We start from the raw sequence: 53305 nt of genomic DNA on the forward strand, positions 1-53305 counted from the left end.
TTGACATTTCAAGTCTCCTCCTAGTTTTTTTATATTATACCGCATTTGCGTTTTTTTCTGCATTAAAAACTTCTTCAATCTTCTCTGCATCAATTGCATCAAAGCCCTTCTGTAAATCCTCAATGATGTCATCAATGTGCTCTGTACCAATTGAAAGTCTGATTGTAGACTGTGTAATTCCCTGATCTAAAAGCTCTTCCTCTGTAAGCTGAGAATGAGTTGTTGTCGCTGGGTGAATAACCAGGCTCTTTACATCTGCTACGTTTGCAAGGATTGAGAAGATTTCAAGGCTATCAATAAACTTGTAAGCTTCTTCCTTGCCACCCTTGATTTCGAATGTGAAAATGCTTCCGCCATCCTTTGGGAAGTATTTCTTGTAAAGCTCATGATCTGGATGATCCTCAAGTGATGGATGATTTACATGAGCTACCTTTGGATGATTCTTCAAGAACTCAACAACCTTCTTTGTATTTTCTGCATGTCTGTCGAGACGAAGAGGCAATGTCTCAATTCCCTGCAAAAGGAGGAATGCATTAAATGGTGAGATTGTTGCCCCTGTGTCTCTAAGAAGAATAGCTCTGATGTATGTTACAAATGCTGCAGGACCGGCAACCTCAGCAAATGATACACCATGATAGCTTGGATTTGCTTCTGCGATGTTAGGGTACTTTCCGCTTGCCTTCCAATCATACTTGCCGGCTTCTACGATAACACCACCAAGTGTTGTTCCGTGTCCACCGAAGAACTTTGTTGCTGAATGAACAACGATGTCTGCGCCGTGCTCAATTGGTCTTACCCAATAAGCTGCTCCAAATGTGTTGTCAACAACAAGTGGAAGACCTGCCTCGTGTGCAATCTTTGCAATTGCATCGATATCTGGAATATCGCTGTTAGGATTTCCAAGAGTCTCTAAGTAGATTGCTCTTGTGTTATCCTGAATTGCGTTTTTAACCTCATCTAAGTTATGGGCATCTACGAATGTTGCTGTGATTCCATACTGTGTAAGTGTATGAGCAAGAAGATTGTAGCTTCCGCCGTAGATTGTCTTCTGTGCTACGATGTGTCCGCCGTTTGCTGCAAGTGATTGGATTGTATATGTGATAGCTGCTGCACCAGATGCAACTGCAAGTGCTGCGCTTCCACCTTCAAGTGCTGCAACTCTCTCCTCTAAAACACCCTGAGTAGAATTTGTAAGACGACCATAAATGTTACCTGCATCAGCAAGACCAAATCTATCTGCTGCATGCTGTGAATCTCTGAATACGTAGCTAGTAGTCTGGTAAATAGGTACTGCTCTTGCATCAGATGCTGGATCTGGGTTTTCCTGGCCCACATGAAGTGCTAAAGTTTCAAATCTATAATTGCTCATAATTCTTCCTCCTTTTTTTGCCTATCTGGTTGATATGTTTTTGTGTTGAAATGATAATACATTTAATTACCTACCTAGTCAATAGGTTTTACAATAAGCAAAAACTATAGCTAGCTATAAATTGAATTTATAACTAGCTATAGTCACATTTTTAATATTTTATTTTCACATTTAGTTGCTACTATATCCTTATAAAACAGTAAAGGTAGGTGTTTTTTATGGATATGGTAAAACTTCGTTGCCCTATGTGCCGCAAAATGTTTGAAATATCAACAGTTGAATTAGAAAAAAAATATAAGTACGGTTTTGTGCCTATTTTCTGCAACTACAAATGTTTGTTACGTTTTTCTAGTCACCACTAGGACAACTGTGCTTGTTTATATATACAAGGCACTATCATACTCAAAGGTTCTAAGGAACTTTTGAGCTCGTTCTGTAACAGGTTCCTTAAAGAATCCCTTTACGTCTTCTGTCTCTTCTACTATCTCGCCATTGTCGAAGAATAGGATTCTATCTGCAACAGCCTCTGCAAAACTCATTTCGTGAGTTACTATGAGCATAGTGCGGCCACTTTTAGCCAGCTTAATCATAGTTTCAAGTACCTCATGAACCATCTCTGGATCAAGAGCCGCTGTCACCTCATCAAAAAGTATAATCTCTGGATGCATTACAAGTGCACGTACAATTGCAACTCGCTGCTTCTGTCCACCAGAAAGCTGTCTAGGATAATAATCCTTTTTATCAGAGAGACCGACCTTGTCTAGAAGCTCTATTGCCTCCTTTGTAACCTCTTCCTTGTTTCTCTTCTGAACCTTAGTAGGTGCCAGTATGATGTTTTCAATTACTGTCTTGTGAGGGAACAATTCGTAAGACTGGAACACCATTCCAATCTTCTGACGAAGCTTTGTGATATCTCTTTTATCAGCCTCCACTGGAAGTCCATCAACGGTAATGATGCCTCCCTGAATTTCCTCCAAACCATTCAAGCATCTTAAGAATGTACTTTTACCACAGCCTGATGGTCCGATGATTACTACAACCTCTCCTCTTTTTACAGAAAGGTTGATATCTTTCAAAACAACATTGTTTCCAAATTCCTTATGTAAATGTGTAACCTTTAATAATTCGCTCATTACGTCCACCTTTTCTCCAAATAAATACTAAGTCTACTGATTGGCCAGCAAACAAGGAAATACATAAGCATAACAACCCCAAACACGCCAAATGCAGCATTTGGTGAAGTGTTTCTGTTTGCCTCGATAATCTGCTGCCCTACCTTCAAAACTTCCACAATACCAATCATCATTACAAGTGATGTTGTCTTAATCATTCTGGTAATAAGGTTGATTGATAGTGGAATCAGACGTCTTATTGTCTGTGGCAGTATTATGTATAAATAGGTCTGAAGCTTATCCATACCAAGAGCATATGCAGATTCAAATTGGATACGAGGAATACTCTTTATAGAACCTCTTACCAAATCTCCCATCTCTGCTGTGCCCCAGAAGGTGAATACAAAAATTGCTGAAGCTTCTGCTGATAAGTCCCAACCAAAAACTCTAGTAGTTCCGAAATACACAATGAAAAGAAGCACCATCTGTGGCATGATTCTTACTGTTTCAAGATATAGCTTCAATACCGCTTTTAAAATCTTATTATCGACTGTCATCAATACACCGACAACAAGTCCAAGTAAAATACTAATTGCAACGGATATAAGGCTGATTTCAATTGAAACCCACAAGCCCTGAAGCAATCTCATGAAGTTTGTTCCTTTGAACAGAACATCAATCCCCAAACTGGCCATAGCGCAACCTCCTTTCCACAATCGCTCCTATGATTGATACTGGAAGGAGCATAATCAGGTAAAATACAACCAAAAGGAACAGGCACTCAATTGTCTTTGCGTACATTCCTATTAAATCCTTTGCAGTAAACATCAGGTCCATAAGACTGATTGTTGAAAACACTGATGTCTCTTTTAATAAGAATATTACGTTGGCCAAAAGTCCCGGCACGCTGATAGAAATTGCCTGCGGCATAATTACATGCCACAAGGTCTGATACTCACTCATGCCAAGGCTAAGTGCGCTTTCTTTTTGTATTACAGGAATTGCATCCAGACCACTTCTAAAGGTTTCAATCATATAGGCTCCGCCTAGAAGTCCAAGTCCTAGAATACCGCATGTTTCTGCAGTTATTTTGATACCCACCTTTGGCAACGCAAAGTAAATAAAAAATAGTTGAACCAAAAGTGGCGTGTTTCTAAAAATTTCAATATATATTCCAATTATTGTTTTAAGCACTGGAACTTTAAAATGCAGGATAGCAGAGCCTACGAGTCCAATGATTAGACTCATTAATATGCCCTGCCATCCTATCTTCATTGTAAGTAAAAGTGCTTCTTTATATAGTGGAATATATTCTCTAAGAATACTTATATCCATTACTAAATAAATAGCCTTTCAAATTTTCTTTAGGAATCTTACTGCTCTACTACAAGAGTATCTTCGTAGTCAGCACCGTATGTATCAAGAAGAGTTGCCTCGTAGTCAGCGTGGAAGAAGTTCTCATCGCCAAGTGTATCAAGCTCTTCGTTGAGCCAGTTGAGAAGTGTTTCATTGCCCTTTGTTACAGCTGGAGCGATTGTATCCTGGTCACCAAGCTCTGGAATACCTACTGTGTATCCTTCATTCTCTATCGCAAATGCGATAACCTCTGTATTATCGTTTGCCCATGCTACGCCGTTGCCGTTCTCAAATGCTGTCTTTGCCTCTGCATATGCATCGTACTTCTGAAGCTTGATATAAGGATAGTTCTTTGTAAGGTATGTCTCTGCTGTTGTACCAGAAATAACAATTACCTGATCATCCTCACCTATATCATCAAGGCTCTCGATAACTGCATCTGAAGGTGATACAACGCCAAGTGCAACATTCATATATGGAAGTGCGAAATCAACCTCCTGAGCTCTCTCTTCTGTTACAGTAAAGTTTGCAAGAATGATATCAACCTTTCCTGTCTGAAGGTACTCAATTCTGTTTGCAGCTTCTGTTGATACGTAGTTAATCTCAACACCAAGATCCTCACCAATTCTCTCTGCAAAATAAACATCATATCCTGCATACTCGCCATTCTCATCTACATAACCAAATGGGCTCTTGTCTGAGAACACGCCGATGTTGATTGTTCCGCTTTCCTTAATCTCATCAAGTGTTCTGAAGCCTGCGTTTGAATCTGCAGCATCTGCGCCTGCCTCCACACTTGCATCCTTTACTTCCTCTCCTGCATCTGCACTTGAGTTTCCGCATCCAACAAATACTGTAGCTGTAAGTGCTGTAATAAGTAATCCGCTTGATAATTTCTTAAGTAAGTTGTTTTTCATATTGATCGTCCTCTTTCTATCTTTATATTTTTACCAACTTTTCATATATTGCTCCCGCGAGTAACTCATGGCTTTTGGCGTCCATGTGCTCCTGATCCAATTCTGATGGCTCCGCCACATCAGATGCTGCCAAAAACTTACAGTCATACTCCTCGGCGAGCTTTCTAAAGACTGCTTTCAATTCTTTAGAAATCACTACAGAGTGTTCATTGAATTCAGGATCATAATTGTTCTGCCATACCTTTTCTCCCAAATGAATAGGTGACACCAGGATGATATGTTTTTCATCTGCTACCTCCTTCCTTGTTATGTGTGATATCTTATCTCTTATTACCTACTAGGTCAATAGGTTTTATAATCAAGGTTTCCTATACACCGTTATCAACAAAACCTATAGCAACACCACCATCCACCTAATCCCCCTTGATTTACCTATTTACCTAGGATATTATAGTGTTATTAAGGAGGTACGTTATGTTTAGTACTAAAGGTAGATATGCACTTCGTGTAATGATAGACTTGGCACAGCAAGATAGCGAGGCTTATATTCCGCTTAAGGATATTGCTGAGCGCCAGGATATTTCTAAGAAGTATTTGGAAATAATAGTTAAGGAATTGGTTAAAGGTGGCCTTGTGGCTGGTGTCAGCGGTAAAGGCGGTGGATATCGTCTTACCAGAAAGCCTGAGGAATATTCTATTGGTGAGATTATAGAATTACTTGAAGGCAGCCTTGCTCCTGTGGCTTGCTTGGCCGACGGTGCAAAAGACTGCCCTCGTGAAGGTGTATGCAAAACTCTTCCTATGTGGACCGAGTTTTATTTATTAGAACGTGATTTCTTCTATGGGAAGAAACTCAGTGATCTTGTAAACGAAGCTTAGTTTACGTGACAAGCTTCACAATCATGCTCTTCAGGAAAATCTGCTGGATCGTACTCTATGTCATTTTTGTCGTAGTAGTCCTTTACAGCAGATTTTATTGCTTCTTCAGCAAGAACTGAACAGTGAAGCTTGTGTGGTGGAAGCCCATCTAGTGCCTCAGTAACAGCCTTGTTAGTAAGCTGTAAAGCTTCTGATACCGGCTTTCCCATAATAAGTTCTGTTGCCATTGAGCTTGATGCAATGGCGCTGCCACATCCAAATGTCTCAAACTTAACGTCATCGATAATCTGCTGGTCATTAATCTTAAGATATATTTTCATGATATCGCCGCATACAGGATTTCCTACTTCACCTACTCCATCGGCGTCTTCAATAACTCCTACATTTCTTGGGTTTCTAAAATGGTCCATGACCTTTTCACTATATAATGCCATCTTTCTACTCCTTCTCTCTAGTATGTTTAAGCGATTTCCTTGTGCTCTGCAAATACGTGATTTCTCTTACCACTAATTAAATCACCCCAGAATGGTGAAAAGCTTCTAAGGTACTCAATCACCTCTGATACAGATTTGATAATGTAGTCCACCTGCTCCTCTGTTGCATCCTCGCCAAGTGAGATTCTTAGTGAACCGTGGGCTACCTCATGTGGTCGGCCAATTGCAAGAAGTACATGGCTAGGGTCTAATGAGCCTGATGTACAAGCTGAGCCTGATGAAACTGCTACACCCTTATCGTCAAGTAATAGTAAAAGTGATTCTCCCTCAATTCCCTCGAAGCAGAAGTTTACATTTGATGTAACTCTAGCATGTCTGTCTCCATTTAACTCTGAGTATGGAATCTGGGATAATCCCTGGATAAGTCTTTCCTGAAGAGGTGCAAGATGCTCATTATTTGCGTCAATATTTGCAACAGCATCCTCAAGTGCAACTGTAAGACCTACAATGCCTGCAAGATTTTCTGTACCTGCTCTCTTTCCTCTTTCCTGTGCACCACCGTAAATTACGTTAGACACTGGGATACCGCCCTTTACATAAAGAACTCCTACACCCTTTGGTCCATGGAACTTGTGAGCTGAAATTGAAAGCATATCAATATTCTGCTCTTCAACATTGATGTGAACATGGCTAATAGCCTGAACTGCATCTGTATGGAACCATACCTTCTTTTCACGGCAAATCTTACCTATTTCAGCAATTGGCTGGATTGTTCCTATTTCATTGTTAGCATACATGATAGTAACAAGTGCTGTATCCTCACGTATTGCATCCTCGATTTCCTTTGGATCTACCACACCATTCTCATGTACATCTACAAGTGTGATTTCAAAGCCTTCCTTTTCCAACGCCTGAAGTGTATGAAGCACTGCATGATGTTCAAACTTCGAAGAAATAATGTGCTTCTTTCCCTTCTTCGCACCTGCTTTTGCGGCAGACATGATTGCCTGATTATCTGCCTCACTTCCGCCTGATGTAAAATATATTTCTCTAGGCTTCGCACCTAAAATAGCTGCCACCTTTTCTCTTGATTCCTCTAATACTTCCTTTGCCTTCTGGCCTACCGAATAAAGGCTTGATGGATTTCCATATACTTCTGTGAAATATGGAAGCATGGCATCCACTACTTTTTTACTAACAGCTGTTGTCGCTGCATTATCTGCATATACAAACATAACTACTACCTTTCTTTAACATTATTCTAAGTTGCTCCTTTTACCTAGTAACCTAGTCTGTTAATGAAGATATCACCAAACACCTACTAGGTCAATAGGTGTTTGCATCTTTTAGCCTTATTAAGAAATCTTCTCATTAAAAAAAGAGATGCTAAATTGCATCTCTTGTTTCACACACTATTAAATATCCTTCTTTTAATGAAATACTGCCAACCTCTTCTGTAATTTCATTGCTAACAGTCAGGGTATTGAATCCTTCTATAGTGGCATTTTCCAAAGGATATTTGAAACCTGTCATAGTCACTCCTGTCGCCTTGCCACCATAAGGAAATATTGAAACATAATGACCAAATTGGGCTTCCGCTCCCTCTCTGCTAAGGCTTAGAGTCTGACCAGCAGAAATCATTTGAATGTAATTATACTCATCTACAATTACAACTTTACGCTGCTTCAAACAACCCATACCAAGAAGATTTACATTTCCAAGGAAGTGATCCAGGCGTTTGCCTGTGGCACCTAAAAGGTAAATATAATCCCCTACCATCGACTTGCGAATAGCTATATTTAACGCTGCTTCAATATCTGTATCATCCTTTACAGGATTGAGCTTTATTACCTCGGCATTGCTACGCTGAAGCTTTTCGTATGCTTCTTTTGATATGGAATCGAAATCTCCTATAACAATATCTGGCTCCTGCCCTATATCCAGACAGTTTTCATAGCCACTGTCGCAAGCAATTATACTTAACGAAGCTTCATCAAGCTTGCTTATGAACTCACTTATGAAATTCTTATTGATGCTACCGCCACCAATAATTGCTATCATCGCATTTTCTCCATAAGAGTTTCTACGTTTGCTGAAATATCGCCATTAAACACAGCTGAGCCAGCTACGATAATATTGGCTCCTGCATCTAAAGCATCATCAATAGTGTCTTTATTAATGCCACCATCAACTTCGATATCAATCTTTAATCCCTTTTGATTTAAAAGCTGTGATAGCTCTCTTACCTTATCAAGTGTGTATGGAATCAATGACTGTCCACCAAAACCTGGGTTAACTGTCATGATAAGAACCATATCTACCTTTTCCAAAACATGGCTAATTGCACTAAGTGGAGTTGCTGGATTGATTGCTACACCGGCCATAGCACCACTGGCCTTAATCAATTCAATCGTTGCATCCAAATGCTTACAAGCCTCAGCATGAACTGTAATAATATCTGCTCCTGCCTCAGCAAAATCCTTAACGTAACGCTCAGGATCCACTATCATCAAATGCACATCCATCATTCTGTCTGTGTATTTACGAATTGTTTTTAGAACAGGAAGTCCAAAGCTGATGCTTGGCACAAAAACGCCGTCCATTACATCGAAATGAACGTACTGCGCTCCAGCCTCATCAATGACTTCTAGCTGTTGTTTTAAAATTCCAAAATCCGCTGACAAAATTGAAGGTGCTAAACATTTTTCCATAATCATTACCTGTATTTATTATTCCTTTCATTAACCATTTCAGAATAAATCTGAAGGTAGTTCTCGTATCTGCTGGCTGCGATTTCACCAGATGCTACTGCATCTTTTACGCCACAGCTAGGCTCCTTGTCGTGAGCGCAGCCTGTAAATTTACAATAAGATGCTGGCTCAATAAACTCTGGAAATAAGGTATATAAATCCACCGGCTCAATCTTTGGTACAAACAAAGATGAGAAACCTGGTGTGTCCATAATGAATGTGTCGTCACCTAAATATAAAAGCTCGGAATGACGTGTCGTATGTTTTCCTCTACCGATTTTTTCAGAAACCTCTCCTGTTTCCATGGTCTGGCCCTCAGTCAGTTTATTGACTATGGAGCTTTTGCCAACACCGGATGGCCCTGCCACGGTAGATGTTTTGCCTTTTAATATTTCTCGAATGCCATCTATGCCCTCGTCGTTTTTTGCAGAACAGAAAATTACTTTGTATCCTGCATTTTCGTAAGTAGCTCGCATTCTCTCTTCAAAGCCATCGTCTGCTATGTCTTCTTTGTTGAAACATATGACGATAGGCAAATCCTGCTCTTCCATCATACAGAGGAATCTATCCAAAAGATTAAGATTTGGCTCAGGATTTTTAGTTGCAAAAATGAGCAATGCTTGATCAACATTTGCAACAGCCGGTCTGATAAGCTCAGACTTTCGTGGCAAAATGCTTATAACATTGCCCGTCATTTTCTCGGAAGAGATGACGTCAATTGTAACGTCATCCCCTACCAAAGGCTTTATTTTATCTTTTCTGAAGGCTCCCTTGGCCTTGCACTCGTATACACCCTGGTCCTCTACGTATACGTAGTAGAACCCGGCAATACCTTTAATAATTTTTCCTGTCATTATTGCTCAACTGTACCATTTATTGTTTCGGTTTTTGTCTGAGTCTGATCCTCAAGAGCTACTGTACTTCCATCTGATGCAGTAATTGTAGGAGTGTAAGTCAAAGTAATAGTGAGTGATGACTTTGGTGAATTGCTAATGTTGATTGCACCATTCTTTGGAATATTACCTGACTGGTTTGTCTCTGCAATTGAGTATGTACATGGACCATCAAATGGATTTGAAACTGTGTAGCTGTATGTAGTCTCTTTCTTACCTTTACTGATAACAAGTGTAATGCTTGTGTTTGGTGCAACCATTTCACCTGCTTCGATTGACTGGCTGATTACTGAGCCAGATGCAACATCATCTGAGTACTCCTGTGTTGTGCTTGTAACAACGATTCCCTTTGCATCCAAAACAGTTGTAGCTTCTGCCTGTGAAAGACCAACTACGCTTGGTACTGCAACTGTTGAATCAGAATCTGTTGAGCTAGATGATGAGTTGTCATTGTTTGAACTGCTTGAGCTGCTAGAACTGCTTGAGCTATTAGAGCTACTTGAGTCGCTAGAACTTGAGCTATCTGAGCTTGATGAATCACCTGAGCTGCTTGATGTATCTTCACCTGCAACAGTAAGTCTTAATGTATCTTTGAGAGAGAACTCCTCGCCCTCTGCTACCGACTGGTAAATAACTGTGCCATCTTCGTAATCGTCGTTTTCCTCGTATGAAACAACAATATTGTCCTCTGTATCAAGACCAAGGCCTTCCAACTGCTCAACAGCTGCCTCATAAGATGAACCAACAACGTTAATCATTGTTACTTTCTTTGCGCCAAAGTTGAAAACGCCAAATACATTTCCAAGAATAGCAACTAAGATAGCAACGATAGCAACACCAACACCAATGCCTGCGAATGTCATGATTCTGTCCATCTTAGAATCTTCTTCATCCTCGTCATCGTCGTCATAATAATCGTCATCATCGTAATATTCATCGTCATCGTAGTACTCTTCTTCGTCGTCATAATCATCGTCGAAGATAAGTGCTGCTGCAGCCTTCTTTGTGATTGATTCCTCTGTCTCAACAGGAACCTTAGGCATAACCTTTGTCTGACCAAGATCTGCTGCACCAACGATTGTAACGAAATCCTCATTAGGGCTAACAAGCGCTTTCTTTAAATCCATAAGCATGTCAGAGATAGTTGGATATCTTCTATCTGGTGACTTCATTGTAGCCTTGAGGATGATTTTCTCAAGTGAAATTGGAAGGTCTGGAGCATATGCTGAAGGTGCTACCATCTCCTCCTGTAAATGCTGGATTGCGATTGCAACTGTATTGTCTCCGTCGAATGGAACACGGCCTGTGACCATTTCATACATAACAATACCAAGTGAATAAATGTCACTCTTTCCATCAACAAAACCGTTTCTAGCCTGCTCTGGTGATGAATAGTGAACTGATCCCATCACATCAGCGTGGATTGTGTTTGAACTTGCTGCATGCGCAATACCAAAATCAGTAACCTTAACCTTTCCTTCTGTGGAAATGATAATGTTCTGTGGCTTAATATCACGATGGATAATGCCCTTTTGATGTGCTGCCTCGATACCACGTCCAACCTGAATGGCAATTGAGATAGCTTCCTTGAAATTGAGCTGTCCCTTTTTCTCGATGTATGTCTTGAGAGTAATACCCTCTACATATTCCATAACGATGAAGTACATTCCATTTTCGGAACCTACATCATATATATTAACGATATTTGGATGTTCAAGACCTGCTGCTGACTGAGCCTCAGTTCTGAACTTTGCTACGAATGTAGCATCCTCGGAAAACTCCTGCTTTAATATTTTTATTGCAACTTCACGACCAAGAATGTGATCCTTTGCACGATAAACATCAGACATTCCGCCTGATCCAACTCTATCTATTACTTCATATCTATCCGCTATAAATACGCCTTGTGTAATCATGTATTCTCCTTTATACAACCTATTTCTTATTCGATAATAATAACTGAAACATTGTCTTTGCCACCATTTGCATTGGCACGCTCAACGAGCTTGTTTGCCCTGCTTTCAATGGTTTCCTCAGATGTGAGAATCTCATAGATTTCCTGATCCTCGACCATGTTGGTCAATCCATCTGAACAAAGTAGGATGTGTTCATTACCGCTGATTTCCACATCAAAATAATCTGGTGTAATAGTTTCTTCGGCCCCGATAGCTCGAGTAATCATGTTCTTACGTTTGTCATATTTAGCATCGTCTTTATCTAACTCACCAGTTCTAACTAGTTCAGCAACAACAGAGTGGTCCTTTGTAACCTGCTTTAACATTGCTCCATTAGCAACATAGAGTCTACTATCACCCACATTTGCCACATAAAGATGTCCATCAAAAACTGTAGCCAAGACCAAAGTAGTCCCCATACCAGTTTTGCTAGAATCCTTATGAGACTCTGTAAATATGCGATTGTTTGCTGTCTGAATTGCCTGCTCTAAGATTCTGACAGTCTCAAGCTCATTTGAATTGGTAATTGAATCGATTATGATTTCCACGCATTTTGCAGAAGCATAATCACCTGCCAATTCTCCACCCATGCCATCGGCCACAATGTAAAGGTTTGGAAGCTTTCCAACCCTTGTGTCAGATGCATAGATAGTGTCTTGATTTACCTTTCTCTTGACACCGACATCAGTTTTTTCATAGCTTATCATTAAGTAGTCCCTTTCGAAGCGTCTTTTGCGTCCATTGTTCGCTTTCTAAGTTGTCCACAGGCCCCGTCAATATCGCGACCCATTTCCCTTCTAATAGTAGCATTATTCACGTATTTTTCAATCTTTTTTTGGAATGCATAAGCCCTGTCCATACTTGGTGAAACGAAATCGCGCTCCTTAATTGGGTTCACCGGAATAAGGTTTACATGGCAGTTAAGATGGCCTATTAATTCACCTAATTCTGTGGCATCCTGGTCTCTATCATTGACGCCACCAACAAGAGAATATTCGAAGGTGATTCTTCGACCTGTCTTGTTGAAATAGTATTCACAAGCATCGATTAAATCGTGAATCTCATACTTGTTTGCAATTGGCATAAGCTCTGCTCGCTTCTGCTGGTTTGGCGCATGCAAAGAAATGGCAAGTGTGATTGTCAAATCCTCATCCGCAAGCTGCTTTATGCGAGGAACAATACCGCATGTGCTGACTGTGATATTTCGCTGTGAGATATTCAGTCCATTTTCATCTGATAATAGTCTAACAAATTTAACTATATTATCATAGTTGTCCATTGGCTCGCCTGTGCCCATAACAACCAAGTTTGAAACACGCTCTCCTGTATCCCTTTGGATGGCATAAATCTGTCCAAGCATCTCTGAAGCTGTCAGGTTTCTAACCCATCCGTTAAGGGTTGATGCACAGAAACGGCATCCCATTTTACATCCAACCTGAGAGCTGATACACACAGAGTTGCCATGCTTGTAGCTCATCCAAACACTCTCTACCATTTCTCCATCATAAAGCTCAAAAAGGTATTTGCGAGTACCATCGATTTTGGAAACCTGCAAATCAATCTGCTTCAATGGATGGTAGTTGCATCTGTCTGCAAGCTTTTCCTTGAGAGACTTTGGAATGTTTTTCATCTCGTCATAATCCTGTGCCAAATGCTGATGCATCCACTCATAGAGCTGCTTTGCTCTAAACTTTGGCTCTCCCAAGTCATCTGTGACAAATTCTGTTAGTTCGTTTAAGTTTAGTGACCTAAGGTCTACTAGTTCTTTTTCATTACACATATAAAAAATCCATCGTGACTAGAATCAGGCAATAGCTGTTCCATGTTAACCATTGTAAAGTCCTTATGTGATGATAAGAAGTTGCTTACCTGATTTTCGTTTTCATCTTTATTAATAGTACATGTGCTATAGCACAACGTTCCGCCGGCCTTTACGTACTTACAAACAGTATCTAGAATATTTGCCTGAAGCTGAACCAGCTCATTCAAGCTTTCTTCTGTCTGATTGTATTTAATATCCGGCTTCTTTCTGATAATACCAAGACCTGAGCATGGCAAATCAGCAATTACCACATCATACTGATTTTCTGCTACCTGGTCAAATTCTGTTGCATCCCACTGCTTGGCAGTGATGTTTGTAGCCCCAGTACGCTGTATGTTTTCATTTATAAGTGAAACCTTTGCCTCGGTAAGGTCTCTGGCTTCTACACTTCCTTGGGAAGCAATCTGCGCCGCATGAAGTGCCTTGCCTCCTGGTGCTGCACACACATCTATGACTTTATCAGTATCCTTGATGCCTGCCCTGTATGGTACAAGCTGTGAAGAATAATCCTGAATATAGAAAAGCCCTTGATTAAACTCTGGAATACTTGCCAGCGAATCATATCCATTTATGTAGCATGCGCTGTCAATTGTATCGCATATACGTACTGAAATATTTCTGCTTTCCAGTTTTTCTTTCAGCTCTTCCCTTGCCACTTTGCTAAGGTTAACCCTGATGCAAAGATCCTGTGGCTCGTAGAAGCCCTTGAGAATTTCTTCTGTCTGTTCTTTGCCATACTCTGAAGTCCACTTGTCCACAATCCACTGTGGCATAGAGTACTTTGTGCACAAATCTGTAAACTTAACTTCTGATTTTTGCCTGGAAATGTTTCTAAGTACTCCGTTAACAAATCCAGACAAACCAGTAAAGCCTTTTTTCTTTGCAATCTTTACATATTCATTGCAGGTTGCAGAGTCTGGAACTGAATCCATGTAAAAGATTTCATAAGCCCCCATTCGCATAATGGTGCGAATTACAGGCTTCATTTTTTTAGCCTTTGTTTTTGAAAAGCTGTCGATAATGTAATCAAGCTGAAGCTTTCGCTCCACTGTTCCGTTTACAAGACGCGTGATAAATGCTCTCTCGTTTTTATCAAGATAAGCGTATTTATCTAAAACAGCTTTTAAATATATATGAGAGAACTGACCATGCTCAAGAATCTCAAATAGAGTTTCAAAAGCAATCATTCTCGTGTTTATCTTATTGTTATCTGACATCAAATATCCTCTAATTAATTCTTACTATTTGATAGTTTGGCACCAGTCTCAAGCTGATATCCTCTAAGGAAATCACCAGCTGCCATACGCTTTTTGCCTTCAAGCTGAAGCTCATTTATCTCGAGAGCCTTGCTGCCACAAGCTATGGTAAATACGTTTTTATTTACATCAATAACTGTGCCAGCCTCACCTGTCTTATCAACTACAGTTGCTTTCCAAAGCTTTAGCTGCTTACCATTAATAAATGTAAATGCTGATGGCCATGGATTAAGGCCTCTGATAAGGCGCTCGATCTCCTCTGCTGGCTTAGTCCAATCAATATTTCCCATATCCTTTGAAATCATACCTACGTGTGTAGCCTGTGATTCATCCTGAGGGATTGGTGTGATTTCTCCTCTATCAAGAGCCTCGATTGTCTTTACTGCAAGCTGTCCACCATCAAGAGCAAGCTTATCAAAAAGGCTGCCGCCTGTCTCGTCTTTAGCGAGCTCAATCTCTGATTTAAGAAGCATATCGCCATCATCAAGACCTGGTCCCATAAGCATTGTTGTGTTTCCTGATACCTTTTCTCCGTTGATAACAGCCCACTGAATTGGTGCTGCGCCACGATACTTTGGAAGAAGTGAGCCGTGTACATTTACACAGCCAAGGCGTGGCATATCAAGGATAACCTTTGGAAGAATCTGTCCAAATGCTGCCACAACAAATACATCTGCCTGGAACTGACGTAAATACTCTACCGACTCCTCTGCTCTGATTTTAACTGGCTGATAAAATGGGATGTCATGCTCCATTGCAAATTCCTTTACCGGAGTAGGCTGAAGCTTTCCACTACGTCCCTTTGGCTTATCTGGCTGAGACACTGCAAGAATAACCTCATGCCCTGCCTCATATATTGCCTTTAAAGTCTCCACCGCAAAATCCGGTGTACCCATAAATACTACTTTCATCTATATCAATCCTTTCTGCCTTTTGCATAAGAAAAAACGTCTCAAGACGCTACTTCTAAGTGTAACATTTTAAGACGTTTTTGTACAATCGCAGTGACCTGACATAATATACGTAGGGCATTTTATAATACCTTCTCCATAACTGAGACTGATGATTTCTTATTACCCCAAGTCAATTCATCCCGCCTCTTTGCCTCAAATCCCAACTTCTTCCAAAATGGAAGAACATTGTTTTCATAGTCATCAACTACATCAATTCTAATAATTTGTGCTCCAGAATTACGTATCATTTCTTCAAAGAAATTATAAACAGCTGTACCTAGGCCATTTTTCTGCTTTTCCTTTGTAATCATCATCAGAGAAAGATAAACATATCCTTCACCATTTATCATATAGTCAAGGATGCCGATGGGCTCATTGTCTACAAGTATATAGTTAGATGTAAAACCATGGGCCTGCATTTCTTCAAGCTCATTTTTAAGGAAGTTTTCATCTATATGATCTTCCCCTAAATGATGAATTAAAAAATCTGTATTTGAATTGTATATTTTTATAGCGTCAGCTATGTTTGTTGTGTCTATTGTTCTTTGTTCCATTATAATTTGTAGCTTCTTTCTAGTGATTTATTATTTCTAGCAATTATCAAGCTCTATCTGCTAGCTTCAGGATGGATTAATGAGTCTTTAGATAGCATTTTGGAGCCAAGTTAAGTGAATTACTGAAATCCCCAAATTCACTTACATGCAAATTGAATAAAAGTTAAGTGAATCTAAAAATTTTTTAATCTCACTTAAAAATGAAACATGGCATTAAGTGTATTAAAAATATCTCAAAATAAACTTAACTTTTTCATCCTAAAATCTCCGCTTCTTAAGTTTATTATGTAATAAGCAAAATAAACTTAACTCAATCACACTGTTTACTAAGTTAATTTTTGATTATCTAATAATTGACTTAACTCTATCTAAAATATTTTAACTTATTTTAAGTTTATTTTTATTCTTCCCATATTCACTTAACTGCCAATTCACTTTTTAAGTGAAAAATAGGTTTTCATATTTTAACTTAACTAAATTTCTCCTCAAGTCACGAATTATGAATCCACATTAATGTATCAATCTACAGAGCACCAAACCTACTCAACCGAATAAATTGTATTCTTCTCAAACAATCCAATGGCGAATCCCATCCTCATAAACAGTGGCATATTTTCGTATGCCTGGAAGCTGGTTCGCTCCAGTAGCTCTTCCAGTGTAAGCTCCTCGTAGTAGCCGTATGGATTGGCTACAGTGATTTTGTCGTTTGGAATATCTGCAGCGACAATCAATGAATAATGCAAAGTCCATTCGTCTCCATACAAAGCTGCCCATTCAAATGGAACAGGCTTTCCAGCTGCCAGAGTATTGTACATGATGTCGATGAACTCGGTGTTTTTCACATACTTGTGAATCTCTGTTTTGTACTCAGGAAACTGTTTATTCATCTCCTGGCAAAACTTATTTCCTGTAGAAGTGACAACCTTGCCATATTGGTCATACAAACTTTCTTCTGTAATATCGCCACCATTCCAGGCTGAAAACATTTCAATTACAGCATATCCGCAGGAAATATCCTGGGTAATTACCTCAACATTTTCAGCCCCCACAGGAGTCTGATATTTTTCATCTGTATATACACTGGAATAATCATCCTGCGTAAGCTTTGTGCGAATGCCTGTAATTCCCAGTGCAATCAAAGCCACGCAGATGACTAAAACCAAAACGCACCCTAACACTTTCAGTACTTTTTTCATATATTCTCCTTCTCCTGTGCATCCTATAGCATTTTCACCATAAGATATTCATCGCGGTAACTACCATCATCATACTTCAGTGCCTTTAGTGTCTTGCCGATTTCAACAAATCCCATCTTTTCATAAAGATGCTTTGCTCGATTATTGCCATCAACTACACCTAACTCAACCTGCTCATATCGCATATCTTTAGCCAGAGATAAAGAATACTTCATCATTTCAGTTCCTAGGCCTGCATCACAAAACTCCTGCGCCAATGCTATTGCAAAATCACAACGATGACGAATTCTGCGAATCTCTCCCTTTGTCATAATGCAACATGTGCCTGCAAGCTTTCCTTCTACTTCAGCTGCCATCATTATTTCCCTAGGAGCATTGTGCTTGCCCTCAAGAAGTTTAGCTTCGTCCTCAATAGTGTATTTCACTTCATCTGCATAACGAAGCAGAAACTCAGTTTCACCAGAGACAATGCGTAAATATTCAATCATATCTGCTGAATCGCTCTTATCAATGGAACGCAACTTACATTTTCTTCCATCTTTCAATATGATTTCTTTTTCTTCAAAAACCACGACTTATTCCCCCTACTCTCTTTAATTATTGTTTCTATTCTATATGTTATGGCTTCATAAATAAAGAAAAATATTCACACTATCTGGAATTTGTTGTCTCCTACTATTATTCTTCAGTTATTTCTTTTGCTAACTCTATAATTTCATATGCATACATAGACTTTCCCTTTTTCAAAAGTTTTAAATATAGTGGATAGTTAATGATGCAAATTGCAATTCCTATAATTCCAAGAATTATTCCAAATACCATTGCTGCTATGCCAGATCCAAGCACGCCCATAGAAAAGCACATTCCGGTTCCTAAAATCAAAGCACCTACTATACCTACCGATAAAGCTGTAATAAATGCTGGCTTTTTTGCTTTGTCATCAAGCTTCTTCAGCTGGCGCACCTTGCTTGTTTCCCTTGGCATATAGTCCTTTGCAATACTTTCTGCATATACTTTGTCTAAATTATTCATCTTGTTTTCCTCCATTTATAATTGATATTTTTACGCTATTTTTCCTGTGTCTTTTAACCATCTGATTTCATCACGAATAGTTTCTCTATATGGTCTGGTTGTATAGCCAAGTTCCTTGGCTGCTTTACTTGAATCAAATCGATTATTTCTTGCCAAATTGTATACAGAGAATGTAGTCATAAGCGGCTTTTCGCCTGTTTTCTTAGCCTTCTTTTCAAGCATCTTTGCAAGTAAATTTGCAGCTGAAATTGGCAAAAAGAATTTCAATGGCTTGCAGCCGCTTTCCTCTGAGACAAGCTTGGTGAAATCTTTAAAGCTGACTGGCTCGTTTCCAAGAATATAGCACTCTCCACTCTTTCCCTTGTCTGCCGCTCCAATAACGCCGTCTGCCAAATCTCTTACATCACATAAATTGAAGCTGCCATCTATTCCAGCTGGCATTTCGCCGTTGATGATATCTACAAGTGTCTTTGTTGTTTCGCCCATTGCAAAATCTTCTGGTCCAAGGATTCCAGAAGGATGAACTACACATGCGTTTAATCCATCAGTTGCTGCCTTCAGTACTACATTTGTAGCCATAGCTTTTGACATTGAATAACAACCTTTGATTCTCTCTGGATCAAGTGGAATAGAACCTTCGCATTCTCTGATTGTTCCTCTTTCCTCTTCTGGAATAGCTCCTGTTGAAGAGCAATAAACCAGCTTAGATACCTTATGTGACTTACACATTTCTACTATGTTTTCTGTTCCGCCCACATTTACATCCATAACCTTTTGGCTGTAATCCGGATTTACGGTAACAATACTAGCAATGTGAAGTACCACTACTTCAGCATCATCTTCAATAGTAAAGAATCTTTCCAAGTCATCCTTGTTGCAAAGATCTCCGTATACAATTTCAACTTCCTTTGGAAGAAATTGTGCCGATTTATCTCCAGCCAATACAAACGCTCTTACATTTTCGCCGCGATCAATAAGCTGTCTACATACTGTGCTGCCTAAAAAACCTGCTGCACCTGTTACTAAATAAATCTTCTTGCTCATTTATCTTTACCTCCATCACTTTCATTTTTCAGCTCCTTGCTTTGAGCTTGATGTGATTATAGGAAAAAGATTCTATAAACAGAACAACACTTTCCACGAAAAGTGTTGATTTCAGGGACTAAGGTCCCAACACGATTCATGAAAAGTGTTGTATTTTCATTTATTTAGTTTTAGTTGCTAATGCGCAGGCCTCAAAATGCACTTTTGAATTATGCTAATTATTTCCTCTTTCGACTGTGCACAATCCCTAGCCAGCCACTCGTTAATCAAACCTATGATACCATTCAAATAGAATATCATGATGAATGGCTGTTCTTCTTCAGATACTCCAAACCTACTAAGTATCGGTCCAAAAATATCTGTAAACCATTTCTCGTAGGTTTTCTCGGCCCCCATCATCTCGTTCTTTTCATACATAATAAGAAAGAGCTTGCGATTGTCCTCCACAAATTCCAAATATGGCATCAAATACTTAGGCGTAACCAAAAACAGTTCCTCATCAGTCTTATCAGCAATATTAACTTCCTTAGGTCCCTCTGCAGAAAACCTGCCAAAGAAATCTTTATAAACTGCTTCAATGGTCTCCTTTAGAAGATCATTCGTATTGTCATAATGCAGATAAAATGTGGATCTGTTAACCCCTGCCACTTCACATATCTCTTTAACAGTAATCAATTCAAAATCCTTTTCATCTATTAATAAAATAAGTGCAGTGTGCATCTTTTCTGCCGATTTAAAATACTTGCTTTCGTTTTTGTTCATAGCTCAATTACTCCTCGTTAATTGTATTGACTAAGCTCCAACAATACCCAATCCTGGGACTCTATATCATATTCAGTTCCACAGAATGGGCAGTTCTTGTTGAGGACTGCATTGAAACTTCCAGAGCATTTAGGGCAAGATATTCGTGTCATTGAAAACTGAAGGTTCAACGGAATATCTACTCTTCTACGAAATACGGCTCTGTATTTTTCGTGCTTGTATTTAATTTTGTTATCAAAAGCATACAGCGTATCAAAGAACACATCCATGGCAACGGTCACCGAACCATTATTTTCCGTAAAGCTAATAAGCTTCATGGCATTGCCATAGTTCATGTCGATAATATCTTTGAATCTTTTATCGAGAGCTGGTCCCTTGTAAAAAAGCAAATCCTGCTCATCTTTTGAATACACGGCAGTCTTAATAAGAGATAAAGCCTTTCCTGAAAAATAATCGAAGGAAAACTCTGGGCTATATGCCTTCATCATGTGTTCGAACTTGCCATGTGTACCTGCCGTGCCCCATTTACCTGCATTATTAACTATACCCCTGCGTATAAGATTTAAAACATCCAGCACGCAAAAGGCTGAGTAAGTAATCAGCATACCAAAAATAGTTACGACAAAATGTTCAAAAAGATTATATTCATCGTCGTATACATTCATGGAATACAGATTCAAGATTGCACCGATAATGAATCCCAAAATTAATCCGCCAAGCAACACCTTTCCGCGAAGCCTGGTGTCTTCTCGCTCCTTTGGAGCAGCGTCCTCGGTAAAATAATATCTGGTGATACGTGGGAACAAATCGTCCATCTTATACATGGTTTTGCAATATGGACAGCCATCCACCAATCTAGAAATGGTACTTACTGCGCCACAGTTGGGGCAAGTACAAGGTTCCAAATCAGCTCTTATTCCGCTTGTCACATCTGTAATGACAGTATGAAGAGTGTTGTGTCTGCGGTCGCTGTATTGCTTTTTGCCATCCTGCTTCACAGTTCGTTTTACATCATATTCCTCAAGACAAACGTAATTCTGATAGTGAGCATCTTTCCAATCGCTAAGAACCATTGGGCCCAAATCTAATTCGTCTGCTTCTTCTTTGTCGGTAACCTCATAATCAATCGAAAGGCCCTTATCCATGATGCGCTCATGTTGAAGCTTTAAAAGATTGGTTATGTCATTATCTGCAAATGTAATCTTCTTGCCTTCTGCTATGGCTAATCCCAAATTTTCTGTAAAAGCATCATATTTCTTTCGGTATAATTCTGTCAGTCTTACTGGTCCAATATTAAACCCCATAACAATATTCTGTTAGCCCCCTTTATTTGCATTCTATTGTTATGCTACCAATTTCCCCATTATTTTTCAATTGTCTACATTTCGCAATACTGATCGTAGACAACTACACTAACAACTGGCGAATCCCATGATTCATATTTAAGCGAAGCATTTCCTCTTTCATAAATATCGGTGCGGATTGATGCTTCATCGATAATGAATTCGCTGCAGCAGCTTGATTTATATGTGAATGTGTTTGTTGAATCTGTATCTACATCTGCTTTTGCGTCACCCATTATGCATTCAATAATAACTCCATTTTCAAGAACGAGATCGATGTACTGACCAGCCGCTGTATCAAATCTACTTCCGACTGCAATCAAATATCTATCGTCCAGCTTCATAAAGCCATCGCTATCAGGTTCAGCTAAGTCATTAATATCTCCTAAATCACCATATGTGATTTTGCTTGAACGCTCGATGGTTTTTCCACCCTTGTAGCTAACTGTGTTTCCAGATACAGGATTTACATAGCTACTAGGAATCTCATATACAGTTTTTTCAACTTCCTCAATTTCTTCTTCAACTTCTTCTATAGAGCTTCCAGCATCTTCAATAATTTCTGAGATTATTTCTGTGCTTTTCATTGCTATTTCTTCTTCAACAATTATCGCTTCTTCCTCTACCATTTCCATGGCATAGCTTCTGAGATAGCAATAGCAATGCAATATTAATAATAATGATGTGATTAAAATAATACTACAGGCCTGGTGGCCCGCTCGAGTGTAATTAGAGTTCAATCCTTTCATGTTTTTAATATCCTTTCTCTCATAAAGTGGGTAGTCTAACAAAAAAAATGACATCTAGCAATGGCTAGTTGTCATTTTTGTGGCACTATTCACTCTGAGAGAAAAGCGAGTAACAAGCATAAGCTTTTCCCTATTTTTGAAAGGATTAGTAATAAATATAAATGCTTCTTTTATTCACCTTTGAAAGCAGAAAAAATATCTATGGAAGCAGCCATTTTTTTAAGCTCTGTAAGGTGTTCTTTTAAATATCTTTCCAACTGCTGCACTTCAATCTCTGCAAACCCATCATTTTTTAATATTTTACAGTCAGGAATTTTCCCTTCAGCTGTCCTAACACCATCCTGAAATGTAACAAACGCATACTTATCCCCCTGTTCACTCCTGCAAACAGATGATACTGTCATTTTTAACTCACCGGCTTTCAAATCTTCCATCTCATCCTCCAGTTGTTGTTTAATAAAGTCCTCTTAAATCATATTACTATAACTAGATTAATTCCCCGCTAAAATGCTGGATTTCATGCTGTATAATCTGTGCTGTAAAATCTTTGTACTTGCCATGCTGAGGCTTAAAGTTTTGATCAAGATAGTCCACTTCTATTTCCTTATATCTAACGCATGGTCTTTCACCGTCCAACGACAGGCAGCTTTCCTCTGTCTCATACTTACCGCTCTTGGCAGTAATCACCGGATTGACCATCGGGAAAATGAAAGGCCCTGCAGCCACAACTATGATTTGCTTTTTTACGCCAATCATATTAGCAGCCATGCCCACACATCTATCTAAATTTGCTTTTAATGTATCAATTAAATCCACTATAACCTGCGCGTCAGCCTCTGTGGCCGGCTCAGACTTCTGTTGTAAAAACAGTGGATCTCTAACTATTTTTTTTACCATAAATACTCCTTCACAACTTTTATCGGAAAAACCGACAGAAGTCTCCTCTCATTCGTTAAGCCTTTTTCTACAAACTGCCGATTTACCCGAATTTATCTTTCACAAAACTCAAATACTTTATTGTAAAAATCCTTATCCTCTTCAAACAATCCGTGGCCCAAGCCTACAAAGATAAGCATCTCACTGTGCTCAATCCCAGCCTTTAACTCATAAGGAGCATCATTTCCAACTGTATTGTCACTGTCGCCAGACATAATATATGTAGGACATTTTATTTTTGATAAAACCGGTCTTGCGTCGAAGTTTAATATCGCATATGCGTTTTTGCAAAACCTGTCATAATTCTTAGGCTTTGTAAATCTAGCCAGAAATGGTAAATACTTCTTATTCTTCTCGTTGAATTCCTCTGTATAAACTTTCTCCGCTGTATCCAGCATCAGCTCTGTATGAGTAGCATTTCGGGTCATTTCTATCCATTTCGTAACTACGTTTTTTATTGTTTCGTTGGCATATGGTGCAGTGACCACGAGAATCAATTTCTCAACTAACTCGGGATGCTTCGCCGCCAGATATTGAGAAATCATCCCTCCTTGGGATACCCCCATAACCATTGCCCTGTCTATCCCAAGATTCCTCATAGCTATTGCCTGATCATCTGCCATTTCTTCTATTGAATACCCCTCTGGAATCTCATTCTTCCTGCTGAACATGTAAACAGTATAATCCTTGAAAAACCTTTTGTAGGAACCTGCCAGAAGCATAGCCTTTCCCTTTACCGTCCACAATCCATCTGACAAGCCAGGTAAAACTGCAAGATTCTTTTTTCCTTCTCCGAAGGCCACATAATACATGACTGTATTACCAACTTTCACAGATCCATTTTTTTGCATTTTTATAGTACCTTCTCCCCAACAAATACTGATGAGTTTGCCTAGTGTATATTGTGCATTATGAAATCCATATTATCGAGACAATGTCAATGTCACATCCCCATTACTTAATAACTCAGTCAGCTCATCTTCAGACAGATTGATTTTACCAAGCTTGGTGTATGCCCATGAATTAGAGCCATAGAATACAACAATCTGATTGCCTGAATAGAGCACGATATCACCGGCACTTGTGGTGGTCTGCTTATCATCTCTGGCAATGCTTGAGCCAATGGAGCCCACCTGCTCAAATCCACCGTACATAGACATCTGGATTTCTAGGCCATTAGCTGCAAGTTCACTCAAGGCATCCACAGATGCATTATCTTCCCAGGTCACTGGTATTTCTTTTCCATCAATTTGTAATATCATCTCTACCTCTTCCTCTGAATCTTCTTCAATAAATTCTACGAGTTTCTCAGCTATTATATCTTGCCTAAAATTATGTACATAATGACCACAATCCAGTTCTATAACTTCTGCATTTGTAAGATCTGAAATATAATCATTTTGAATCTCTATCCAATTTTCAACACCTGTTTCATGTCCATCTGATACAAACATAAGCATTGGTATATCAGGCTTGGGCTTTCTATCAATTTCTGTTACTGCATCCGGAATTGCCAAACCCTCATTTATGATACAAGTATTTACTGCTTTACTTGCAGCAAGCGCCCTATAAATCTTCTTTTCTTTGTCTGTAAGTTTTTCTGGAAGCTGACTATCAGAATAAAAAAACCTAACTATTCCTAGTTCACGAGCAAAAGCTGCAAGCCTTTCCTTTTTAATCGTGCTGTCCCAGTCCCAATTATCGTAGGCTCTCGGAAGTGCCATATCAAGACCAACAATAGCTTCCACTTCATCCGGATAATTTTGAGCCCACATTATTGCCTCAATTCCTGACATAGAATGTGGACAAAGAATATACGGGCCTTCTATTCCTGCCTTGGTGAGTGCTTCCCTATCTTGTCTAAGAATTGTTTCAAAGGATCTCTCACTATCAACTACATCACTAAACCCATATCCAAATTTTTCAATAACAACTATTTTATAATCGCTACTCAAAAGAGAATACAAACTTTTAAAATCAAGAACCGGCGCAGCTGTTCCAGAACCTGAAAGGAAAAGAAGTGTATGTTTTCCTTCGCCTTCGGCGTATATATTCATCTTGTGACCATCCACCTCGACATATTGCCCAATAGGTTTCTCTATTAGCGCCTCTTCAGATACAAGCATAATCTTGTTATAGATAAAAATTCCACCAATAAGAACAACTAACACTATTAATAGTAGTAATAAAATCTTCCCTGTAATTCTAAGTATTTTTTTCATTTTTTCTCTCTTCATATATAATTCATCATTTGAACAACTCAAACTATTTGGCCTGCTCTAAGGCAATCTCCATCATAAAGCTTCCAAGGCCCATCAAGCCTTCCAAGGGCGATTGCCCTCCGTCCAACCTTTTTGCTTCCAATAATCCATATCCAAAGGGTTATATCCATTCTTTTGTATCATTCGACAGATCATAAACCAGCCTTTTAATTTCATTCCCGGCTTCACTTTACCATGATTGTTTTTGATATCTGTCGCAAGTCGGTCCAGGTCCTTATGGATCTTAGCCAGTTTCTTTTCGGAAACTTCCTCCCAACCGGTAGCAGCAACTGCCATCCCATATTTATATATCTTCGGAATTCCCCAGTTAAAAAGACTGTCTGCCATGTCCTTATTGGTAGACTTCATTCCTGCTCCGGCTGCAGTACTGATACAAACACCCTGCTTTTTAAACATCTTTTCCTCAGGACGATGAACCATCCAGCGATAACCAAGATGATCCAAAAACGCCTTCATAGAGCCGGATGCATGCATCACGTATACAGGACTTGTTAGAATTACAACATCCGCCTCATCAAGAGCCTCGACGATTGGCTTTAGTTTTTCATGATGTGGACAGTGCTCTTCCCCCTTTACAAAGCAATTGGTACATCCAATACAGAATTCTCCAAAATCTTTGGGAAGGAAAAACTCCGTTGTCTCGCCGCCGATTTTGTCTGCCAACTCTTTGCCAATATGGTACGTCGACCCATGATGATTCTGACCGTTAATGATTAAAACTTTCATAGCACATGCCTCCTACAAACTGGATTTTATGCAATTAACATCCTCTACAATTATTTACCGTTAAAAGAATTGAACCATGCTCTCTCTTCAAAGCTCTTTTTAGGCGGAGCCATAAGCCCTGCTTCCAAGATGGTAACCAGGTCCTCTCTAGGCACTTTTGCTCCAGTGTATTTTCCACGATAACTATGTCTGTTTTTGATTGCATCTATAGTATTCATATTATCTTTCTATCACCATAAAATCCCATTAAAATCAATATCAATGCACTTCCAGCAAGAATTCCATCCATAATACCGGCTGGCAATAAAAACATCATCAGCGTAATGGTTATTATGCAGATATTATCTTGGAATTATTGAAGCTTGAATTCAAAAAACTTTCCAATATCAAACTTATCATTTCCTAGTAACAAGGCAGGTATCATACATAGCACACCAGCCAGTTCCATGAATCCGCCATGAATAATCATGATAATTGCTGCTATCTTATATTTTTTCATAGTTTTTCCTCGCCCCATAAACTCTAATTTGTATATTTCACTGCCTTTAATTATACAGAATCCTTAGTCGTCACGGAATACCAAATCGATATTCCTGATATTTAAGCAGTCCTGTTGCAATATTTTTATCAATCATACAGTTATATTTGTATTCTTTCAGAAAACAACTGTATCCGTTTCAAAAAATCTCTCCTAGTGTGTATTATTTCCACAAAATTGCTATACAGAATATTAATCATGAGTAGCAACACTCTGTCATATCGTCATAATGCTTTCAAAACTATTCCAACTAGGCATTTCCATACAGTTAAAAAATGTATCTTTTAAATAATAACTGTACGTCTTCAATCTGGCGTTCAAGAACCGCCACACAGCATCTTCTCAAGCAGTGCTAGAAGCAGTTTTTTAGCAGTAATGCATCCCGTATATCGATAATGCGTATTCAGGATGCATACTGCCAAATACTTTTTCATCCCAAATCTCAAAAACTTGCTTATGGGATGCATTAACTTAAACAATAGTCTCTATACATATGCATCCCCAAAAATCAAAAAACACCTACGGGATGAAAATCACTAAAATCAACTCAAATCATATGCATCCCAACAACACATAATTCTCCTCTGGGATGCATAATACAAAATTACAACTTATATGCATGCATCCCAAAACAACAAGTCCAACATTTGGGATGCATTTTATAGAGTTTAACTTGAATTTGACCGGAATTATCCCCAATAGTCCCCTCCAACAAACAGCCCACAATAACCAAAAAGGCCCAGCCCCGGCAAAAAGCCAAGGGGCTGAGCCCAATTATTTCATTTTATGCAACGCAGTGTAGTAATCTCAGATTACTTGTTAGCGATAGCTGCCTGTAGTGATGTGCTAACCTACGACTTTTTTCACTATATCTCACTTTCATAACTGTAAATCTTTTTCTCTTTTGAAAATAGTCATAACTAATTTATAACCTAATCACTTCTGTGGCAACCTTTTCCTGAAATCTGGCATCATGCTCCACGATTAGCATCGTAGGACAAGCATCAAGAATTAGCTTTTCAATCTGCATTCTAGAAAACACATCAATATAGTTTAAAGGTTCGTCCCAGATATAAAGATGCGCAGGTGTTATGAGGCTGGCTGCAATAAGGACCTTTTTCTTCTGTCCCTCAGAGAAGTCTTCCATGTTTTTACTGAACTGCTCTCTTTTGAAATCAAGCTGCCTTAAGATAGCTAAAAACAGACTTCTATCTAGGCCTCTGTACTGACAGAAATCTTCGATAGTTCCTTTCAAAAATGAGGTGTCCTGATTTATGTAGGATATTACCAGACCTGAACCCACATTTAGATTTCCATCTACTATTTCTAAGTTTCCAAAATCTCCAAAATCCTCATCGTTATTCTTCAAGATTGCTTTTATAATGCTTGATTTACCGCAGCCATTATGACCTGAGATTACAATTCTGTCCCCTTGTTTTATTTGAAAGGTCAGTTCTTTAAACAAGAGTGTTGAACCTTTATAAGAAAGTGAAAGCTTCTGCACATCCACCAGAATATTTTTATGATACTCCAATGGCATCACCTTCAAATCCACTACGTTTTCAATATCCTGAAGTAGTCCTTCCTTCTCTTCGATTTCGCGGTCTACTCTCTTTTCATAGGCCTTGACTCTCGCTTGCATCTTCTTGGTCTTAGCGCCAATATATGAGCGCGTTGAAATGCTTCTATCAGTTTCTTTTATGGGGTCAAAACCAATTTTTGAACCTTCGCTTTTATCTGCCCACCTGCCAGTTCTATCAGCTGCTGCTTTAAGCTTTCCGATTTCTTTTAGATGCTTCTCATTTTCAGCTTTAGCAAAAGCATCACTTTTCTCCTTATTTTCCCACCAGCTTGAGAAATTCCCCGACTGAACCTCTATTGTCCTTCTGTTCATTACCAATACATGGTCGCAAACAGCATCCAACAAATCTCTATCATGAGACACAAGGATAAATCCCTTCTTACTAGCCAGATAGTTTTTAACAATATCCCTAGCCACCTGATCCAGATGATTAGTGGGCTCATCAATGAGAAGAAACTCATTTTCCCCAGAAAACAGTACAGCAAGCATAACTCTGGTTCGCTCTCCGTGACTCAGGGTTTTGATTGGCCTATACAAACATTCAGCATCAATCTGAATCTGGTTCATCTGAACTAAAACCTGCCATTCTTCAATACCTGGCTTCCACTGGTCAAGCAACTCACTGGCTGTCTTTTCCACATCCTTTTGCGAGATTTTATAAGGGAAATAATCAAAGTATGTGCTGCTTGTAATACTCCCCTGATACTTGTAATCTCCCATTAAAAGTCTAAGCAGCGTAGTCTTTCCTTTTCCGTTACGCCCTATAAATCCTAGCTTCCAATTTGTATCTATGTTAAATGAAACATTTTCTAAAACATCATCTGCACTTCCCTCGTAGGAAAAAGTGAGATTGCTAACTTGTATTTGTGCCATAAATATCACCCCTCTACTAAAAATAAGCACAAAAAAATCTGCTCTATACCTAAAGCAGATTAACGTACATATTTGAAAATAACACTATTATCATGTAGAAATTTACTACATGGCAAAAGCTTCAAAATGAATACGATAATCTAATTAGGCATACACAAACAGAACCTTTTGGGCCCTAAAAACTTCATTTGCATTTACCGAATTAAACTATCTAATTATCATTCCTCCACCTTCGCTACAAATAGCGCCTTTCTTGAGTATAAATTCATAGTATCATCTTGATTTAAATTGTCAAGAGTATAGGCTTGTTTGTAAACGCTATTATAAAAGTTGACCAGTGAGGGTGCGGACAAAAACCTGGACCTAAAAAGGAGGAATCCTACTGATTAATTACTTGTTAGCAATTGCTGCCTGTGCTGGTGTGCTATCCTACGACACTTTTTGCAACGTTCACATTATTGCTCAGAAAGAGCATCATAAACAATTTTATATAAATACTCTTTTTTGCTAAAATCACTTCCATCAGAAAAGAATGCATTGTATGCAACAAGAGCAGTTCTAACATAGCCAGCATTTTCTTCAAAAAGCTTTCGATTAATCATTATTCCTTGTGCTTCAATAAATTGACAGCAAAAAGTTATTGTAGTTCGAGTATTTCCTTCTCTAAATGGATGAATTTTCCACAATGCCGCTAAAGAATCGCAGAATTGATTTGCTAATTCTTCATGATTAAATGCATCCCATTCTTTTTCTCTCATGTCTTTCAATACATGATGAATATCAGAAACAATATCAAACGGATCAGAATACTCTACAGATTGTCCACCTAAAACATCTTCCTCTTTATAAATCGAAATAGTTCGAGGCGAACCCGCCCAATCAAATATATCTTGAAAGATAACCTGATGCATCTTAAGAAAATGTTCCGTGTGATAATCTCCCGGCAATGGATTAATTGCTACATCTTTTAATCGATATACAACATAATCAGCCTCAGCTTCATCCAGCAATTCTTGAGATTTTATACCAAGAATATTTTTTAGTACAGGAACGTCCTCATAAAGATAAGGATCACGCATTTGTGGACTCCTTCATCTTATATTTCTTATCTAAAAAACGCTTTGCATCCTCCATTGTTACTTCACCACGTTTTTCTTTTTCTATGTATTCTTTAAAATCTTTAGTTGGCTCTAGACCGTCTACTTTAATCATACCTATTGCATAATTCCATGCGTCAGCATTAGTCATAATATCCGCCTCCTTTTCTATTATATTTTAACATATATCGGCATATATTTCGATTTATATCCGCGCAGTCTTTTCAATTAGTGTAGAAATACATTTTTACAGGCGAAAACTATTAAACCCGACGCAAATGCAACGTAAATTTTTACGCCGCATTTTCAAAACTTTAAATATATTTATTTTTTTGAAAGTAAAAAATGGCAGTTATCTTTCGATAACTGCCATTTGTAATGTTCATTATTCAATTAAGAGCTCGACAAACTGCCGATTTGTCGGTCTACATTGTATTCCGGTTAATACGAATATCACTTTCCTGTAAGTTTTAAGAATTTCTTATCGTTCATTTGCTCGTTTGTAACATACTCCCCATCATGGAACAACGCATAATTCGTGATCGGTGTCGGTGCATTCTGTGCTTCTTCTTTGCTTTCAAGATGTATTGCCTTGAATGCAATACCATTTTCTTTTGCCGTCTGCTCCAAAACTGGGACATATTTTGCATTGAACGGGCACTGATTCGTATAGTACAGAACATATCCCTTCTCTTCTATATGCGGATGTTTTGCACATTCCTTAAACACCGGAGCTTTTGCATTTTTATCAAACGGCATATACCAAAGCTGAATACCATTATCAGCTTCATCGCTCACGACAAATCCTTTGTACTTCAGAAACTTCGGATCAGCCAGAAACGGTTTCTTCTTTGAAGCGCAAAGAATACAAAGCCCTTTTTTCCCCTTTTCCTTACTATCCTCGATACAGGCAGTAAGTAGATCAGTAGAATATCCATGTCCTTTGAAAGCCCCGGACACCCAGAGACAGTTAATGTACATATATCCATCTGCCTCTATCGGAATCCATGCGTTTTCCGCCGGGATATATTCGATAAAGCACTTTCCGCGCTCTACGCTCTTTAGGAAAACAAGTCCTTCATCAAACCTCTCCAAGAGCCATGCCTTCTTAGAAGAAACCTGAGCATCCTTATTATTTGATATCGCGCAGCAAATATGCTCCTCTTCGAGGTTATCTTTTGTTACATAAACATATTCCATGACCGCTCCTTTCAATAATATGCCAAGGAACACTTAAGCTCCTTGGCATAGATAGTATTTACTCAACAGGGAAACAAGCTTCCGTTACATACTCATCAGGATTCTGTGTCTGTGCAGGACTCACATGATAGATATTAAACATAGGTCCATTCATTTTATATCCATTAGCTTTAATCCATGATGCCACAGTTGCATATGCCTCACCCATCTGATCGTAGCTGCCTTTAATAATACAACTTGCAACTTTTACTTCAGGAAGATTTTTAAACTTCACATGTTCCGTATCGTTATAAGAACCACTCACGGTCATCCACGCAATGATCTCAACATTTTCTTCCTTGTACTCGGGATCAAGAAACTCAGCCGCCGCAAGACACGGGTCGGCCGGCACAAGATTCTTGCACTCACTCATCATCGTATTCCAGAGCATTCCTTCATCCTCATAGTGAGGAACCACCATCTGAACAGTTGCAGCATATCTCTCCGGTATTGTTTTTACAATTACATCAAAACTCATATTCTGCTCCTTCCTCAGCCTCTTTCTGGCTGTTTCCAGAAGCATCAGTTTGTACTCCGTTTCTTTGGAAAGCTTTGAAAGCTCCTTCTGCCTCTCTGACAGAAAGGCATCCATCTTTTCTTTATCATCATAGCTGTCAAGGATCTTGATAATATCCGCAAGGGCAAAGCCCATATCCTTCAGTGATGTGATCCTTCCGATGGTAAAAAGCTGTTCCTCGCGATAATAGCGGTACCCGGTGAAATCATCTATTTCTGCCGGTTTCAAAAGTCCAATATCATCATAGTGACGTAACATCCTGATGCTTACTCTGGATAGTTTTGAAAATTCGCCTATTTTAAGCATTTGCTTCTACCTCCATGGATGTTTTTCTCTTGAGCTCACTACAACGATAATCCCTCACATAATGTGAGAGTCAATATACTTTTTTTAAATTTCATAAAATGTAAAACTGAAATATAATATGCCTCTAAAAATTGCGATTTGTTGATTTAACTTCCTCTAATTATACCTAATCCATTTTCTTATAGAAACACGGTTTTCAAATTTTACGGGGATTTTGCAAATTTCCATGTTTTCCCCGTAGAAATATTTAAAAATAGCCCTTTATTCCCGTACATCGTATTCCGTGCCCTCGCAAAAATAAAAGCCCTGCCCCTTTCGGGGCCGGGCCTAGTTTTTATAGTAATTTTAGAAGAATTACTTATTTGCTATAGCTGCCTGTGCTGCTGCAAGTCTAGCGATTGGTACTCTGAATGGAGAGCATGATACATAATCAAGACCAATCTTGTGGCAGAACTCTACTGAAGATGGATCTCCACCGTGCTCACCGCAGATACCTACGTGAAGCTTAGGATTTACTGGCTTACCAAGCTTGATAGCTGTCTCCATAAGCTTACCAACACCTGTCTGGTCAAGCTTAGCAAATGGATCGTTCTCGAAGATCTTTGTGTCATAGTAAGCATTTAAGAACTTACCAGCATCATCACGAGAGAAACCAAATGTCATCTGTGTAAGGTCGTTTGTACCGAAGCAGAAGAAGTCAGCTTCCTTAGCGATTTCGTCAGCTGTAAGAGCTGCACGTGGAATCTCGATCATTGTACCAACTTCGTACTCAAGCTTAGCGCCTGCTGCTGCGATTTCAGCATCAGCTGTCTCTACAACAACATCCTTAACATACTTAAGCTCCTTAACCTCACATACAAGTGGGATCATGATTTCAGGCTTAACATTCCAATCTGGATGAGCCTTCTGTACTTCAAGTGCTGCACGGATAACAGCCTTTGTCTGCATCTTAGCAATTGAAGGATATGTAACTGCAAGACGGCATCCTCTGTGACCCATCATTGGGTTGAACTCGTGGAGTGACTCGCAGATGTTTCTGATTTCCTCTACTGACTTGTTCTTAGCCTTTGCAAGCTTCTCGATATCAGCATCCTCTGTAGGAACGAATTCGTGAAGAGGTGGATCAAGGAATCTGATTGTAACTGGGCAACCCTCAAGTGCTTCGTAAAGAGCCTTGAAGTCTCCCTGCTGGTAAGGAAGAATCTTATCAAGAGCAACCTCTCTCTCTTCCTCTGTATCTGAGCAGATCATCTCGCGGAATGCTGCGATTCTGTCAGCTTCGAAGAACATATGCTCTGTACGGCAAAGACCGATACCTTCTGCACCAAGCTCTCTAGCCTTCTTAGCATCAGCTGGAGTATCTGCATTTGTTCTAACCTTAAGTGTTCTGAATTCGTCAGCCCAAGCCATTACACGACCGAACTCACCAGCGATTGTAGCATCAACTGTTGGGATGATACCAGCGTAGATGTTACCTGTTGTACCATCGATAGAAATTTCAGAACCCTCTGTAAATGTTGTGCCTGCAAGAGTGAACTTCTTGTTCTCCTCATCCATAGCGATGTCGCCGCAACCAGATACACAGCATGTACCCATACCACGAGCAACAACGGCAGCGTGTGATGTCATACCACCACGAACTGTAAGGATACCCTGAGCAGCCTTCATACCTGTGATATCTTCTGGAGATGTCTCAAGACGTACAAGAACTACCTTCTCTCCTCTAGCAGCCCAAGCTTCTGCATCGTCAGCTGTGAATACAACCTTACCACATGCAGCACCTGGAGATGCACCAAGACCCTTTCCAAGAGGTGTTGCAGCCTTAAGAGCAGCAGCCTCGAACTGTGGGTGAAGAAGTGTATCAAGGTTACGTGGGTCGATCATTGCTACAGCCTCTTCTGGAGTCTTGTGTCCTTCATCAACAAGATCACAAGCAATCTTAAGAGCAGCTGGAGCTGTTCTCTTACCGTTACGGCACTGGAGCATGTAAAGCTTCTTGTTCTCTACTGTGAACTCCATATCCTGCATATCATGGTAGTGATTCTCAAGAGTCTCACATACCTTGATGAACTCTGCGTATGCTTCTGGGAACTCCTTCTCCATCTGAGCGATTGGCATTGGTGTACGAACACCAGCAACTACGTCCTCGCCCTGTGCGTTGATAAGGAACTCACCCATAAGCTTATTCTCACCAGTAGCTGGGTCACGAGTGAATGCAACACCAGTACCTGACTCATTATTTAAGTTACCGAATACCATAGGCATTACGTTAACTGCTGTACCCCATGAGTAAGGGATGTCGTTGTCTCTTCTGTAAACGTTTGCACGTGGGTTATCCCATGAACGGAATACTGCTTCGATAGCAAGCTTTAACTGCTCTACTGGATCTGATGGGAAATCAGAACCGAGCTGATTCTTGTACTCAGCCTTGAACTGCTCAGCAAGCTCCTTAAGGTCTGCTGCTGAAAGCTCAACGTCAAACTTAACACCCTTCTTCTCCTTCATCTCATCGATGAGCTGCTCGAAGTACTTCTTACCTACTTCCATAACTACATCTGAGAACATCTGAATAAAACGTCTGTATGAATCATATACGAAACGCTCGAAAGCTGGATCTGGGTTACCAGCGATCATAGCTGCAACTACTTCATCATTAAGACCAAGGTTAAGGATTGTATCCATCATACCTGGCATAGATGCACGAGCACCTGAACGAACTGAAACTAAAAGTGGATTCTTAAGATCTCCGAACTTCTTGCCGTTGATCTCCTCCATTTTCTTAACACCTTCCATAGCCTGAGCCATGATTTCATCATTAATCTTGCGACCATCCTCATAGTACTGTGTACAAGCTTCTGTTGTGATTGTGAAGCCCTGTGGTACTGGAAGTCCAATGCTTGTCATTTCAGCAAGGTTTGCACCTTTTCCTCCTAAAAGATTGCGCATTGTCATGTCGCCTTCGCTAAACATGTAGACCCATTTGTTAGCCATTTCAAAATCCTCCTAACATATATATAACTTTTGATTTGTCTGTCTGTAAAAAACGGGGTTTTCAAACAGTCCGTTATTATTAAAACACAATTTAGACACCAATACAAACAAATTCGTTGTACAGTTAGTAGAAAATTAGGAGTGATTTTTGTGCATTTTTATCAAACGAGTAAGTTGTTTGAAACTTTGACTCAATTAGCTAAAATGTATAATCATCTACAGATGCATTCAAAGCATATCTTTGCTGGCTATAAACCGCGGTTTTAAGCTGATTTTCGTCTTTTAATAGACTTTTTATCCTTTCTGTCATTTTGAGATACTGTTTCGCCTCAAAACGATTTTCACGGGCTGTATACGTCAATCCGTGGGCAGTTTCGTTAAATGTCAGAATAAGCTGATTATGAAGAAATGCTTTTCTAGTTGCATCAACAATTTCTCCCTCACGATTGATATCGAGGAAGAAATCGCACTCCCAGAAAAGCCTATCCAATGTAGACATTTTCACATTTGGATACATCACCACATTGTCATATTTCTCATGTGCCAAAAGCTTTGCTGACATTTCTGTAATCGCTGTAACATGGAACTTCATCTCAGGCAAAGCCTCCACCAGTTCCTTCAGCTTTTCAACATTTTCTGTATTTGTACAAATAAGGGCAGATGGTCTACCCATGTTTTTCTTCTTAAATGAATAGATATAGCCAAGCTCATCCATCTTGTCCTCAGGGGCATTAAGCATTCTGAGGCGCTCATAGGATGGGTGATTCTGCACTATTACTCTCTTACATCTGTTAGCCTTACCATCGAAAATCAAAAGCATATTGCCTGGAATTGCATCATGGGTTGCCTCCTGCCAGAACAATATATCTTCCCTTCCATCTGATAAAGGTGGCAAAGCATTTGATACAAAAAATGGAACCGACAAAGAGTTAAAGAATATTCTGTGATTCTCAAGCCCTAAGGATTTCAAATAGTAAACCACAAATTCTGTGCGATTTTTGAAGAACAGTGACTGATCATCAATATTTAAAATGATGTCTCCTGTAACAAAGTTTTCAACAATGATTTCCTGGCCATTACCATTAAAATATGACTTGCTTACCTTCTGTGACTTTTTATTAAAGATAGTTCTAGCGTAAAGCATGCCAAATTTATTATAGTGGTCGCTGGCTCTGACTTTGCCATCCTCATCAAGCCAATCCACCACCTTAACAAACCTTTTATTCTTAGGTTCAGCGTAAAAGATTCTGCCTCTCTCCTTCGCTTTGTCGTGAATGCTTCCACTGGTATTGTTACCACTGATTTGCCAATACTTTGGCACCTGAATCTGGTTGAAGTAAAGAGGCTTTTTAGGACAGCCTTCCACCTTCTTAAAATCTCCAAGGAAGTGTTCAAAAACATTTTCCACCCCATCAGGCAAAAAGCCATCATCATTGATTGTGACCGCCTTCACCTCATAATCTGCATTCTGAAATGAGAAAAGCAAATCCTGGCTACCCATATTAAAATAGTCGAACAACAAAACTATGTCGTTTCTATTAGTTTTTTCCATTTTGCCTCCACTTCACTTGCAAGATATTTCTTGGCCTTTGAATAAGAATGCTTATGCATCTTTTCCAAATCCTCTTCTGTAAACAATTTACAAATTGCATCAACCATGGCCTTCTGTCTGCGGCCCTTTTCCATTCCTATGGCATAAGGCAGCTTGTAGCCATTCTTTCCCTGGTCGATGAAATTCTGATTGCCATAACGCACATCAAAACCGATGATTGGCAAGCCAGAACCAATAGCCTCCATCAGTGTAAGTCCAAAGCCTTCACTAGTAGACGCTGATAAATATGCTTCGTACTTTGTATATACATCTGTCAGGTCATGCTGTCCCATCAATCGTATATACGAATCAGCTCCCAGAGACTTTATCTTTTCCTTCAAATCCTTTTCAGCAGCACCTTTGCCGTAGATATCTAAAGAGATATCAGGCACCCTATCATGTGCAGCTGCCACTGCATCTATCATCCAATCAACGTGCTTTTCAGTGGCAAGGCGTGATGCTGTAATTAAAGAATGCGGCTTTCTCTCACCTGCTGGATATTTAAGCTCAGTAAGAGCGCCCACCGGAATGGTTACAATATTAGGCTTGGCCCCACAGTACTTATCAAACTGCTGCAGCAACAGCTTTCGCTGGTCTTCCGTAGCAGTGATGTAGAAATCTATTTCATCATGCATCGAGAAGGAATACTCATAGTAATTGTTCCACAAGATATAATCATCATCCGTAGCCCCTTCGCTAAAATGATCTGCGTGAATGACAATTCCAACCTTTGCATCTCCAACATTTTCAAGAATAGCCTGGCCCTGGCCGGTGGTTCTATCGATTATTACAATATCATCGCTGGTAAGCCCAAGCTTGCTTGTCATATAACCTACAAGCTCTTCCTTTGAACATATTAATTTATCTGGGAATTTGTACATGACATTGTCATCATCATTGATTTCCTCGTAAGCAAGGCTACCATCCTGATTGAAGAATCGTCTGTGATACAGATGTGCCTTGCCATCAAGTGGAGCATAGTATTCCGAGAACACACGCTTAGACATATAATAGTCCTTGCGCACCAAACAACCTCTGGAAACCATTTCCACACGATGAACGAAATCCTCCTCCGTATTTACGAAGTAGACTCTGTAGAAATTATTATCCCCCTCAAAAATCAGCTTTCCTATTTTGCCATCCCGCTCGTAGGAAAAAGCTTTATCTCCAAGTGTCCCTTTCAAATCATCCAAGGTATAGGTAACAGGGCCCGGCTTAAAATCCGTAAAAAAGGTGTATAACCAAATAATCTCATCATCCTCAAAACCAATATTTCTGGTCATGTCGATAAGATTGTCCTTGGAAAACATATCTGAAAATATAAACTTTGCCTCAGCCCCTATGTTACGAAGTACCTTTGCTCTGTAGCTTTGAGCATACTCCACCCCTGAGCTGGCCCATCCTATTCCTAGATTAAAGTTGTAAATCATATATGCCCCTTTTCTGCCAAACTTTTATGGAAGTATGATGTGTAATCGGTTCTTTTTATCCATGCTCACTTCCGAAAGCAATACATTTCTGATGATATTTCGCTTGATGGAGTTTTCCATTTTTCTAAATGATTCCAAAGCCTCCGCATGATACTCAAACATAAGATTTCGCTGAGCACTGCTTCGTCCTGAAACCGCAGCCTGCAACTGCTGCAAATAGTCAACCTGCTCAATCCAAGCCTCATCAATTGCAGATAAAGCTGAAACTCTAACGAAGTCATTCATGGCACTTTCTGAGTCAATAGATGCCTTCTTTTCCTCAAGTGACTGCTCCACTCTTGCCATGATATATGCCTTCACTCTGTTTCTGTTTTTAAGATTGAGATAGCCCGAATCCTTCTCCATTCTGTAGGAGATGTTATCCAGCAAATAACGATTCAGGGTGGTTACATCCAACTCCTTATTCTCCTTCAAAAACAGATCAACATTGTCCTCTGCAATACGAAGGAGACGTTCCTTCTCAACAGTACCGCCGTCAAGCAACATATCTCTGGTGTCGTACATCAGCTTACGTTCCAATTGAAGTACTACATCGTAGTCCTTTGAAGTCTTTCTATTTGTACTGCCAAGCTCTTCATTTATCTTTTGAGCGTTATTAACAATTCGCTTAATTTTTCTATCGCTTATACGTTTTGTTCCGTCGATGTATTTCTGAATCTTCTCCAGGTCAGTACCCTTTTCAACAATATCATCCTCCAAAGATACGATGAACCTGCTGTATCCAGGATCCCCCTGTCTTCCGGAACGACCTCTTGCCTGGCGCTCATCGCGGATGTTAAGCATTCGACCTACACCAATAACAGCAAGGCCTCCCAGTTCCTTTACACCTGGTCCAAGCTTGATATCCGTACCACGTCCTGCCATGGATGTGGCAACTGTCATAGCTCCCATCTGGCCAGCTTCTTTGATAATATCAGCCTCCCAGAATGCGTTGTTGGCATTGAGCACTGAATGTGGTAAGCCCTTTTCTACCAGTAAATGCGAAATGATTTCAGTATCTGCAATCATGGTTGTAACAATAAGAACCGGCTGGCCTGTATCATGCTTTTTGACAGCCAGACGAATGGCAGCCTCGAACTGCTTTTTCGAATCGCTGAAATACCAATCCGGACAATCCACTCGCTGAATTGGGTTGTTGGTAGGAATAACTACTACCTGCTTGCCATAAACATCATATAACTCGTCCTTTGCATCGTAGATAGTTCCGCTCATGCCCGACATCTTTGGGAACATTGAGAAGAAATTCTGATATGTTATGGATGCCATGGAACGGTTTTCCTGTGAAAGCTCCAAGCGCTCCTTGCACTCAATAGCCTGATGCTGACCACCACGAAGCTTTACGCCCTTTAAGGTACGTCCTGAGCTGGCGTCGATAAGGGCAACTTCACCATTTTCAGATATCATGTACTCTGTGCCCTTTTCGATAATCTTGTGGGCGCGAAGTGCCAATACCAAATGACGATATATTTCGAAATACTCTGGAGCAAAAATATTGTCGATTCCAAAGTACTCTTCTGCATATTCAAGTCCCTTTTCTGTGAACCATACATTTTTCTCTTCTACTTCGTAGTCCTCATTTTCCTTCAAAGTACGCACGAAGAAATCTGCCGATTCATATAGGTTGGACTGAACACGTGGGGCACCTGAAATAACAAGCGGTGTGCTGGCACTGTCTAGAAGTACTGAATCAGCTTCATCAATAATTATGAAATTGAATGGACGTAAGAATCTATCGCTGGCAGACTTTACCAGATTGTTGATAAGGTAATCAAAACCAAGAGCAGAGTGTGTCGTATATACGATATCTGCTTTGTAAATTTCCTTTTTTTCGTCGTTTTCGAATCTATCATCCTCATCACGCTTTACACCTGCCATAACAGAAAGGCCCATGAATCGATATGCTGGTCCCATCTCCTCTGCATCTCGCAAAGCCAGGTATTCATTGTTTGTAACAAGGATTGCCCCTTCTCCTGTAAGACCATTTAGATACATAGGTAAAGTGGCTGTAAGTGTCTTGCCCTCTCCTGTGTTCATCTCTGCCAGATAGCCCTGATGTAAGGCCACGCCTGCCATAATCTGCACATCGAAAGGATACATTCCAAGAACTCGCTTGTCGGCTTCGCACATGGCAGCAAAAGCCTCTGGCAAAATCTTGTCCAGGGACTCTCCCTTCTCATAGCGCTCCTTGAAGGATGCAGTCAGCCCAGACAATTGCTGATCTGTAAGCTGCTCCATCTGCTCCTTGTATGCCTTTACCTTTTTCAGTTCTTTTCGTAGCTTATTTACAAGCTTTCTAGTTTTCACTATCGCTCTACCTCAATCTCTTCAATGGTAATTGAATGATATGTAAATTCCGTCATACCTGCATTTATCAGCTGCATTCTGTAGCTGTAGGTTTTAAGTGGGCATGAAAACTCTGCCTCTGTTCCTCTCACAGTAAAGTCTCCTGCCTCTCTTTCGTACCTATCCAGGAAAACCAAACGCACCAAATAGCCTCCTCCTGTAGGTGTATTGACGTTGATTTTTATGCGGTAATGACTCTCACCATCAATTATAGGAAGTGATGGTTCGATACGCTGTGCCTGATAGTTGGTCAGAGAATACCACTCCTTTATAACTGTTCCTGGTGGCATCAGTTCATTTTCAAAATGTACGTAATTTTTCGCTTTATAATCTATTTGCGAACCATACAGATAAGTATCTGAACTGTATTCGTTCCAATAGATTGTCCAACTTGCCTTTTCCATTTATTTCTCCAAACCTGCAATTACACTCTTCCATTTCTCAAGAAGATGCTTTGTAGTAAACTTCTGTCCTATATCGTACGAATAAACCTTTGCCTGATTCCAGTTGAAAAGACTTCCAAGGAAATAATCCAATGCAACAGGTATTCTATCAATCTCCGTCATGACAAATCCGTTGTAGCCATTTTGCATATACTGTGTTTCGCGTCTGACTATCTGAGGGATGGCTGAACTGATACAGTTAATCTGTAGGAACAAATCAGGATTGTGGCGCATATCAAGCATGATACGTTGCTCGCGAATACACTTGCTGACTGAAAGCTCATCCACACACTGCTCCACAAAGAATCTGATAGGAACTTCCTCCTGCTCCTCAGCTTCCATTTCTTCATTTTCAGCAGTGTCATCCTCTTCCTCATGGATTACCATGCGTCTGTCAAAACCAGCCTCTTCCAAAATCTCTGCAATCTTATTAAGCAGCTTCTCTGGCAAATCGTAGGTGGCATTTCTTGTGAAGATGCTGATTACGGCATTTTCATTCATCTGCAAATACTTGGCCAAAGCAATCATCATTTCCCTAAAACGTTCCTCTGGCAAGCCATCTACAGGTACAAGAACCTTTTGAACCATCAGCTTTTCACTGATACCAAAATCCATACGTGAATCGTAAGGAGAAATATCTGTGATATTAGTGATTTCTTCTTCCATCTCTCGCTTCAAATAACGAGTGGTTGCCTCAGAATCCGTGATGATGTATCCTGCCCTTTTTACAAGTGGTCTGGAATCCAAATGATCCTTTATGCGATATCTATCTCCGTAGAAAGATAGGATACATTTTTTTCTGCCTATGATATTCTGTGCTGCCAGATAGTTTAACTCGTGCATGGCAATACAGAAAACATCATCTCCATTATCATCCTCAATATGTGCTTCAAGCACTTCCAGGATTACATCAGTAAGACTCATGTAGATTGTCTCTTTGAAAGTCCTGGTCTCTGTTGTGTCATCAGATTTAAAAACCTGATAGGTGTTGCAACTGGCATTGATTTCCACCGCACCTGTTTCAGCATACACACGAAGCTTTGTAACACCAGCCTCCGTCAGATAATCGGTGTAGAGCATGCGTCCATTATCATAAACCTCCGTAGATGAAACGAAACCTCTGTCATCATAGATGTTACGACGGCTAAGCACCTCTTTCTTGTACATACTAACCTGAATAGGGTTGCCTGCTTCGCCGAAATCTATCTGGGCGTACTTGGTATTATGCAGATATGCAATTACAACAAATGGGGTATATACGAATTCGATTCCTTCTGGCCAATCCAGATTATGAAATGAAAAAACCGCTGCCTTCTTTTTCTTAACCTCCTGAATGGCATCAAAACAAGACCAGTATGGAGCATGAAAAACTCCCTGGCGATGTAAGAAATGTCTGAAGTTTGGAGCATGACTCAAAAGAAGAATCTTAAAATCACGCATACCACTACGATAAAACATCTGAACCTGTTTTACCGTATCATCAAACTCTGTGTGCATTCTTCGCGTGTGCCAACTCTGCTCAGACTCTCTCCACTCATTCTGTTGATACCAAGCTGGAATAAAATAAAGCATCGCAATTACCTCTTATAGGAAAGGCACGTAAGCATCGTAATCTCTTACTGCCCTAAGTTCTCGATATAAGTTACAGTTGATACTTGCCAGCGCAATAAGAATAGATGGCAAACTGATAACTGTTGATTCTACATAACCTCTTAAATGAAGCACCAATGGGATAATAATGAAAAATCCCATAAACATTGCTGAGAAAAAAGCAATCCAAAATACTCTTATAGAAATGAATCTTCGTGTATTTTTACCAGATTTGAGACCTGTGATACTGTCTCCTGCTTTTTGCAAAGATTCTGTAAGATTCTTTGGACTGATAAATACGAATGAGAAAATTATCGTAATTACGTATAGCACTACCGTATATACAGCAATTCCAAGAGTATGTGCTGTATCCATGTTTTCGTATACCCACTGTAAGTTTTTGTCATTAGGGAACAGCATACTAAGTCCCATAGACACGTACACTGGTAGCATGAAAAACGCAGTAGAAAACATAACCGGCATCATTCCGATTGGATTTAGCTTGATTGGGATATAGTTTTTATCAGAATAAATATTGTGAATAGATATTCTTTGCATAGGAATACGGTATTCACTGTTTTCAAATATGATTGTGCATATCACTGCCAAAAATCCAATTCCACCAATAACATGCATTTCCCACAGGCCGGAATTCTTGACTGTGTGAACCACACTATCCAGGATATTTACATAAATAAGAACTGTCTGACCACCTATACCGTATTTACCATTTCGAGTGGCAAGCCATAAAATCACAAAAGCTCCTGTCACCATCTGAAATCCAGATATGATTTTTGCAATGATAAGCTGAAGCCCACCATCAAAAACATAAATTGTGGAATTAACAGTAAGATATGCCTGAACGCTAGCCCATACAAACATCAAAATAAGAGTTGCCATGGTGATTTTTTTAGGAGAAGTGTGTGCCTTTGAATCAGCACGTTTAACAGCAACTATTACCTGAACAAAGAGCATGGAAAACATAAAAGGAGAAATACCAAGGGCCAATAAGCTGGTTTTGTATCTATCTCCTCCGATTGTTTCCATGATAAGATCTCCAGAAGTATTCTGGAATGCTTTGTAAGCTTCTAAATCAACTCCATATAAAGGAAGCTCTCTACCAACAAGGTAAACTCCCATTATTATGAAGGTAAATATTAATTTTTGAATAAGTGTTTTGGGAAAAAATTTTTGTCTCAACTGATTATCCTCCCCCCATTATGCATTTTTATTTTACTACACTGAAAGTAGAAAAAATAGAGGCAACCTTTCGGTTGCCTCCAACTATTAGAAAAGTGTCTTAGTTATTTTCTTTCTCTTTTTCCTTTTCTTTTTTAACCTTATCGTATGTTACCTTTCCGGTAATAAGAGCAATAATCCACCACCAGAAACCTTTTCTTGCAAGACTTTCATCTTCTGTGACTGTAATGCCCTTAGCAACATCATCATCTGCGATTTCTGTTACTTCAGTTTCCGCCTCATTTACAGCCTCGATTGTACGGCCTTCTACGATTAACTCGCGGCCACCTGTCACTTCTTCGCCACCAACTGTGTCGTCATTTACAACACCAAGTGGAACTCTTGCATCATCGATAGGTGTGATTGCCTGGTTTGCAATAGCACCTGCTGCCGGCATAACTGTCTGTGCAGAAGCTGCTGGTGCTGCTGTAGATGCAGATGCTACAGGAGCAGATACTGTTGCTGCAACTGCTGCTGACTCACTTGCTGATGCGCTTGTGCTAGCTGCAGTAGAAGCTTCCTCGCTTGCCGCTGTTGAAGCCTGCTCACTTGCCTGATTAGATGCTAACTCACTAGCTTCTGTAGATGCCTGTTGGCTTGCTGCTGTGCTTGCTGCGCTCTCAGATGTGCTTGTGCTGTTAGAAAGACTTTCTGCAGTCTTTGTGCTGTTAGCAGCATACTCTGACCATGCACTATCAAGCTCATTAGAACGAGCTACATACTCGTCTACCATTGACTGGTATCCCTCAACCTGTGAACCAGTAGATGCAATTGCTGCTGATAACGATAACATCTCTGATGCTAATTCAGATCGCTCATCGATCTGGTTATTCATGAATGCGTAGCCATAGTAATCTTTGCCTTTATAATGTCCGTTTTCATCTGCCTCCATAGAATAGCTCTGTCTTGTGATTTTGAATGTCTTTTCATTACCATCATCATCAGTAAATGTATATGAAAACAGATTGCCGCCCGCTCTTATGCCATTGTCTTGTAAAAACTTCTCAACAATATTGATTCCTGAAACATAAGGAGAATAATTCTCTATAGAAATACCTCTTGGAATTGTAATACCTGCAGCAACATCTTCTTCAGAAAGCTCAGACCATCTAAAGAGACTTTCTCCTCTAGCATTAGCTGTTACATAATCATAATATTCCTCATGAACCTGTCCATCAGTTCCTAAATAAATTGTACAGAAATGCTTTTTATCATATCCATCCGGTGTGTAATATTTAATCTGTGCGCTATCAATATAATTAGGATCAGCTTTTCCGTCAATTACAAGGTTATATTTAATCATTGTAATTGCAAGAGGTCTGCCAGCGTGTTCAAAATAATCAGTATCTAAGCTCTTGTTCTTAGCAGCTAATGCTTCTCTCTTTGCTTTTTCAATCGCCTGAGCATCTTTAACATCTTGCTCTAATTTATCAAGCTTTGCAATGTTGTAGTTCTTAGATGCATATTCTTCTGATGTTGTAGTCATTGTCTCTGAATAGCTTTCATACTCAGATTCTGCCTCTGATACTGAAGTAGAAAGTTTCTCAGATGTAGATGATAATTCACTTTCAACTGTAGAAAGTGATGCTCCTGACTCAGAAATCTGTTCCTCCGTATATACGGTAGCTGCCTCTGCTGTATCAGAAAGGCTAGCATCAGTTTCTGCATCAGTTTCTGCATCATTTGTTAATTCAGTTGCAAGAGGAGCTGCCTTTCTCATAGCTTTAAGCTCAACCTTGTTTTCAGTTAACTCATTTTCATCGATTGTTTCATCTCTATAAGCCCCTCTAAGAATGGTGAATACATCGTTATTTGTATCCTCAGCTGGAGCCACAGGAGTTTCTTCTGCTGGAGTAACTGGTGTCTCAACTGGAGCCTCCTCTACTGGAGCTGCTGGTGTCTCAACTGGAGCTTCCTCTACTGGTGTAGTAGGTGTCTCTTCCACTGCTGCTGGTGCCTCTGCTGCTGGTGTCTCTGCTACTGGCGCTGTCGCAACCTCTACTGCAGCTGGTGCTGGAGCTTCTACAACCTGCTCTGTTGCTGCTGGGACCTGTGCCTCTACTGTCTGTTGTGTCTGTGGTGTAGTATCAACAACGATTTCAGCTGCCTCTTCTTCCATAGCATATACTAAATCGGCATCGCCAAGTAAAGCTGCTCCACCTACTGAAGCACCTGTAATGGCTACTCCTTTTAATAAACTTCTTACTTTCTTTTCACCCATTTTTCATTCCTCTCTTTCACAAATTCCTATTCATTTATTTGTATATATTTTATCGGTAAATTGTGAACTTTTTTTGCTCCCCTAAGGCCGATTATTGCCATATTTTCACACTTCTTGCCAGTTCACAGAATGTTCAAACTGCAAGAATTATCTGTCAAAATCTTCCTTCAAAACACGCTCATATTGCCCCTTGAACCAGGCACCAATTCCAGCGGTATTATCATTGTGGCGACCATGTAATCCTTTACCATAAACCTGCACACCTGCCGAATTCAATTCTGTGATTAGCCTGTTGTAGGCAGTTGAATCATAGTCATCTTCTATCATATAAGAAACAATAAACTTGGTATGACCGAAGTCGGTGTTTCTTATCTTATTCCATAATCTCTCATTAAGTCTTTCAATTGCTTCCTTATCTGTTCCTCCACCATATCGCTTTAGGATATCCAGTGAAGTAGGAAATCCCTTTGGTCGCTTCAGTGTCTCATTAGCAGCAATATCTCCAAGGCTAGCCAATGGCTTTCCCAGAATAAGTGCATGAGGCCTCATGTTGCAACCATAATATAATGAGCCAATTGTTCCCATGGAAATTCCAGAAAGGATTAGCTGATCCGGATAGAATCCCAGCTTATTTAGATGCTCGTCAATTATCTTAACCATCAGTGCTTCAAACTCTGGGCTTCCCATGTAAAATCCGCCACCTTCAAAGCGCTGCTCTGCAATCAGCAAAAATGGACATCCCATTTTTCGCATCATGTAGTATCCTTCAAAACCTTCCTGAGTTTTATATCCTGAGAAATAAACTGCAAGGGGTGGCTTGAAATCACCTGGATCAAAATAAGAAAATATCTCCTCTCGCTCAGATGTGACATATCGCTTGCCACCTACTAAAAATGCTCCTAAATCCCATCTAGATACTCGGTCGTGTAAAGCTATAATATTCAGCCTTCCCTGACCTGCTGCACGAAGTGATACAAACAGCTGGCCATCACCATTTCGACCTTCAATAAGGACAGGTTCTTTTAATTCTTCTTCGCTAAATGTCCAGGAATCTCGAACGTCAGATAGAGAGCCTGGCACAAACTGAGTAATTGATAATGCTATTTCTACAGTGTCATCCTTCTCGTACTCTAGCCAAAATTCCAATCCTTGGTCTTTTACTATTGGAATATTATTCTTCCAGAACGCAACCTGGGTAAACTGGTTGCCGTAATCACCTTCCAATTCAACAGCGTACTGACCATTCCATCTAATGGTGCCCTTGAAACCTTGAGCTACGCCAACATTCTCTGGCTTAAACTTCTCTCCATAAGGATGTGGGAAATATTTCTTCGTCTCGTTTGTCAGGAAGTCCTGTATATCCTCCACTGCCAAGTTATTAGCCATTCTTCGGTTGAACAATCTCGTAGTAGGTCTATTAAGCTTGAAATCACCAACTATGAAAACGCAGTATGACATTGACATCTGGCGAACTATCTCTGCCTCTTCATCATCCAGATTTCTTTCAACTACAACAATTTCATAAATATCCTTTTTCTTTTCAATTGTTCCACCTGCAAAGATAATCTTTACATTGTCCGGACATTTATATTTAGTTGCCCAGCTTGCTGTACCTATCTGTAAAATCCTAATCTTATCCATGTAAATTTAAGCCCTTCGTGCAAAATAAAAGCCCAGCAAGCATTACTACGAGCTGGGCCTATAAATCTTAATTATCTCTTTCCTCTATTTTCAATCCAAGTGGCTTATCCAAAAGTGAAAGGATACTAGCAACTGGAACAATATAGAGTGCTTTAACTGCTACCTTGAATGAATCAAGATTCTCCCCCTGTAGTGCTACCACTATTATTGCACAAATTACTACTCCAAGCCAAATACATAAATCAGCAACATTTTCATTCATAACAACCTTGATGATAATTGCAATTACAAGTACCGCAATTGCGATAGTCCAAGGTGTTGCAAGAACTAGCTTTAGTCCTTCGCCAAATGAACCAATATTGCTCATGTTGTATGAAACTACATTCTGTAAAAATGCTGCTCCATTTTTGAAATACCATAAATATAATCCCATTGGAACTGCTACAGTTATCCAACCTTCAATTGTTGAAAACCAGAATGTTCTATATCCTTTTCCATCTATTCCATCAACCTTGAATTTGATTGCAAAGAACAGAATTAATATTGCCCAGAAGAATGCATATCCTGGTTGAAGGAAAATAACTAATCCTAAATCAATAGCAAGTAAGTATGTGTGATGTGAAAGCATACCGCTCTTTAGCTGGCGTGCCACATGGTAGCATGTCAAAGACATTACGAAGAATAATATCTCTTCTGCACCAGCATGAGTAAGTGCACCCCATTCGAAAATTGCTATTGCCGCTGCTGCAACCCAGGCGAAAATATTAGATGTATAAAGCTTTGCTGTCTTATATAAGAATAATATAGACACAAAATTGAGAGCTGTCTCCATGATGAACTGAACCAAATGAGTGTCTGTTGGTAAATAACCAAGTCCAAAGAACTCATATACAACTGGTCCGTAGTGACCATCCAATTCAACATATGCTAGATATCCTTCTCTTACTGAGTACGCAATATTAAGAATCTCTTCCTGCACCTCAGTAAAGGCGTTTGCAATCCATGGATTAAATGGACTTGATATTGCAACGATTCCAGTGATTACTACAATCGCAAGGAATTCTAAGCATCTTTTTAGATTTTTGTTCATATATTACCTCCTGCGCATAATATAAAGAGTGGAAAATGTCTGACATCTTCCACTCTCATATTATAGTTCACTTTCTAGTTACATTCCACACACTTTTGTGAATTATTTCTCATTATTTATTTCTTTAGCCAATCTTCGCTTCTTATCATATGATACTAAAGCTGAAATGCCAGTGATGATAATGAGAATCCAATACCACCAAATTCTTCCTGCGCCAAGGTCCGCAAGACCTTTAGCTGTTTCTTCATCAGCAATTGAAACTGTATCTACTTCTGTATCATTAGCAGGAGCTTCCACTACTTCTTCAACAACTGCTGCCTCTTCAACAGTATCTGCTACTTCTTCAAGACCGCCAGCGAGAGGAACAAGTCCATCATCGATTATTACTGGAAGTACTGTCTGAGCAAATGTAGGAACTATTGGAAGTATAGGTGTTGTAGCTGTAACGTATGTTGGAACATATACACCAGGTACTATAGGAGTTTCTGGCGCGCCACCTGTAGGTTCCGTAGGCTCTTCTGGAGTAGGAGTTGGTTCAGGCTGTGGTGTTGGTTCAGGCTGAGGTTCTGGTTCTGGCTGTGGCTCTGGCTCAGGCTGAGGCTCTGGTTCTGGCTCTGGCTCTGGCTGAGGCTCTGGTTCTGGCTGTGGCTCTGGCTCAGGCTCTGGTTCTGGCTCTGGCTCTGGTGTTGGATCTGGTTCTGGCTGTGGCTCTGGTGTTGGGTCTGGTTCTGGCTGTGGCTCTGGTTCTGGCTGTGGCTCTGGTTCTGGTGTTGGTGTTGGATTTGGATCTGGAATAATTGGTTTATCAAAGTTAATTGTTACATCTGTGCCTGTAATCTGTGTTCCAAGATATTGTAAATCATACTTCTTCGTAAATTTATAAATATTATTTCCTTCCGCATATCCTATAACTTTGATTGGATGATATGTTCCATCACCGCCTGTATATAACTCAGGTGTGCTAACAGTATCACCATCAATAACTATGCTTCGCCATACTGTTCCGTCCCAAATGCACCATGAATAATTATTTCCAATATTCCACATTCCTAAATATGCTTTTGTAGGATCAGCTAAGCAAGCCAATGGTAATTTATCTCTCTTCTGGATCTCATATCCATCTGGATAAATCCATAAATCTGGCTCTGCGGCTGTTTCATATCCATAATAGCTCTTGTAATGTTTATTTCCTTCAAATTTATTTACTGTATCTATCAAACCTTCAGGTGTATCTGTGGCATGAGCTAAGTCTTCTCTTTCCTTATCATCCATTGTGAATGTGTAGTCAACACCATATTCTAAACCAGCCACCTTACCATGGAATTGATTAGGATTTAAATTTTCTTCTGTCACAGTTACTACAGTTGCTATTTCTACTTGATTAAATACTATTGTTCCATTCTCATCTACACCACCGTATGTATAATATACTGTATTATTTTCAGCATCTGTTACCGCATATACGGTATTACCATCAGTAGTATCTGTTGTTACTGTAGAACCTTCAAAGTATGCTCCTAACAGATTTGTAGCTGAACCTGTAATATCTGCTCCTTCTCCTGCATCTCTGATTTCATTTCCATATGTAACTACTGGGTCTTCTTCATTGTCTTCATCTTCTGCTGGTGTTTCTGCTGGCGCTGGAGCCATCATTCTGAGTTGCATAGGAGCTACTGCTAATTCAGGTCTTGCTGCCATCTCTTCTTCTGGAAGTTCTTCTGCTTCTGCCTCAGCCTCTGCCAATTCTTCTTCCTGCTCATCTACTGGTAACTCTGCTGCAGGTTCTTCTGTTGCAGGCTCTTCTACTGTAGGCTCCTCTGTAGGTGTTTCCTCTGCTGGTGCTTCTTCCACTGGAGACTCTTCTGCTTCTGCCTGTTCTTCTGCTGGTGCCTCACCTTCTACTGCTGCATAAGCTATAGTTGCATCATTAAATGCATAAGCTCCTCCTAAGGAAGAACCTGTTATAGCTGCTGCAAGTAATAAGCTTCTAACCTTCATATTTCTCTTTGTCATAATATCCATCTCCTTTCGTGGAATCTCCAATACATCTTTCCGGTTCCGTCCGGGATTTAACATTATTCTCTGTAACGTTCTTGATTTTGTAATGTCATACTACGGGGAAATTGTGAACGAGTAGTGTTTTTTCAGAGCTGTTCTTGCCACTCGCTGTATGATATTGCCACGCACACAAAAAAATCACATATATTGTGTTTTATATGTGAAATACCACACAGTGACCACAATATATGTGACTTTATTCTCATTTGTATACAATTTGTAACTTTAATTACTTGTCTGTATCTTCAACTTCCTTTTCAACAATGTTTCTCTTATCCTTAGCAACCTTTCCTGATATTGCTGTGATAATGATAAGGATCCAATACCACCAAACTCTTCCACCTAAACCGCTCTTTGTGATAGAAAGTGGTGTCTCCTCATCCTGGATTGTTGTGTACTCATCCTCAAACTCTGATGCTAAATCATCTGTTGAGTCTAATCTTACAGCAAGTGGTACCTGCTGTTCTTCGATTGTTGTCTCTGCTCCACCAATCTCATTGAATGATGAAACTGTGCTTGTAGATGAAGCATTTGTTGAAACTTCATTATATGAAGAAGTTGCTGTTTCTGTTGTTGTAGTAGCAGTGCCGTTTGTCTCGCTTGCTGAAGCAGGAGTGCTTGTTCCACCATTTCCAGTGTTGTCATTTGCTGTGCTTGCAGCTGCAGATGCGCTTGCTGACTCTGATGCACTTATGCTTGCTGATGTGCTTGCACTTGTTGATGCACTCTCGCTTGCTGAGATGCTTGCGCTTGTTGATGCACTCTCGCTTGCCGATGTACTTGCACTTGTCGATGCACTTGTGCTTGCTGATGCACTATTGCTCAAGCTTGCTCTCTCTGAAGCACTAAGGCTCATGCTCTCTGACAAGCTAAGGCTAACTGAAAGTGACATGCTTGCACTCTCTGAGAGTGAAATACTCTCTGATGTTGAAACACTTGTTGAAAGGCTCTCTGATGTAGAGGCACTCTCACTAAGCGAAGCGCTTGTTGAAAGGCTTTCTGATGTTGAGGCACTCTCACTAAGTGAAGCACTTGTTGAAAGGCTTTCTGATGTTGAGGCACTCTCACTAAGCGAAGTACTTATGCTTGCTGACTCAGACAAGCTTGCTGATGTGCTTAATGACTCACTTAATGATGTTGAATCACTCAAGCTTGTTGAAGTACTTACACTCTCTGATACTGAGTCGCTTAAACTTGTCGAAGTGCTTTCACTCTCTGATACTGAGTTGCTCAAGCTTGTTGAGGCACTTTCACTTGCTGAAATACTTGCGCTTGTTGATGCACTTTCACTTGCTGATAAGCTCTCACTTACAGAAGCACTTATAGATTCTGAAGCACTTGTGCTTGCTGATAGGCTTTCACTCACTGATTCAGAAATACTCAAGCTTGCTGATACACTCTCACTAATTGAGATGCTTGTACTTGTGCTTGCTGATTCACTCTGGCTAAGTGATGCACTTGTTGACTCACTTAAGCTTACTGATGTGCTATCACTAAGTGATGTACTTGTTGACTCACTTAAGCTTACTGATGTGCTATCACTAAGTGATGCACTCGTTAACTCGCTCAGGCTTGCCGATGTAGATGCACTGTCTGAAGCGCTTGTACTTGCTGATGTGCTTGCACTTGTTGAAGCGCTTGTACTAGCTGATGTGCTTGCACTTGTTGATGCACTCTCGCTAGCTGATGTAGATGCACTTTCTGATGCACTTGTACTAGCTGATGTAGATGCACTTTCTGATGCACTTGTGCTTGCTGATTCACTATTACTTATTGAAGTACTCTCACTCGCTGATGTACTTGCACTTGTTGACTCACTATTGCTAAGTGATGTGCTTGCTGACTCACTCAAGCTTACTGATGTGCTATCACTGAGTGATGTGCTTGTTGACTCGCTCAGGCTTGCTGATGTGCTATCACTGAGTGATGTACTTGTTGATTCACTTAAACTTGTTGATGTGCTATCACTAAGCGATGTACTTGTACTCTCTGATACTGAGTTACTTAAGCTTGTTGATGTACTTACACTTGCTGATTCACTTGTACTAGCTGATGTACTTGCACTTGTGGATGCACTCTCACTTGCTGATGTAGATGCACTGTCTGATGCGCTTGTACTTGTTGATGTGCTTGCAC

At 39.8% G+C, this 53305-nt stretch carries 51 protein-coding genes (1 of these 51 only partly in view); 2 read left to right on the forward strand and 49 right to left on the reverse strand.

Annotated elements, in window-relative coordinates:
- From cysK to BMY66_RS03570, 7 genes are all read right to left on the reverse strand, one after another.
- A protein-coding gene (gene cysK / locus BMY66_RS03540; RefSeq protein ID WP_074790757.1) for a cysteine synthase A crosses the window boundary here: on the reverse strand, window positions 1–7 show its start. Its footprint begins 926 nt before the window's first position; only the first 7 of its 933 coding nucleotides appear in the window; the start codon lies at window positions 5–7; its stop codon lies off the left edge, out of view.
- A gap of 27 nt (window positions 8–34) precedes the next feature.
- Window positions 35–1369 carry an O-acetylhomoserine aminocarboxypropyltransferase/cysteine synthase family protein gene (locus BMY66_RS03545; protein WP_090394141.1) on the reverse strand — a complete coding sequence of 445 codons (1335 nt, stop codon included), beginning with the start codon at window positions 1367–1369 and terminating at the stop codon, window positions 35–37.
- A gap of 377 nt (window positions 1370–1746) precedes the next feature.
- Window positions 1747–2502, reverse strand: a complete 756-nt coding sequence (locus BMY66_RS03550; RefSeq protein WP_033153837.1) for an amino acid ABC transporter ATP-binding protein — start codon at window positions 2500–2502, stop codon at window positions 1747–1749.
- Window positions 2502–3176, reverse strand: a complete 675-nt coding sequence (locus tag BMY66_RS03555; protein ID WP_090394142.1) for an amino acid ABC transporter permease — start codon at window positions 3174–3176, stop codon at window positions 2502–2504. The genes BMY66_RS03550 and BMY66_RS03555 overlap by 1 nt, the downstream gene beginning before the upstream one ends.
- Window positions 3157–3816: an amino acid ABC transporter permease gene (locus BMY66_RS03560; protein ID WP_090394143.1), complete on the reverse strand. Its 660-nt coding sequence runs from the start codon at window positions 3814–3816 to the stop codon at window positions 3157–3159. Before BMY66_RS03560 ends, BMY66_RS03555 begins: the two co-directional genes overlap by 20 nt.
- Window positions 3817–3854: 38 nt before the next feature.
- Window positions 3855–4754, reverse strand: coding sequence for a transporter substrate-binding domain-containing protein (locus BMY66_RS03565; protein ID WP_090394144.1), 900 nt, complete (start codon window positions 4752–4754; stop codon window positions 3855–3857).
- 22 nt (window positions 4755–4776) lie between these two features.
- Entirely contained in the window at window positions 4777–5007 is a 231-nt protein-coding gene (locus BMY66_RS03570; RefSeq protein ID WP_177175568.1) for an SGNH/GDSL hydrolase family protein, read from the reverse strand.
- A gap of 221 nt (window positions 5008–5228) precedes the next feature.
- Between BMY66_RS03570 and BMY66_RS03575 the strand changes: the two genes are divergently transcribed.
- A complete protein-coding gene (locus tag BMY66_RS03575; protein WP_033153833.1) occupies window positions 5229–5633 on the forward strand; it encodes an RrF2 family transcriptional regulator in 405 nt (134 codons plus the stop codon).
- On the opposite strand, the gene nifU is transcribed toward BMY66_RS03575, so the two are convergent.
- From nifU to BMY66_RS13695, 42 genes are all read right to left on the reverse strand, one after another.
- Complete coding sequence (gene nifU / locus BMY66_RS03580; RefSeq protein WP_044933797.1) at window positions 5630–6067, reverse strand: Fe-S cluster assembly scaffold protein NifU; 438 nt, start codon at window positions 6065–6067, stop codon at window positions 5630–5632. The genes BMY66_RS03575 and nifU overlap by 4 nt on opposite strands.
- Before the next feature lie 26 nt (window positions 6068–6093).
- Entirely contained in the window at window positions 6094–7302 is a 1209-nt protein-coding gene (gene nifS / locus BMY66_RS03585) for a cysteine desulfurase NifS (RefSeq protein ID WP_090394145.1), read from the reverse strand.
- A 151-nt stretch (window positions 7303–7453) separates the two neighbouring features.
- Complete coding sequence (locus BMY66_RS03590; protein ID WP_090394146.1) at window positions 7454–8128, reverse strand: thiamine diphosphokinase; 675 nt, start codon at window positions 8126–8128, stop codon at window positions 7454–7456.
- The gene (gene rpe / locus BMY66_RS03595; RefSeq protein ID WP_090394188.1) at window positions 8125–8778 is read right to left on the reverse strand and encodes a ribulose-phosphate 3-epimerase; all 654 of its coding nucleotides are present in this window, start codon (window positions 8776–8778) and stop codon (window positions 8125–8127) included. The genes BMY66_RS03590 and rpe overlap by 4 nt, the downstream gene beginning before the upstream one ends.
- A gap of 5 nt (window positions 8779–8783) precedes the next feature.
- A complete protein-coding gene (gene rsgA / locus BMY66_RS03600) occupies window positions 8784–9671 on the reverse strand; it encodes a ribosome small subunit-dependent GTPase A (protein WP_090394147.1) in 888 nt (295 codons plus the stop codon).
- On the reverse strand, window positions 9671–11626 hold the full coding sequence (pknB, locus tag BMY66_RS03605; RefSeq protein WP_090394148.1) for a Stk1 family PASTA domain-containing Ser/Thr kinase: 1956 nt from the start codon (window positions 11624–11626) through the stop codon (window positions 9671–9673). The genes rsgA and pknB overlap by 1 nt, the downstream gene beginning before the upstream one ends.
- A 26-nt stretch (window positions 11627–11652) precedes the next feature.
- The gene (locus BMY66_RS03610; RefSeq protein WP_044933788.1) at window positions 11653–12372 is read right to left on the reverse strand and encodes a Stp1/IreP family PP2C-type Ser/Thr phosphatase; all 720 of its coding nucleotides are present in this window, start codon (window positions 12370–12372) and stop codon (window positions 11653–11655) included.
- Window positions 12372–13445, reverse strand: a complete 1074-nt coding sequence (rlmN, locus tag BMY66_RS03615) for a dual-specificity RNA methyltransferase RlmN (protein ID WP_090394149.1) — start codon at window positions 13443–13445, stop codon at window positions 12372–12374. Before rlmN ends, BMY66_RS03610 begins: the two co-directional genes overlap by 1 nt.
- Complete coding sequence (gene rsmB / locus BMY66_RS03620) at window positions 13424–14704, reverse strand: 16S rRNA (cytosine(967)-C(5))-methyltransferase RsmB (RefSeq protein WP_090394150.1); 1281 nt, start codon at window positions 14702–14704, stop codon at window positions 13424–13426. Before rsmB ends, rlmN begins: the two co-directional genes overlap by 22 nt.
- 14 nt (window positions 14705–14718) lie before the next feature.
- Window positions 14719–15654 carry a methionyl-tRNA formyltransferase gene (gene fmt / locus BMY66_RS03625; RefSeq protein WP_090394151.1) on the reverse strand — a complete coding sequence of 312 codons (936 nt, stop codon included), beginning with the start codon at window positions 15652–15654 and terminating at the stop codon, window positions 14719–14721.
- Window positions 15655–15776: 122 nt separating this feature from the next.
- Window positions 15777–16250 (reverse strand): GNAT family N-acetyltransferase, encoded by a 474-nt coding sequence (locus BMY66_RS03630; RefSeq protein ID WP_090394152.1) that lies wholly within the window; start codon window positions 16248–16250, stop codon window positions 15777–15779.
- 539 nt (window positions 16251–16789) lie between these two features.
- A complete protein-coding gene (locus BMY66_RS03635) occupies window positions 16790–17446 on the reverse strand; it encodes a hypothetical protein (RefSeq protein WP_090394153.1) in 657 nt (218 codons plus the stop codon).
- 23 nt (window positions 17447–17469) lie between these two features.
- Complete coding sequence (locus tag BMY66_RS03640; RefSeq protein ID WP_090394154.1) at window positions 17470–18018, reverse strand: GNAT family N-acetyltransferase; 549 nt, start codon at window positions 18016–18018, stop codon at window positions 17470–17472.
- Between the two features lie 106 nt (window positions 18019–18124).
- Window positions 18125–18478, reverse strand: coding sequence for a dihydropteridine reductase (locus tag BMY66_RS03645; RefSeq protein WP_090394155.1), 354 nt, complete (start codon window positions 18476–18478; stop codon window positions 18125–18127).
- Window positions 18479–18508: 30 nt separating this feature from the next.
- Window positions 18509–19522, reverse strand: a complete 1014-nt coding sequence (locus tag BMY66_RS03650) for an NAD-dependent epimerase/dehydratase family protein (RefSeq protein ID WP_090394156.1) — start codon at window positions 19520–19522, stop codon at window positions 18509–18511.
- Window positions 19523–19699: 177 nt separating this feature from the next.
- Window positions 19700–20284 carry a TetR/AcrR family transcriptional regulator gene (locus tag BMY66_RS03655; protein WP_090394157.1) on the reverse strand — a complete coding sequence of 195 codons (585 nt, stop codon included), beginning with the start codon at window positions 20282–20284 and terminating at the stop codon, window positions 19700–19702.
- Window positions 20285–20301: 17 nt separating this feature from the next.
- Window positions 20302–21588, reverse strand: a complete 1287-nt coding sequence (locus BMY66_RS03660) for a hypothetical protein (protein ID WP_090394158.1) — start codon at window positions 21586–21588, stop codon at window positions 20302–20304.
- Window positions 21589–21662: 74 nt separating this feature from the next.
- A complete protein-coding gene (locus BMY66_RS03665) occupies window positions 21663–22262 on the reverse strand; it encodes a hypothetical protein (RefSeq protein ID WP_090394159.1) in 600 nt (199 codons plus the stop codon).
- Window positions 22263–22546: 284 nt separating this feature from the next.
- On the reverse strand, window positions 22547–22810 hold the full coding sequence (locus tag BMY66_RS03670; protein ID WP_044933767.1) for a hypothetical protein: 264 nt from the start codon (window positions 22808–22810) through the stop codon (window positions 22547–22549).
- A 52-nt stretch (window positions 22811–22862) separates the two neighbouring features.
- Window positions 22863–23273, reverse strand: coding sequence for a peptide deformylase (locus BMY66_RS03675; protein ID WP_044933766.1), 411 nt, complete (start codon window positions 23271–23273; stop codon window positions 22863–22865).
- A 92-nt stretch (window positions 23274–23365) separates the two neighbouring features.
- Window positions 23366–24163 (reverse strand): alpha/beta fold hydrolase, encoded by a 798-nt coding sequence (locus tag BMY66_RS03680; RefSeq protein ID WP_090394160.1) that lies wholly within the window; start codon window positions 24161–24163, stop codon window positions 23366–23368.
- A gap of 72 nt (window positions 24164–24235) precedes the next feature.
- The gene (locus BMY66_RS13910) at window positions 24236–25534 is read right to left on the reverse strand and encodes a cyclophilin-like fold protein (RefSeq protein WP_242942670.1); all 1299 of its coding nucleotides are present in this window, start codon (window positions 25532–25534) and stop codon (window positions 24236–24238) included.
- Between the two features lie 93 nt (window positions 25535–25627).
- Entirely contained in the window at window positions 25628–26320 is a 693-nt protein-coding gene (locus tag BMY66_RS03690) for a flavodoxin family protein (protein ID WP_090394161.1), read from the reverse strand.
- A 50-nt stretch (window positions 26321–26370) separates the two neighbouring features.
- Window positions 26371–26538 (reverse strand): nitroreductase family protein, encoded by a 168-nt coding sequence (locus BMY66_RS03695; protein WP_090394162.1) that lies wholly within the window; start codon window positions 26536–26538, stop codon window positions 26371–26373.
- Between the two features lie 134 nt (window positions 26539–26672).
- Window positions 26673–26819 (reverse strand): hypothetical protein, encoded by a 147-nt coding sequence (locus tag BMY66_RS13685; protein ID WP_177175569.1) that lies wholly within the window; start codon window positions 26817–26819, stop codon window positions 26673–26675.
- Between the two features lie 964 nt (window positions 26820–27783).
- A complete protein-coding gene (abc-f, locus tag BMY66_RS03700; protein ID WP_090394163.1) occupies window positions 27784–29313 on the reverse strand; it encodes a ribosomal protection-like ABC-F family protein in 1530 nt (509 codons plus the stop codon).
- A 455-nt stretch (window positions 29314–29768) separates the two neighbouring features.
- Window positions 29769–30392 (reverse strand): Fic/DOC family protein, encoded by a 624-nt coding sequence (locus BMY66_RS03705; protein ID WP_026504805.1) that lies wholly within the window; start codon window positions 30390–30392, stop codon window positions 29769–29771.
- A complete protein-coding gene (locus tag BMY66_RS03710) occupies window positions 30385–30561 on the reverse strand; it encodes a hypothetical protein (RefSeq protein WP_176757607.1) in 177 nt (58 codons plus the stop codon). The genes BMY66_RS03705 and BMY66_RS03710 overlap by 8 nt, the downstream gene beginning before the upstream one ends.
- Before the next feature lie 302 nt (window positions 30562–30863).
- Window positions 30864–31610 carry an N-acetyltransferase gene (locus tag BMY66_RS03715; RefSeq protein ID WP_090394164.1) on the reverse strand — a complete coding sequence of 249 codons (747 nt, stop codon included), beginning with the start codon at window positions 31608–31610 and terminating at the stop codon, window positions 30864–30866.
- 58 nt (window positions 31611–31668) lie between these two features.
- Window positions 31669–32472, reverse strand: a complete 804-nt coding sequence (locus BMY66_RS03720) for a MerR family transcriptional regulator (protein WP_090394165.1) — start codon at window positions 32470–32472, stop codon at window positions 31669–31671.
- A gap of 354 nt (window positions 32473–32826) precedes the next feature.
- Window positions 32827–35463 carry a pyruvate, phosphate dikinase gene (gene ppdK / locus BMY66_RS03725; RefSeq protein WP_074788889.1) on the reverse strand — a complete coding sequence of 879 codons (2637 nt, stop codon included), beginning with the start codon at window positions 35461–35463 and terminating at the stop codon, window positions 32827–32829.
- Window positions 35464–35662: 199 nt separating this feature from the next.
- Window positions 35663–37015, reverse strand: a complete 1353-nt coding sequence (gene gtfB, locus BMY66_RS03730) for an accessory Sec system glycosylation chaperone GtfB (protein WP_090394166.1) — start codon at window positions 37013–37015, stop codon at window positions 35663–35665.
- Complete coding sequence (gtfA, locus tag BMY66_RS03735) at window positions 36988–38484, reverse strand: accessory Sec system glycosyltransferase GtfA (RefSeq protein WP_090394167.1); 1497 nt, start codon at window positions 38482–38484, stop codon at window positions 36988–36990. The genes gtfB and gtfA overlap by 28 nt, the downstream gene beginning before the upstream one ends.
- Before the next feature lie 24 nt (window positions 38485–38508).
- Window positions 38509–40848: an accessory Sec system translocase SecA2 gene (secA2, locus tag BMY66_RS03740; protein WP_242941771.1), complete on the reverse strand. Its 2340-nt coding sequence runs from the start codon at window positions 40846–40848 to the stop codon at window positions 38509–38511.
- On the reverse strand, window positions 40848–41291 hold the full coding sequence (gene asp3 / locus BMY66_RS03745) for an accessory Sec system protein Asp3 (protein WP_090394168.1): 444 nt from the start codon (window positions 41289–41291) through the stop codon (window positions 40848–40850). The genes secA2 and asp3 overlap by 1 nt, the downstream gene beginning before the upstream one ends.
- Window positions 41292–42902, reverse strand: coding sequence for an accessory Sec system protein Asp1 (asp1, locus tag BMY66_RS03750; protein WP_090394169.1), 1611 nt, complete (start codon window positions 42900–42902; stop codon window positions 41292–41294). It lies immediately after the preceding gene.
- A 12-nt stretch (window positions 42903–42914) separates the two neighbouring features.
- Window positions 42915–44060 carry a preprotein translocase subunit SecY gene (locus tag BMY66_RS03755; protein WP_143064496.1) on the reverse strand — a complete coding sequence of 382 codons (1146 nt, stop codon included), beginning with the start codon at window positions 44058–44060 and terminating at the stop codon, window positions 42915–42917.
- A gap of 160 nt (window positions 44061–44220) precedes the next feature.
- Window positions 44221–46380: a hypothetical protein gene (locus BMY66_RS03760; RefSeq protein WP_090394171.1), complete on the reverse strand. Its 2160-nt coding sequence runs from the start codon at window positions 46378–46380 to the stop codon at window positions 44221–44223.
- Window positions 46381–46527: 147 nt separating this feature from the next.
- Complete coding sequence (gene asp2, locus BMY66_RS03765; protein WP_090394172.1) at window positions 46528–48021, reverse strand: accessory Sec system protein Asp2; 1494 nt, start codon at window positions 48019–48021, stop codon at window positions 46528–46530.
- A gap of 67 nt (window positions 48022–48088) precedes the next feature.
- Entirely contained in the window at window positions 48089–49111 is a 1023-nt protein-coding gene (locus BMY66_RS03770; RefSeq protein WP_044933739.1) for a hypothetical protein, read from the reverse strand.
- A 102-nt stretch (window positions 49112–49213) separates the two neighbouring features.
- A complete protein-coding gene (locus BMY66_RS13690) occupies window positions 49214–51124 on the reverse strand; it encodes a hypothetical protein (RefSeq protein WP_177175570.1) in 1911 nt (636 codons plus the stop codon).
- Between the two features lie 274 nt (window positions 51125–51398).
- Window positions 51399–52061: a hypothetical protein gene (locus BMY66_RS13695; protein WP_090394173.1), complete on the reverse strand. Its 663-nt coding sequence runs from the start codon at window positions 52059–52061 to the stop codon at window positions 51399–51401.
- On the opposite strand from BMY66_RS13695, the gene BMY66_RS03785 reads away from it, so the two are divergent.
- Window positions 52060–53305, forward strand: a 1246-nt coding sequence (locus tag BMY66_RS03785) for a hypothetical protein (RefSeq protein WP_177175571.1), incomplete at its 3' end; no start/stop codon positions are given. The genes BMY66_RS13695 and BMY66_RS03785 overlap by 2 nt on opposite strands.

It is taken from the genome of Pseudobutyrivibrio sp. C4, from assembly GCF_900111635.1.
GTDB lineage: Bacteria > Bacillota > Clostridia > Lachnospirales > Lachnospiraceae > Pseudobutyrivibrio > Pseudobutyrivibrio ruminis.

Coding starts and splice junctions, on each gene's coding strand:
- BMY66_RS03560 (WP_090394143.1), bottom strand. CDS start 3,816: ATGGATATAAGTATTCTTAGAGAATATATTCCACTATATAAAGAAGCA.
- nifS (WP_090394145.1), bottom strand. CDS start 7,302: ATGTTTGTATATGCAGATAATGCAGCGACAACAGCTGTTAGTAAAAAA.
- BMY66_RS03690 (WP_090394161.1), bottom strand. CDS start 26,320: ATGAAAGTTTTAATCATTAACGGTCAGAATCATCATGGGTCGACGTAC.
- asp1 (WP_090394169.1), bottom strand. CDS start 42,902: ATGCTTTATTTTATTCCAGCTTGGTATCAACAGAATGAGTGGAGAGAG.
- asp2 (WP_090394172.1), bottom strand. CDS start 48,021: ATGGATAAGATTAGGATTTTACAGATAGGTACAGCAAGCTGGGCAACT.
- BMY66_RS03715 (WP_090394164.1), bottom strand. CDS start 31,610: ATGGAATATGTTTATGTAACAAAAGATAACCTCGAAGAGGAGCATATT.
- rsgA (WP_090394147.1), bottom strand. CDS start 9,671: ATGACAGGAAAAATTATTAAAGGTATTGCCGGGTTCTACTACGTATAC.
- BMY66_RS03705 (WP_026504805.1), bottom strand. CDS start 30,392: ATGCGTGATCCTTATCTTTATGAGGACGTTCCTGTACTAAAAAATATT.
- BMY66_RS03550 (WP_033153837.1), bottom strand. CDS start 2,502: ATGAGCGAATTATTAAAGGTTACACATTTACATAAGGAATTTGGAAAC.
- BMY66_RS03665 (WP_090394159.1), bottom strand. CDS start 22,262: ATGGAAATGGTAGAGGAAGAAGCGATAATTGTTGAAGAAGAAATAGCA.
- ppdK (WP_074788889.1), bottom strand. CDS start 35,463: ATGGCTAACAAATGGGTCTACATGTTTAGCGAAGGCGACATGACAATG.
- BMY66_RS03710 (WP_176757607.1), bottom strand. CDS start 30,561: ATGACTAATGCTGACGCATGGAATTATGCAATAGGTATGATTAAAGTA.
- BMY66_RS03760 (WP_090394171.1), bottom strand. CDS start 46,380: ATGGGTGAAAAGAAAGTAAGAAGTTTATTAAAAGGAGTAGCCATTACA.
- BMY66_RS03650 (WP_090394156.1), bottom strand. CDS start 19,522: ATGAGCAAGAAGATTTATTTAGTAACAGGTGCAGCAGGTTTTTTAGGC.
- BMY66_RS03645 (WP_090394155.1), bottom strand. CDS start 18,478: ATGAATAATTTAGACAAAGTATATGCAGAAAGTATTGCAAAGGACTAT.
- BMY66_RS03565 (WP_090394144.1), bottom strand. CDS start 4,754: ATGAAAAACAACTTACTTAAGAAATTATCAAGCGGATTACTTATTACA.
- BMY66_RS13910 (WP_242942670.1), bottom strand. CDS start 25,534: ATGAAAAAAATACTTAGAATTACAGGGAAGATTTTATTACTACTATTA.
- BMY66_RS03660 (WP_090394158.1), bottom strand. CDS start 21,588: ATGGGGTTTAATATTGGACCAGTAAGACTGACAGAATTATACCGAAAG.
- BMY66_RS03635 (WP_090394153.1), bottom strand. CDS start 17,446: ATGAAAAAAGTACTGAAAGTGTTAGGGTGCGTTTTGGTTTTAGTCATC.
- BMY66_RS03630 (WP_090394152.1), bottom strand. CDS start 16,250: ATGGAACAAAGAACAATAGACACAACAAACATAGCTGACGCTATAAAA.
- BMY66_RS03545 (WP_090394141.1), bottom strand. CDS start 1,369: ATGAGCAATTATAGATTTGAAACTTTAGCACTTCATGTGGGCCAGGAA.
- rsmB (WP_090394150.1), bottom strand. CDS start 14,704: ATGTCAGATAACAATAAGATAAACACGAGAATGATTGCTTTTGAAACT.
- BMY66_RS13690 (WP_177175570.1), bottom strand. CDS start 51,124: ATGACAAAGAGAAATATGAAGGTTAGAAGCTTATTACTTGCAGCAGCT.
- abc-f (WP_090394163.1), bottom strand. CDS start 29,313: ATGGCACAAATACAAGTTAGCAATCTCACTTTTTCCTACGAGGGAAGT.
- BMY66_RS03590 (WP_090394146.1), bottom strand. CDS start 8,128: ATGATAGCAATTATTGGTGGCGGTAGCATCAATAAGAATTTCATAAGT.
- gtfB (WP_090394166.1), bottom strand. CDS start 37,015: ATGGAAAAAACTAATAGAAACGACATAGTTTTGTTGTTCGACTATTTT.
- BMY66_RS03670 (WP_044933767.1), bottom strand. CDS start 22,810: ATGGAAGATTTGAAAGCCGGTGAGTTAAAAATGACAGTATCATCTGTT.
- BMY66_RS03575 (WP_033153833.1), top strand. CDS start 5,229: ATGTTTAGTACTAAAGGTAGATATGCACTTCGTGTAATGATAGACTTG.
- BMY66_RS03610 (WP_044933788.1), bottom strand. CDS start 12,372: ATGATAAGCTATGAAAAAACTGATGTCGGTGTCAAGAGAAAGGTAAAT.
- BMY66_RS03555 (WP_090394142.1), bottom strand. CDS start 3,176: ATGGCCAGTTTGGGGATTGATGTTCTGTTCAAAGGAACAAACTTCATG.
- gtfA (WP_090394167.1), bottom strand. CDS start 38,484: ATGATTTACAACTTTAATCTAGGAATAGGATGGGCCAGCTCAGGGGTG.
- BMY66_RS03755 (WP_143064496.1), bottom strand. CDS start 44,060: ATGGGAGTTTACCTTGTTGGTAGAGAGCTTCCTTTATATGGAGTTGAT.
- BMY66_RS03680 (WP_090394160.1), bottom strand. CDS start 24,163: ATGCAAAAAAATGGATCTGTGAAAGTTGGTAATACAGTCATGTATTAT.
- BMY66_RS03695 (WP_090394162.1), bottom strand. CDS start 26,538: ATGAATACTATAGATGCAATCAAAAACAGACATAGTTATCGTGGAAAA.
- BMY66_RS03720 (WP_090394165.1), bottom strand. CDS start 32,472: ATGCTTAAAATAGGCGAATTTTCAAAACTATCCAGAGTAAGCATCAGG.
- pknB (WP_090394148.1), bottom strand. CDS start 11,626: ATGATTACACAAGGCGTATTTATAGCGGATAGATATGAAGTAATAGAT.
- rlmN (WP_090394149.1), bottom strand. CDS start 13,445: ATGTGTAATGAAAAAGAACTAGTAGACCTTAGGTCACTAAACTTAAAC.
- BMY66_RS03675 (WP_044933766.1), bottom strand. CDS start 23,273: ATGGTAAAAAAAATAGTTAGAGATCCACTGTTTTTACAACAGAAGTCT.
- BMY66_RS03770 (WP_044933739.1), bottom strand. CDS start 49,111: ATGAACAAAAATCTAAAAAGATGCTTAGAATTCCTTGCGATTGTAGTA.
- BMY66_RS13685 (WP_177175569.1), bottom strand. CDS start 26,819: ATGAAAAAATATAAGATAGCAGCAATTATCATGATTATTCATGGCGGA.
- asp3 (WP_090394168.1), bottom strand. CDS start 41,291: ATGGAAAAGGCAAGTTGGACAATCTATTGGAACGAATACAGTTCAGAT.
- rpe (WP_090394188.1), bottom strand. CDS start 8,778: ATGGAAAAATGTTTAGCACCTTCAATTTTGTCAGCGGATTTTGGAATT.
- BMY66_RS13695 (WP_090394173.1), bottom strand. CDS start 52,061: ATGTCACTTTCAGTTAGCCTTAGCTTGTCAGAGAGCATGAGCCTTAGT.
- nifU (WP_044933797.1), bottom strand. CDS start 6,067: ATGGCATTATATAGTGAAAAGGTCATGGACCATTTTAGAAACCCAAGA.
- fmt (WP_090394151.1), bottom strand. CDS start 15,654: ATGAAAGTAGTATTTATGGGTACACCGGATTTTGCGGTGGAGACTTTA.
- BMY66_RS03655 (WP_090394157.1), bottom strand. CDS start 20,284: ATGAACAAAAACGAAAGCAAGTATTTTAAATCGGCAGAAAAGATGCAC.